This is a genomic window from Devosia sp. ZW T5_3, from assembly GCF_044987315.1.
Classification (GTDB): domain Bacteria; phylum Pseudomonadota; class Alphaproteobacteria; order Rhizobiales; family Devosiaceae; genus Devosia.
In genome coordinates this window covers 1-54,177 of sequence record NZ_JBJDRE010000008.1, presented here as the reverse complement: position 1 = coordinate 54,177, position 54,177 = coordinate 1, and the positions used below count along the sequence as shown (strand labels likewise).

The following is a 54,177-nucleotide window of genomic DNA, read 5'->3' as shown; positions in this document are numbered from 1 at the left end:
AGGACGGGCAGGTGTTCCGCACCTATTCCACCTTCGGCCGCGGTGTGGAGGTGATGATGGGCACCTATGCCATGCTCGATCTCATGCCCAAGGGCCGCAATGAAACCGAGGGCATGGACTGGCTGCGCCGCCACGATCGTTATCAATAGTCTCAAGCGGCATTCTCATTGCCGGAGCCGATAAGGCCCCGGCAATTTTCATGATCCCCATCACGCCTGTTCCAGCAATTCCGCCAGTTCCACCGGCAGCAGCAACGGCACGTCGTGGCCGCAGGGCAGTTCGTGCAAGCTCCAGGCCGGATCGTTCCGCAGCGGCGCGGCGATACCGCCGAAGCCGTCCCAGCCGGTGGCCAGGATATAGGTTTTGCGGGCAATGCCCAGATAAGCGCCACTGACCTTGAGCCGTTCGGTAAAGGTGCCGGTCGGCTGCGGTGTGCTGAGGGCAACAACCCGGGCCCCTTCGGCCTTGGTCGCATAGTCATCTTCACCGCCATCGGGCACGGGCGTCAGCGGGCCGGTGAATTTCTCGCCAAAGAAGTCTTCGAAGGATTGGCCGTCGGCAGGGATGAAGGCATCGAGATAGACGATCGAGGCAATGCGATCGGCAGCTCGCTCCGCGACCCCGGTGATGACGATGCCGCCATAGGAATGGCCCACCAGCACTACCTCGGTTAGATCGTGCCAGATCATCTCGTTGACGACGTCGTTCACATGGTCGGTCAGCGTGATGGGATAGGCCGCCAGATGGGAGCGCTCCCCCAGCCCGCTCAGCGTCGGCACATGCACGCGATGGCCGGCCCCGCGCAGCCGCTCGGCCACCTTGTCCCAACCCCAAGCGCCCGCCCATGCTCCATGCACCAGCACAAATGTCGTCATCGCTTCCTCCCGTATGATTGCAAAATGCAAGCGCTTGCTTTTTACAACCATAACACCTAGAGTCAAGCCATGATGCAAACTTCTTTCCGTTCCGGCTGTCCGATCAATCTGGGCCTCGAAGTGTTCGGCGACAAATGGACCCTGCTGATCATTCGCGACATGATGTTTGCCGGCAAACGCCATTTCCGCGAATTCCTGGCCTCGGACGAAGCCATATCCAGCAATATCCTGTCCGACCGGCTGGCCATGCTGGTGGAAGCCGGCATCGTGACCCGCGCGGGCGACCCCAGCCACAAGCTCAAGGCGATCTATTCGCTGACCGCAAAGGGCATCGACCTGCTGCCGATCATCGCCCAGATCAGCCGCTGGAGCCGCAGCTATATGCCGGTCGACCCGGTACTCGCCGCCACCGGCGAGGCGCGGGATCGGGGCGGCCCCGGCGCCATTGACGCGCAGATGGCGGAGCTGCGCCGGGTGCATCTGGGTGGGGGTTAGGGACATTCGGCTTTGGGCGCTGGAGAGCCCAGATCTGCCTCCCTCCCCCATGTGGGGAGGGATTGAGGGTGGGGGTGCTGAGGTCTCCACCAGCATGGAATTCGTGGCAGTCGCAGCACCCCCACCCTAGCCCTCCCCACAAGGGGGAGGGAACCGTATCCGGGCATCCGACGATCAGAACATCGATTCCCGGGACTGGCCCTGGCGCGGCATTTGCGGCATAGCTCTGCCAGCATCGAGAGGGCACCCGATTGAGCGACAAGATCATTATCGAGAGCGTCACCAAGCTGGCCCATAATTGGGGCCGGTTCGACGATTATCAGGTCAATCATCCGCGTCGTGACGGCGGAAGCCAGACAGTGCGCCGCGAAGTCTATGACCATGGCAGCGCCGCCGCCGTGTTGCTGCACGCGCCCGAAGCCGGCACGATCATCCTCACCCGCCAGTTCCGCCTGCCGCCGCATCTGAATGGCGATGCCGCCTGGATGATCGAGGTGCCCGCTGGCATGCTGGACGGAGAAAGCGCCGCGGTGGCCGCCCATCGCGAGGCCGTCGAGGAAACCGGCTATGAGCCGGCCGACCTGCAATTCATGTTCAACGCCTATATGAGCCCGGGCTCATTGACGGAAAAATGCGCCTGCTTCCTGGCGCGCTACACGCCCGGCGCTCCCCTCCATGCCGGGGGCGGGCTGGAACATGAAGGCGAAGATATCGAAGTGTTCGAAATCGGCTTCGCCGAGGCTCTGGCGATGATCGAGACCGGCGAGATCATCGACGCCAAGACCATCATGCTGCTGCAGGCGCTGGCGCTGCAACAGATGCGGGACGGCAGTTGAGGTTGGACAGGACTTGAAAGCCGCGATCCCCTCCCTCCCCCTTGAGGGGAGGGATTGAGGGTGGGGGTGCTGAGATCCCCCCGCGCATGGTGCATTTTGAGGTTGCAGCACCCCCACCCTAGCCCTCCCCTCAAGGGGGAGGGGATTGGATCGGGGCTCTCAGTTTGCCGCGCTAAATCCAGCTCTCAATAATCGACAAGTTTCTTGTCCGGATCATAGGGTTGGTCCCTCGCCACGCGGGTGACGGCCTGGCCGGCCTTCATCTTTTTGGCGACCGCGTCATAGGCATAGGTGGGCGAGCCATGCAGTTCCCAGCCCTCGCTCAGGGCCTTGGTGACCTTGTGGCAAAACGAGGAATCGTCTTCCCCGGACAAAAAGCGGTAGATCAGCATTGCAACCCCGGTATGCGGGCGCCCCATGCGCCCCAGGTTGATCTTCTTCTGCCACAGAGCTAAGCGATATGCCATGCACAGCTTTCCAGACCACCTGCTCAAGGGCCACGCCAATTTCATGGCCGGCCGCTATGCCCGCGAAAAGGACCGGATCCGCGATCTGGCCGCCGAGGGGCAGAACCCCACAACCATGATCATTGCCTGCTGCGACAGCCGCGCAGCGCCCGAAATGATCTTCGATGCCGGACCGGGCGAATTGTTCGTATTGCGCAACGTGGCCAATCTGGTGCCCACCTATCAGCCCGATGGCGGCCAGCACGGCACCTCGGCGGCTATCGAATTTGCCGTCAAGGCGCTCAACATCGCCAATGTCGTAGTAATGGGCCATGGCCGCTGCGGCGGCATCAAGGCGGCGCTCAACCCCGACAGCAAGCCGCTCGATTCCGGCGACTTCATCGGCAAGTGGATGAGCATGCTGGGCGGCCTGCCCGACCAGATCGTGCAAAACGAGCTGATGACCCCGGCCGAACGGCAGACAGCGCTGGAGCGGATTTCGATCCGCAATTCGATCCGCAACCTGCGCACCTTTCCCTATGTGGCTTCGCTCGAGGCCGAGGGGAAAATCGCCGTACATGGCGCCTGGTTCGATATTTCGACGGGCGAACTATGGATCATGAACTCGAGCGGCGATTTCATCCGCCCCGATTTCTGAGTTTTTCGGGCCGTTCGACTTGGTGGGACCGGAGCGATCAAGTTTCCGTTCCGGCACTGTCACGCTTGTGTGATCGTGCAGACTTGCCGGCATTCAAAGCTGATGCGGCATGGGTGAAAATTCATCCCGCCGAGCAAGACTAGCGCGGCAAGTAAACTTGAAATTCACCGCGACACCGGCATAATATCTGACGCAATACCTGGCAGTTATTTTGTAAAATCACTGCCTCTAATTTGCCCGATTATCTCCCGCTCGCTGCCGGTTTTACGGCCAGCACAGGACACATTACCCCATCACTCTTTGTTGCACGGACCGCGCGGAGTGCGATCCGTCGGCCACGGGCTAACCCGTTGCCGCTGTCTCCCCAACATGGAGTTCAAACCCCCATGAAGAAGCTCATCCTGTCCGTCGCTGTCGTTCTGGGCCTGTCCGGCGCCGCTTTCGCGCAAGACGCAGTAGCCCCCGATTTCGCGACCCTGGATACCGACGCCAGTGGCGGCATCTCGCTGACCGAGCTGCAGGTGGCCATGCCCGGCGTCACCGCCGAGCAATTTGCCGCCGCCGATACCGATGGCAATGGCGAGCTGAGCGCCGAGGAATTCGCCGCGGCGACGACGCCGGCCCCGGTTCCAGCGCCCGCAATGTAAATTAGCCCGGGGGAACCATACGGCCATCGCCTGGTTTCCCCTGGCTCTTGCCCCCGCCCGCCAGAACGGGCACCCATCTAGGAGAGAATTGATGCGCAAGATTGTTCTTGGCTTTGCCATTCTGAGCCTATCGGCCGGCGCCGCCCTGGCGCAGACCCCCACCAATTTCACCGATGTCGACACCGATGGTAGCGGCGAGCTGTCGCTGAGCGAATTGCAGGTGGTCTGGCCCGACCTGACCGAAGCCGAATTCACCGGCGCCGATATCGATGCCAGCGGCGGCATTTCTGCCAGCGAACTGGCCGGGCTGCAGCCTGCCGCCGTGCCCGCTGATCCGGCCGCACCCGCAGCGCCTGCTGCGCCCGCCGACCCGGTCGACACACCCGATTCGTTGGTGCAGTAAAACTTCTCATCGGCCGCCCTCCGGGGCGGCCTTTTTGTTAGTCGAGCCGCACAGCCAGCTCACTCGGCCGGCCACGCAGCAGCGTGATGACAAGGCCCAGAATGACCAGCCCGGCCCCGGCAATCTCAATCGGGGTGATCACCTCCCCCAGCACCAGATAGCCCGACAACATGCCGGTGATCGGCACCAGGAGGGTAAATGGGGCCACGACCGACGCCTTGTGCCGGCCCAAGAGCCAACTCCAGATCGCCCCGCCCAATAGCGTTGCCGGATAGGCGAGAAAGGCGATCAGCCCCGCATCCTGCCAGCTGAACCCGCGCAAGGCGGCCAGTACAGTCGGCGGTCCCTCGACCAGCAATGACAGCGCCAGCAGCGGCAGCGGCGCGGCCAGCGCACCCCAGACGGTGAAGGAGAGCGCATTGATCTTGCCCGCCTTCTTGGTCAGCACATTGGCCAGGCCCCAGGCCAGAGCCGCCAGCAGCGTCATGCCCAGCGGCAACAGCGAAGTGGCGCCCAGCCGTTCGGTGGCGATCACCGCAATGCCGCCAAAGGCCACCGCCGCCCCCATGATCTGGAACCGGCTCGGCCGCTCGCCCAATAGCAAAAAGGCGAGGCCCATGGTGAAAAACGCCTGCACCTGCAGCACCAGCGAACTCAGCCCCGCCGACATGCCCCAGGCGATGGAGAGGTTCAAAAAGGCATAAAGCGCAAAGCCGAAGCTGAGCCCGAACCCCACCACGATGGGCCACGGCGCCTTGGGCGGCTTGACGAAGAAGACCAGCGGAAAGGCCGCGAACAGGAAGCGCAAAGCCGCCGCCAGCAAGGGCGGCAGGGCGTCGACGCTCAGTTTGATGACGACGAAATTGAAGCCCCAGATGACCACGACCAGCAGCGCCAGCCCGATATGGCGGATCGGCATTATACGCCGCCCGCCGGCCGCCACCGCGCCAGGGCTTTGGGCCCCAGCACATTGAGCACCAGCCCGACAAAGATCAAAAGGCTACCCAGAATCTCGGGCACGGTGACCGCTTCACCCAGAATGAGCATCGCGGCGGCAAAGCCCACCACCGGCACCAGCAGCGAGAATGGCGCGACGACGCTGGCCGGATAACGCCCCAGCAACACTGCCCATAGCCCATAGCCGAACAGCGTCGAGCCATAGGCGATGAAGAGGACCGAACCGATACCGCGCGGTGTCATGGCAAGGAGCGAAGCATAGGCGCCCGGCCCCTCGAAGATCAGCGATAGCAGCAGCATGGGGATGGGCGGCACCAGACTCCCCCAGACGACGAAGCCCAGCATGTCGACTTTGCCGGCGCGCTTGGTGACGATATTGGACATGGCCCAGAACATGGCCGCCACCAGCGTCATGACCAGCGGCACCAGCACTGCGCCGCCCAGATGCTCGGCCCCGATTGTGGCGAGTCCCAGAAGGGCGATCAACGCCCCGCCAAGCTGGAACAGGCCCGGCCGCTCGCCCAGGAACAGCACGGCCAAAGCCATGGTGAAAAACACCTGCATCTGCATGACGAGACTCGCCAGCCCTGCCGGCATGCCCAGCCGCATGGCGGTGAACAGGAAGCTGAATTGCAGCACGCCCACGGTAAAGCCGTAGAGGATCAACATGCGCCAGCTGACCTGGGGCCGCCGGATGAAAAACACGGCCGGGAGCGCGCAGCCGAGATAACGCAGGGCCGTCAGCATGAAGGGCGGCACTTCGTCCACGCCCCATTTGATGGCGACGAAATTGAGTCCCCACACAATGACGACGCCAAGGGCTAGAATGAGGTCACGCGGGGACATTTTTGTTGGACCTATAGAATTTGCCCAGAGGCAATTACATCCACGCTGTCACCCCGGCGCAGGCCGGGATGACACCGAGTGTAATCAGGGCAATAGCGCTAAGCCGCCTTCTTGGCCAAGAGGCCACGTTCGATCAGCGTTTCGGCGATCTGGATCGTGTTGAGCGCTGCGCCCTTGCGCAGATTGTCGCTCACGACCCAGATATTGAGGCCGTTTTCGATCGTATTGTCTTCGCGGATGCGGGAGACATAGGTGTCGTATTCGCCCACCACTTCCACCGGGGTCGCGTAGCCACCCGGCTCGCGCTTGTCGAGCACCGAAATGCCTGGCGCTTCGCGCAGGATATCGCGGGCTTCGTCAGCCGAAATCGGGTTCTCGAATTCGATATTGACCGCTTCGGAATGCCCAACGAACACCGGTACGCGCACGGCGGTGCAGGTCACCTTGATCTTGGGATCAAGGATCTTCTTGGTTTCGGCCAGCACCTTCCACTCTTCCTTGGTGTAGCCGTCTTCCATGAACACATCGATATGGGGGATGACGTTGAAGGCGATCTGCTTGGGGAACTTGCCGGGCGTGGCGCTATCGTTGACGAAAATGCCCTTGGTCTGGTTCCACAGCTCATCCACCCCATCTTTGCCCGCGCCCGACACCGACTGATAGGTCGAGACGACGATGCGCTTGATCTTGGCGAAGTCATGCAGGGGCTTGAGCGCCACGACCAGCTGGGCCGTCGAGCAGTTCGGATTAGCGATGATATTGGTGCGGTTGGGATTGGCCATGAAGGCGTCCAGTACATGGGCGTTCACTTCCGGCACCACCAGCGGCACATCGGAATGATAGCGCCAATAGCTCGAATTATCGATCACGATGGCGCCCTTGGCGGCGATGCGCTGCGCCCATTCCTTGGAAATGGTGCCGCCGGCCGACATGATGGCGAAATCGACGCCGGTGAAATCGAAGTCCTCGAGATTCTTGGCCTTCAGAATCTTGTCGCCATAGGAAATTTCCCGCCCGATCGAGCGCGAGGACGCCAGCGCGATAACCTCGTCGGCGGGGAACTTGCGTTCGGCCAGAATATTGAGAACTTCCCGGCCCACATTACCAGTGGCACCGACGACAGCGACGCGATAACCCATTTTTTGGAACTCCAGTCCCTTACCAGTTTCCGCCCCCGCGCGATGACTTGCATCGCGGCCAGTGCTGTGAGCCTCTCCCCGTCGGGAGACGACCCGGGGAAAAGCTTCAGGCGGTTTTGGTGGTTTTGGTCATGAGGGCAGCGACGCCACCGGTGAACACCGGGGTCGTAGGCAAATCGGCCATAGCGAAAGCGCTGCGCATCTTGTGACTGCTTTGGTTGCAAGCAGGACTTGTCATACTCTCAAATAGGAAAGAGTCAATCTTAAGAGGCTGGTTCCGGTCAGAGCATCACCATTCTGAGTAACCGTCATTGCCCGGCTCGTCCGGGCAATCCATGTCGCCGCATACGCTGAAAGGTGGATCACCCGGACAAGCCGGGTGATGACGATGGGGCAGGCGACTGAGAAAGCACACGAACACTCGTCCAACCCTTGCCACCACGCACTCCATGACTGTAACTGCCGCCAAACCCAAAGGGCCAAAACAATGCATTACGACGTGATCGTCCTCGGCGCCGGGGCCGCTGGTATGATGGCCGCTATCGAAGCGGGCAAGCGCGGCCGCAAGGTGCTGCTGGTGGATCACGCCGCCCATGCCGGCGACAAGATCCGCATTTCGGGCGGCGGGCGCTGCAATTTCACCAATATCAATGCCACGATAGAGCGCGGCCGCGATCGCTTCCTCAGCGACAATCCACGCTTCGCGCTGTCGGCACTGTCGCGCTACACGCCCGACATGTTCATCGAGCTGGTGCGCCGCTACGGCATCACCTTTCATGAAAAGACGCTGGGCCAATTGTTCTGCGATGGCCCCGCCACCCAGATCAACACCATGCTGCTGGGCGAAATGCGGCTGGCCGGGGTGACGCTCTGGCTCAAGACGGCAATCGAGCGGGTGAGCAAGACCGAAACCGGTTTTGAAGTGCTGTTCGCCAATACTTCAGCCACAGCCGAGAGCCTGATCGTTGCCACCGGCGGCAAATCCATTCCCAAAATGGGCGCTACCGGCTTTGGCTATCAGCTGGCCACCCAGTTCGGCCTGCGCCTCACCGAAACCCGCCCGGGGCTCGTGCCCCTGACCTTTGAAACCGGGGCGCTGGAAAAGCTCACGCCGCTCGCCGGCATTGCCACCGATGCTATCGTCAAGCACGGCAAGACGGCGTTCGAGGAAGCCCTGCTGTTCACCCATCGGGGCCTGTCGGGTCCGGCCATCCTGCAGATTTCGTCCTATTGGCGCGAGGGCGACGCCATTGAAGTCGACCTGCTGCCCGGTCGCGATGCCGGCGAGGTGCTGCGCGCCGCGCGCAAGGAAATGCCCAAGGTTCAGGTGCAGACGGTCATCGGCAATCTCCTGCCCAAAAAGCTCGCGCAATTGTTGGGCGACGAGCTCGACATGCCTGGCATGTTCGGCGATTTCTCGGACAAGAAGCTGGCCGTGATCGAAGCCAAGCTCAAGAACTGGACGCTCAAGCCCGTTGGTTCGGAAGGCTATCGCACCGCTGAAGTGACGCTAGGCGGCGTCGACACACGCGACCTCGACGCCAAGACCATGGCGGCCCGCGCGGTGCCCGGCCTCTATTTCGTCGGCGAAGTGGTCGATGTCACCGGCTGGCTCGGCGGCTACAATTTCCAATGGGCGTGGGCGTCCGGTTGGGCTGCGGGGCAAGCGGCTTAAAGCAAAACTACACTCGCAATATCGCCCCACCCACAATGTCATTCCCGCGAAAGCGGGAACCTCTGTTTGGCGATGCCAGCAAAGAAAACGGAGGTTCCCGCTTTCGCGGGAATGACACCGTGTGGGGGGAGTTCTCGGTGCAAAGCCCCGCCCTAGCTCTCCCCCTGCGCAAACGTAATCCTGTTGCCGCACGGATCGGTCACCGTCATCTCCAGCCCACCCCAGGGCGGCGACTCCAGCCCCGGGCGATTATTCTTGTACCGCTTGCCCGTCAGCTCGGCATGAAACGCGGCCAGCCCGCTGACCTCGACCCGCACGTGACTGCCCGGCGTTGCATCGCCGTGATGCTCGGAAAGATGCAGCACGACCCCATCACGTGAGACCTGCATGTAAAGCGGCAGATTGGGCTCGAAGCGATGCTCCCAATCCACGCTGAACCCCAGCCAATCGAGATAGAATTCGCGCGCCTTGGCCTCGTCGAAACTGCGCAGGATCGGCACGGTTCTTATGTGCTGCATGGTAGCATCCTCAGAACCGTATCCCGGCCCGGAGGCCCACATTGGTCAGAGCCTCGCTGTCCCCGCACATCCCGCCGTCGGTATAATGCTCGGCCGTCAGCATTACTGACGCGCCCGGCAAGACGTCGACACCCACACTGCCCGAGGCGCGCAACAAGGCCGCGCAGCCGAAGCGTTGCGGGGCTCCCGCCTCCAGCATGGAGCCGTTCTGCAGCGCTCCGCCCAGGCTCGCCTCGGCGAAAATCGGCAATAGGGGCAGCCGGAAGGTGAGGCTCAGCCCGCCATAGAGCATGCTTTCCTTGCCATCCATGTTGAAGGTCGCGCCCAGATGCGGGCGGATTTCAGCCGGCACCAAAGCCGGGCTCAGTGCCGGCACGGCAAACAGCAATTCCACATTGGCGTCTTCGATGCGCTCGGTATCGAACAGGCCGGAGCTATCGGCATCGGTCACGCCGCGCGAAAAGATGCCGCCGCGGATTTCGGGCACGATATCGAACTGGGCCTGCGCGCCGCCTATGGCGAGCAGCGTCAGACCCAAAGCCAATATCGCCCGCCAGATGATCCGCATTGCTCAACTCCAATTCGCCTATGGCGATTGGAGGGCGCAGCGCGGGGCTGCGCAATGTTTGATTCAAATTGTCTTTAACTGGGCGTTAACGCTGGTGGGCGGCCCTACGCCAAACTCGTCCACCCGCAGCAGAAGAAAGCAAACGGAGGTTCCCGCTTTCGCGGGAATGACACCGTGGTTTTCTTATGCCGTGGCTTCTTCAGGATGGGGTCTGGACGACATTCAGCTCAGGCTGAGCCGAAAGGGGCGGTTTTCGAGAACCGGAGCGCAGCGTACATCAGTACGTGAGCACCGGAAGCGCAGAAAACTGCCGCTTGCAGGCCAGCATCAGCTGAATGAACTAGAACTTCCAGCCGACGCGCAGGCCGAAGTTGGATAGTCCGTCATTGGCATCGCACCAGCCATTATTGGAGGTGTGTTCATAGGTCAGGGTGGCGGTCATGTTCTCGCTGAGGTTGGCGCCGACGCCGAATCGTTCGTAGAAATTGACGCGGCAGCCGAAATTCTTGCGGCCTTCGGGCGCGCCGGTCAGGTAGCCATCATTGACGGCGGCGCCGAACGTGCCTTCGAGATAGAACGGGGTTTCGAACACCGGCAATTGCCAGGTCAGGCCCAGATGGGCGATCGAATCGCCGTCGCCCAGATTGAGCGTGGCGCCCACTTCCGGACGCGGCGCGCCGACCCAGCGGAAGGCATCCAGGTCCGGCGAGGTGAACAGCACGTCAAAGCTGACATCCTCGATATGGCTGAGATCCCAGTTCTGCACGCTGAAGGGCAGCATGGTGCTGTCGACCGAATGGGCATGCACGCCGATGCGCAATTCATCGACCACGCCGGCCAGCGGATGGGGGTCCATCAGATCCTGCGCGGCCACGGGCGCCACGGCGCCGACGAGACCCAGGGCAGAAAAAAGCAGCGTACGCAGTACCGACATGACCGACCATTCACTTGGAAAACGGCCTGCATTGAGCTTGCAAGCCCCAATAGAGTCAATGCCTTCGGAGCGATTTGGCCGCTCATGTGACTGGCCGGCAACGCCTGACACGCATAAAAACGGGGGCCGCCCGGCGTGGCGGCCCCCGAAAAATCACGCTACGAAGCGCCTGCTTACTTGGGCAGCAGCACCTTGTTGACCACATGGATCACGCCATTGGACTGGTTGACGTCGGCAATGGAAATCTTGGCGGCATCGCCGTTTTCATCCACCACATAGAGCACGTCGCCAAGCTTGGTGAATTGCAGATTGTCGCCCGAAACCGTCTTGAGCAGGAAGCCGCCGGGGCTGGCTTCAGCCTTGGCCCGCAGGTCTGCCAGCGAATATTTGCCGGCAATGACATGGGCGGTCAGGATCTTGACCAGCATGGCCTTGTTCTCAGGCTTGAGCAGGGTATCGACCGTCCCGGCCGGCAGGGCGGCAAAGGCGGCGTTGACCGGAGCGAACACGGTGAACGGGCCGGCGCTGGACAGTACATCGACGAGGCCCGCAGCCTTGACGGCGGCGACGAGCGTGGTGTGGTCCTTGGAGTTCACGGCATTCTCGACGATGTTCTTGGTCGCGAACATCGGCGCGCCGCCAACGCGCGGATTGCTTTGCGCGAATGCGGCGGTGGAGCTGAGCAGAGCGGCGGCCACGAAAACGGCCTTGAGCAGTTTGCTGTTCATGATGAAATCCCTTGTTGACGCTTGTCGGTCAGGGGAGAGCTACGGCCGCCCGGCGCAAAAAGTTTCGCCGATCAACCAAGGCGGGGTGGAACCAAGGCGATGCAGAGCCTATCTTTCATCGTAATCAGACGATAGAAGCCCTCCATTGCGCCTTTGAAAGACCGATTACCACCCCATGTCCAAGCCCCTTGCCCTCTCGATCCTCGATCTCGCCCCCATTGCCGAAGGCACCTCGACGCCTGACGCCCTGGCCGAAACCATTAAGCTGGCGCAGCTGGGCGACGCGCTTGGCTACACAAGGCTCTGGTATGCCGAGCATCACGGCATGGCGTCCATCGCATCGTCCTCCCCCGAAATCCTGATATCGAGCGCTGCTGCCCATACCAAAAATATCCGCGTCGGCTCGGGCGGCGTCATGCTGCTCAACCATGCCCCGCTCCGCATTGCCGAGGCCTTCCGCACGCTCGAAGCCCTGCACCCCGGCCGTGTCGATCTGGGCCTGGGGCGAGCACCCGGCGGCGATGGCTATGCCATGCGCGCCTTGCGCAGCGGCGGCGGCGAAGAATTTTCCGCCTATCTCGCCGAGATGATGGCGTTTGACGAAGACAATTTCCCCTCCGATCATCCCTTTTCGCGCGTTCCGGTGGCGCCCGGCGGCATTCGCCTGCCCCCGCTCTGGTTGCTGGGCTCGTCCGGCGCCAGCGCCCAGGCGGCGGGTCAATTGGGCATGGGCTATGCCTTTGCCGCCCATTTCAGCCACACCCCGGCCGGCCCGGCCTTTGAAGCCTATCGCTATGGCTTCAAGCCCAGCGAGGCCATGCCCGAGCCCCGCACCATTCTGGGCGTTTCGGTGGTCTGCGCACCAACCGATGAAGAGGCGCAATACCTCTCCTATTCCCAGGCCGTGCAATGGGCGCTGTTCACCACCGGCGAGCAGCGCCGCCTGATGAGCCCGGAAGACGCCCATGCCCGCGTGCTGACCAGCCAGCAGCAAAGCGTCATCGATCATCAATCGACGCTCTGGATCGTCGGCTCACCCGAAACGGTGCGGGATACGATCGCTGAAAAGGCCGAGAGCTCGGGGGCCGATGAGGTGATCATCACGACGACCGTGCACAGCTATGAGCTGCGCCGCCGCTCGTATCAGCTGATCGCCGAGGCCTTTGGGCTGGTGCCGCGTTAACCTCTCGTTCTGCCCACCACGATAGAATTGGCCGATAATCATTGGGATCAATGGACGGGGAGCGTTCATTGGCCCATTTCGGCATATCTGCCGATTGGGGACGCCGGGGCCGTGTCCGGCTAGACCAGAGTTGCGAACATGGGTGCCGCCGGTTTCGTCCTCGCCATCAATATCTTCGTCGCGGGATTGTTCGCCGCGGCCTTTGGTGCCGTAGCGTGGCGCTATAGCAGCGCTATCGGCGCGCGCTGGCTGGCGCTGGCCTATGCCCTGGGCATCCTCAATTCCATCCTCGAATATATCTTGCCCGGGCAGGATGATCCGCGCCTGCTCGGCATCACCGTCTTTGCGGTAGCGCTCTCGGCTTTTCTCGTCTGCGTTGTCGGGCTTGCCCGCCATTATGCGGTGGCCGTGCCCTGGATTTGGCTCGCACTATTGGGCGGCGGCTCCCTGCTCGCCAATATCATCCTGATCAACGAGCCGGCCACCGCCACGCTTGGCCGCGCCATGATCTACCAATTACCCTATTTCTTCGCCCATATCCTGGCGGCAATCGTGGTGTTCCGGGCGCCGCGCCGCGGGGCGCTCGATGTGCTGCTGATCGTGTTCCTGCTGGTCAGCGGGTTGCAATTCGTCGCCAAGCCCTACCTGGCTATGGGCCTGGGCGATGCCAGTCTGGAAAATTACCTGCACAGCCTTTATGGCGCCTGGTCGCAGATGCTGACCGCGTTCCTGCTGGTGTCCAATGGCGTGCTGATGCTGCTGGTCAATGTGCGCGAGGTGATGGCCGAAATCACCCTGCGCTCGGAAACCGACAAGCTGTCCGGCCTGCTCAATCGGCGCGGCTTTGAAGAGCGGGCCGAACGGGCGCTGCAAAACGCCACCCGGGCGCGCATTCCTTCGGCGCTGGTGCTGGCGGACCTGGATCATTTCAAGGACGTCAACGACACCTTTGGCCACGATGCCGGCGACCGGGTGATCGCGGCCTTTGCCGGGCTATTGGCCAATAGTGCCGATGCCCGCATGGTGCTGGGGCGGCATGGCGGGGAAGAATTCGCCATTCTTTTGCCCGGCGCCAATCTAGCCTCGGGCCGGCTCTATGCCGAAGGTGTGCGCCACGCGTTTGCCGCGCTATCGGGGAGCGAGCTGGGCGCCAATCGTCCGCTCAGCGCCAGTTTCGGCGTGACGCAAATGCAGGCGGGCGATGGCCTGCACGATCTGGTCCACCGTGCCGACGCAGCGCTTTACGCCGCCAAGAAGGCCGGCCGCGATCGCGTCCATGCGGTGAGCAGCGAGCCGGTCGATACTGCCGACCCGCGCCTAAGCGGGCAGGCCGGCAGCTGAGCTGTTTTACTGGCGGCGGTCCACCAGCTCGAAATCGTCGGCCGCCAGATCGACCTTGAGCGCCAATTGCTGGCGGTCGAGTTCGGCCAGCCATGCCGTCCATGAGCAGGGGCTCATGCCGTCATCCTGGCTGGCGCGGTTCTTGCGCTGGGGCCGCTCGAAGCTGAGCTTGAGTTGGGCGCTTTCCTCCCCGAACCGGTTGCGCACCCGGGCAATGGCCGGAATGCCATGCCGGTCGCTCACCCAGTTCTGGATATCCCGATGGCGCGTCAGAGTGTGAATATGGGTCATGGTCGCGGCCTCCCGTCCGCTAATTTAAGCCCTTGTTCCGCAACGGTTCCGGTCCTCCACCGGTTCCGTTATGGCAGGTTAATTCTGCGCAAGGTTTGTGACGATCTTGAGTGCCGTCAGCTCCTCGGCAGAAAAATAGTACAGCTGGTCCGGCGGGGTCTGCAAGGCATGCAGCCACATGGCCGGATCAACGCCGGATTTGGTCAGATGTGCAAGGATATCGGCCGTTATGCTCTGCGCATCGGCCATGGCTACGCCGGCCGCGCGCAGCGGATCGCCGCTCATGGCCGAGGCATAGATCTGGTGTACGCCAATGGCGGCGTCCGGGCTGGCAATCCGCTCGGCACCCGAGGCAAAGATAATGGGGCAGGATGAGGCGCAGAGCGATCCGGCCGCGACTTCGGTCGCCAGCCCCTTCTCATGGATCAGATCGCCTATCGCCAGCGCATCCACGACCGACCCTCCGGGCGAATCGAGAAGCACAGTCTGCACATACTCGCCCCGCGCCGCAATCTCGGCGGCAAAACGCTCGCCGGCGCCCGGATCGATCGTGCCGGTCAGGCGCAATTGCCCGCCATTGCCCAGCGCGATTTCGAGCGGCTGGTCGAGCACTTCGGGGGCCGTGGTGACATTGGGCATCGGACCCTGCGGCAGGGCCGGATTGGAGGGCGGCAGGATGGGATGGCCGGGCTGCGCCAGGCCCGCGCTTTCGCTCGCCGTCAGCTCGCGAAAATCCACATAGAGCACGGAGGCGGTGCCGATCAGCAGGCCAAAGAATGCCACCCGCAGGATCGCCCCGTCCTCAAGCCCGGCCAGCCAGCGGATCGCTCCCCGATAGAAGGGGCCTTCGTCAGTCTCGGGGCGGGCATTGGCCGCGGTCTTCATGCCGGGCGCGGCCCATCGGTGCGCTTGCGCTGCGCCGCATCGATGGGGGTGACCGTAGTGTCGTCGTCCATCTGCGCCGCCGCTGGTTCCTCGACCGGCTCCGGCATAGCCTCGGGCTCCACGGCCGGGGGCTCGCTCCGCACCGGCTCGGGCACGATCCCGGCCGCTTCCATGCGCCGGTACAAATTCATGGCCCGCAGCATTTCGGCGGCGGTAATATTTTCCGCCTCTTCCAGGCTTTCGGACTCCCGCCGCATGGCGTCATTGACGATCATCAGCACCAGCACCAGCACGACGGGCAAAAGATCGATGGAAATCGCGCCGGCCCAGGACGGGATGAAATCCTGCCAATAGCGGATCACCGCCTCGGCGCTGGACAGCGGCACGAAGCGGCGCTGTTCCACCGCCGGCGCCGCCAAAATCTCGTCGGCCGCTGCGGTCAGTGCCGCCGATTGTGCCGCGACGGAGACGCGCACCGTCTCCATCACCTGATCCTGCCGATTGGCAAGGTCGGCCGATTGCCCATTGGCCACCGGCGCAATGAACCCGGCGGAGAGATCGGCCGAAGCGCGCTTGACCGATGCAGCTACTCCGGTCTGCTGCAGGGAAGCGATAATGGCCGAGAGCTGCACCGCCTCGGTCTGGAAGCTATCGGCCCGCGGCTCGATGGCGCCGGGGGTCGAGACCAGTTCGCGCATGGTGGCCAGCCGCGCCGAACCCTGTTCGAACTGGGTCGCCACCTGATCGCGCGAGCCGGTAATGGTCGCCGCCAGCTGGTTCATCTGCGTGCCCATCTGGGTCAGCAATTGCACGACGCTGCCCGAACCGGTCGTGCCGGTCAGGGCGCCCGATTCCCGCTCATCGGCAGCGAGGCCCGAAAAGCGTTCGGCCGCCCGCTGCACGTCGGGCAGCAGCGATTGAGCGGCCAGCGCATTGGAATGAGCCTGATCGAGATCTTCGGCATAGCCCTGCAGCGTCACCGCCATATGCTGCTCGGTGGCAGCCGACCCGGCAAGCGCCGCCGCATTGAGCCAGCTCGACATGGCGATGATCATGGCGCAGCCCACCGCCATGGTGACGAACAGCCCCAGCCGCTGCACTCCATTGGTTACCAGCGGCACGAAGCGCAGCATGAAGCTCCAGAACGCATAGATCGCCACCGATACGGCGACCGAATAGATAATGGCGGCAAAGAACACGAAGCTCGCCGAGCCATCCAGAATCCCCCGCACCCCCAGATAGGTATAGACGCCCGAAGCCAGCGCCAGCACCGCCAGCGCAAAACGGGTCATCGTCTCGACGCCCTTGACGGTCTCGCTGAGGCGATAGGCATTCGGCTTGAGCTGCATTGGCGGTCGGGCCCCTCACGGTCTTAAGCGGAGGTTAACACAGCGATCCCGGCGGAACGGTGGCGGATTTTACGAGGGTTAATGACGAGCGCGTGATGCCATATGCTTGGCCCTACCCGTTCAGTTTCCGCAGCACCTGCTCCACCCGGTCGCGCTTCGATTTCTGCGCGATGCCTTTGATGCGCTCGGTCAGTACCGCCAGAAAGCCGGGCTTTTGCTCGGGCGTCATCACGCTTGCCGTTTCCTCGGCATAGGCGGGAAACTGGTTGGGCGCGGCATTCTTGAGCCGCTCTACCAGCAGCGGCACGGCCTTTTGCGCATAACCGGCCCGCGCCAGTTTGACCAGGATCGAGGTGCAGCGGTCCTTGGCGATCACCGAGCCCTTGTCGGCCGCCGCCATGATGCGCGGCAATTCGGCCACCAGCGTATCGGCCCGCTGTTCGGCAACGCTGTCCAGCGCTGCCATGGCGCCCCAGACCTGCTTATTGTTCGAACTGGCCAGCGCCTCGAGAAAGACCGGGCAATAACCGCCGACCAGATCGGGTCGCCGCGCGCCGATCTCATACAGCACTTTCATGCCGTCATTGCGCTGCCGGCTGGTGCCCGAGCGCACCAAAGCCACCACATCGGCAATGCCGGCTCTGTCCTCGCGGGCGACAAGCTCCTCGGCCAACGCGACATTGGGCGCCTCGTCGCGCCTGTCCAGTGCTCCCGCCAAGCGATCCGCCATGCCCATCGTCAGGCCTCGATCGCCACGTCGAGCGCCAGCGTCACCATGTCCTTGAGCGAGGTCTGCCGCTCCTCGGCATTGATCTCCTCCTTGGTGATCAGGCAATCGGTCATGGTGCAGATGGTCAGTGCCTTGACGCCAAACCGCGCCGCCAATGTGTACAGCGCCGCCGCCTCCATCTCGACGCCGATGACGCCATGCTCAGGCAGCGCGCCATAACCGGCAAAGCCGTCGGCGTGATAGAAAATATCCGAGCTCAACATATTGCCGGCATGAAAGCGCATGCCCGCCGCCTCGGCCTTTTCCGCCGCCGCGCGCAGCAGTCCGAAATCGGCGATGGGGGCGAAATTGAACGCTCCGAACCGGTCCTTGACGATGGCGCTGTCGGTGCTCGCCGCCTGCGCCAGGATCAGGTCGCGCACCTTGACCTTCGCATTGAGCCCGCCACAGGTGCCCACCCGCAGCAGGGTCTTGGCGCCATAGACATTGATCAGCTCATGCACATAGATCGACAGCGATGGCTGGCCCATGCCGGTGGCCTGTACCGAAACCGGCTTGCCCTTCCAAGTGCCGGTATAGCCCAAGCAATTGCGCACCGAATTGACCAGTTTGGGCGCCTCGAAAAACGTCTCGGCAATCCATTTGGCGCGCAGCGGATCGCCCGGCAGCAATACCGCTTCGGCATAGTCACCTGGCTTGGCATGATTATGTGGGGTCATTTTGGCTCCCTTGGTCTTGGTCCAAGCATTGCCACCCGGCGCCAGCAACGGCAAGAGCCGGGTCTATAGCGTCTTGACCCCGTCACGCGTCAGGTCCATTTACGCTGGGCCAAGAATATGGAGCGCTGCCATGGCCGCCAAGATTTTCATCGACGGGGAAGCTGGAACCACGGGTCTGCAGATTCGCGAACGCCTGGCCGGCCGGCGCGATCTGGAAGTGATCTCCATTGCCGCCGACAAGCGCAAGGATTTGGACGAGCGCAAGCGCCTGCTCAACGCAGCCGACGTCGCCATCCTGTGCCTGCCCGACGATGCGGCCAAGGAAAGCGTCAGCCTGATCGAGAATGACACCACCAGGGTAATCGACGCCTCGACCGCCTATCGCGTCAATCCCGATTGGGCCTATGGCTTTGCCGAAATGGATCGGGATCAGTCGGAAAAAATCGCCAATGCGCGCTTTGTCGCCAATCCCGGCTGCTGGCCGCAGGGGTTGATCGCCAATGTGCGGCCTCTGCTCGCCGCGGGCCTGCTACCGGTCGATTTCCCCGTCAGCTATAACGGCATTTCCGGCTATACCGGCGGCGGCAAGCAGATGATTGCCGAATATGAAGCCGAGGGGGAAGCGGCCAGCCAGTTCATGCCCTATGGGCTGACCTTCAACCACAAGCATGTGCCCGAAATGACCAAATATACCGGTCTTTCCGGCGCGCCGCTGTTTGTGCCCAATGTCGGCGACTTTGCCCAGGGCATGACCACGTTCGTGCCGCTGCAGCTGGGCCAGCTCGCCAAAGTGCCGAGCGGCAAGGATATCCACGCCGCCATCGCCGACCATTTCGCTGATATCAAGGACAGCTTCGTCAGTGTTGCGCCCTATGATCCGGCGCTGGGCAAGACCCCGGCGCTCGACCCGCAGGTGCATAACGACACCAATACGATGACGCTGCATGTTTTTGCCAATGATGCCCGCGCCCAGGCCGTGCTCGTCGCCGTCTATGACAATCTGGGCAAGGGCGCCTCGGGCGCGGCCGTGCAGAACCTCAACCTGATGTTGGGCGTCAGCGCCAGGGAAAGCCTCGCGGCTTAGGCACTATCAGTCGGCACCCTCCCCTTCTGGGGGAGGGAAACGGCTCCCGCAGGGCGAACCGAACGCTTTCCCCCAATCCCGACTTGACCAAATGCCCGCTTTTGCGCGATGAACCGCCCCAAAGCGAGGTTTTCCGTCATGGACAAGTTCATCACTCTGACCGGGGTCGCGGCGCCGCTGCCGATCATCAATATCGATACCGATATGATCATCCCCAAGCAGTACCTCAAAACCATCAAGCGCACCGGGCTGGGCACCGCCCTGTTCTCCGAGATGCGCTATAATGAGGACGGCACGGAAAACCCGGATTTCGTGCTCAACAAACCGGCCTATCGCGGTGCCAGCATCATCGTGGCCGGCGACAATTTCGGCTGCGGCTCGAGCCGCGAACACGCCCCCTGGGCGCTGCTCGATTATGGCATCCGCTGCGTCATCTCGACCAGCTTTGCCGATATTTTCTACAATAACTGCTTCAAGAACGGCATCCTGCCGCTGGTGGTCACGCCCGACCAGCTCAAGCTGCTGCTCGACGATGCCGAGCGCGGCTCCAACGCCACCCTGACCATTGATCTGGAAGCCCAGACCATCAAGGGCCCCGATGGCGGCACGCTGCATTTCGATATCGACCCCTCCCGCAAGCAGATCCTGCTCGAGGGGCTGGACGATATCGCCGGCACGCTCAAGTCCGACCCGTCCATCACCACATTCGAAACCAAGATGGCGTCCGACCGCCCCTGGCTCTAGTCAGTGGCGGATATCGTCTACGAGGCCGAGCTGAGCCCCGAAAGCCGCGCTGCGGTGGTTGAAGGCCTCATCGCCTTCAACGATCGCCAGACGGCGGGTTTTACCGGTGCCTCCGGCAATTTCGGCCTGCTGCTCAAGCACCCGCAGACCGGCGCTACCGATGGTGGGCTGACGGCCCGGTTCGGGCTGGGCTGGATGTTCATCGAATTGCTCTTCGTGCCCGAACGGCTGCGTGGGCAAGGCGTCGGCCGCCAGTTGATGGCCGAGGCCGAACGCATCGCGCGCGAACATGGCCTTGTCGGCATCCGGCTCGATACCTTCGAGTTCCAGGCCCGCGGCTTCTACGAAAAACTGGGTTTCACTGTCTTCGGTGAAATCGCCGACCACCCTCCCGGCTCCAGCCGGTATTTCCTCAGCAAACTCTTGGGTTGATTTTCATGGTTCAGCGCGTTTCCACCGGCTCCCCGTTCGAGGCTACCTTTGGCTATTCCCGCGCTGTGCGGCACGAAGACACTGTCTATGTCTCGGGCACGACGGGCTATGACTATGCCACCATGACCATGCCTGACGATGTCGGCCAGCAGGCGGCTAATGCCCTGGCCACCATCGACAAGGCGTTGAAAGAGGCCGGCTCCTCGCTGGCGGATACGGTGCGCGTCGTCTATTATGTGGGCGATCGGAATGATGTGGATGCCGTGGTCAAGGCCGTTGGCCCGGTGTTCAAGGATATCCGCCCGGCCGCCTCCATGCTGATCGTGCAGATGATCGAAGCGGGCATGAAGATCGAGATCGAAGTCACCGCCCGCATCGGGGCAGCCAACAGCTAGGGACAAGGCACAGACATGGCGAGCGTATCCAACCCCCAGGGCGCCATACCTCGCACCATGTTGACCGGAGCCCAGCTCGCCCTTGTGCTGCACGCACTGGGGCTGATCGCTGTGCTATTGGCGCTGGTGCCTATCCTGACCAGCGCGCTGGGCACTACGGGCTATCTCGTGGTGTTTGCCCTGTACTGGATCGGCTTCTGCGCGCCGGTCATCGCCATCCATGCTTTGGCGGGGACGCGCAGCCCGCGTCTGTTCTCGGAAAAGCTCTCGCGGCGCGACTGGTTCGTGCCGGCTTTGCTGCTGGTCCAGGTCGTGGCCATCGCCGCCCTGGCTTTAGCTCCCAATACGTCGCTGCTCACCACGCCCGGCCTCATGCTGGCGGCCCTGGTTGCCATCATCAATGGCCCGCTCGAGGAAACCGCCTGGCGCGGCGGCTTCATGGCCCGTTTTGCCGACCGGCCCAGGCTCGGCTTCTGGCTGGGCTGGCTGCTGTTTACCGCCTGGCATATTCCGCTCACCCTCAGCCATGGCGTGATCTTTGATGGCGGTGGCGTGGGCCTCGTCGCCGGCGCGGCCGTGCTGGGCCTGTTGTGGAACTGGGTCGCCTGGCGCACGGGCTCGGTGTTCTGGGTGGGCCTGGCCCACGCCCTCACCAATATCGCCACCTTCTGGGTATTGTTTGACCGCAGCGGCTTCGTCTGATTACCAGCCGTAATCGAGCACGGTCAGCGTCCGCAGGCGGCCGTCATCGAGCCATTCGATGCTGGAATTGCGATGCATGCCGATCAGCGCCGCGCCCACCGCGCCCAGAATGGGCACATCGCCCTTGCGTGGCACCACATTGCGCGGGTAGGTCAGCCGCCCCAGCCGCTGGAAGGGTTCGTCATCCAGCGCGAACCGCACCCGCTGGCCCATGGAGACCCCGGCCGGATCCCAGGGCTGGCACAATTCCGCCCGGCTCAGCTCGCGCTCCAGATAGGCCGACACATAGGGCATGTGCGCACTGACCCGTTCGGCCAGCAGCAACACGCGATTGTAGTCGTCGGAATTGATCAGAATATCAGGCAGGGGCGCGGAGGGCAGCACGGCAGCGGGCTCGGAGGGAAAATCGTCTATTGTCACTCTATGCCGCGCCAATGCCCCGTCAATAGGCATTGCGAATAAACACTACGCAATTTCGGTCAGCTTTATTGCCCTACCTGCCGGAGTGTGGCAGGTATTTTGCCGCTTTGTGCAGCAGCATGCACAATTTTTGATCCAAAAGGGTATTTCCAATGACCGACGACAGCCTGCTTGATCGCGCCCTTGTCCGCCTCGAAGAGGCCGCGAGCCACCTTCAGATCGATCAGGATGTCATCGAAAAACTCAAATATCCGCGCGAGACCACCAAGACGCGCCTGCTGATCCGCATGGATGACGGCTCACGCAAATCCTTCCTCGCGTGGCGTTGCCGCTATGACGATACCCGCGGCCCCACCAAGGGCGGCATCCGTTTTCACCCCGAATCCACGATCGAGGAAGTCGAGACCCTCGCCTTCTGGATGACCTTCAAATGCGCGGTGATGAACCTGCCCTATGGCGGGGGCAAGGGCGCCGTGCGGGTCGATCCGCACACCCTTTCCAAGACTGAGCTGGAGCGCCTCTCCCGCGCCTATATGCAGGCCTTTGCCACCACGGTGGGCCCTGATCGCGATATCCCGGCGCCCGACGTCTATACCAATGCCATGATCATGGGCTGGATGGCCGACGAATATAACCAGATCACCGGTAGCGTCACGCCCGCCGTCATCACCGGCAAACCCATCGCTTTGGGCGGCTCGCTCGGCCGCAATGACGCCACCGCCCGCGGCGGCTTCTATCTGGTGCGCCACCTGGCAGAGGAGCTGGGCCTTGCGGGCTCCCACACCGTCGCCATCCAGGGCTTCGGCAATGCCGGGCAGTTCTATGCCCAGCTGGCCGCCGCCGATGGCCATCGCATTGTCGCCGTCTCGGATTCGACCGGCGCCATCTACCGCCCCGGCGGGCTGGACGTGACCCGTCTCATCGCCGGCAAGACGGCGGGACGGCGGGTGACCGAGCTGGCCGCCGAACTGGGCGCGACCATAATCCCGGCGGACGAATTGATCGGTGTCGAGGCCGACCTGCTGGTACCCGCCGCGCTCGAGGAAATGATCACCCAAGCCAATGCCGCCACCGTCAAGGCCCGGGTCGTGCTCGAACTGGCCAATGGCCCGGTGACCGCCGAGGCCGACAAGATCCTGAGCGAACGCGGCGTGATCGTGCTGCCCGATATCCTGGCCAATGCCGGGGGCGTCACCGTCTCCTATTTCGAATGGGTGCAGAACCGCCAGGGCTTCTATTGGGACCTCGAGGAAATCCACGCCCGGCTCAAGAAGATGATGGAGCGCGAAGGCCGCGCCGTCTGGGATATTGCCAAGGACCGTTCCGTCTCGGTCCGCGCCGCCGCCTATATCCACGCCCTGGGCCGGCTATCGACCGCCATCGAGGCGCACGGCACCCAGCCCTTCTTTGCCGGCTAAACCATCCAATCGCCGATCGGCAGCAAGCCGGCCTCGCAAGGGCCGGCTTTTCCTTTGCCAGCGAACCGATCTCATCCCGCGCGCTCTTGCACAGAACTGCAAAATACCTCTATGTCAGCCCAAGCGTAACCACCAGTACGGCGAGGAGCATATTTTGGCCACCCATTCCCTATTTCTGTTGCCGGGCGACGGCATCGGCACCGAAATCATGGTCGAGGTCGAAAAGCTGATCGCCTGGACCAACCAAGAGCAGCTCACCGATTTCTCGACCGATAGCGGTCTTGCCGGCGGCGCGGCCTATGACCAGCATCAGGTGGCCATCACCGACGAAGATACGCAAAAGGCGCTGGCCGCCGATGCGGTGATCTTTGGTGCCGTGGGCGGGCCGAAATGGGACAATGTCCCCTATGAGCACCGTCCTGAAGCGGCCCTGCTGCGCCTGCGCAAGGAAATGGCGGTATTTGCCAATCTGCGCCCCGCCATCTGCTACCCGGCTTTGGCCGATGCCTCCTCGCTCAAGCGCGAACTGGTGGAGGGCCTCGATATCCTGATCGTGCGCGAACTGACCGGCGGCGTTTATTTCGGCGAGCCCAAGACCATTACCGACCTCGGCGAGGGTCAGAAGCGCGCCGTGGACACCCAGGTCTACGAGACCTATGAAATCGACCGTATCGCCCGCGTCGCCTTCGATCTGGCCCGCACCCGTTCGGGTAAGGTCCACTCGGCCGACAAGAAAAACGTCATGAAGTCCGGCGTGCTATGGGACGAAGTGGTCAAGGGCGTGGCCAAGGATTATTCCGACATCGAGCTGCACCACATCCTGGCCGATAACGCCGCCATGCAGCTGGTGCGCAACCCTAAGCAATTCGACGTCATGGTCACCGACAACCTGTTTGGCGACATTCTGTCCGACGTTGCCGCCATGCTCACCGGCTCGCTCGGCATGCTGCCTTCGGCTTCGCTCGGCGCGCCCGATCCGGTCACCGGCAAGCGCAAGGCCTTCTACGAGCCCGTACACGGCTCGGCCCCCGACATTGCCGGCAAGGGCATTGCCAACCCGATCGCCATGATCGCCTCGGTCGCCATGGCCCTGCGCTACAGCTTCGGCATGATCGAGCTGGCCACCAAGATCGAGAACGCCATCTCCGCCGTACTCAGCGACGGGTTGCGGACGGGCGATATCGCCCAGGACAACCGCAAGACCGTTGGGACCGAAGAAATGGGCGCGGCGGTTTTGGCGAAGCTCAAGGCTTAAAGACCCAAAACTATCAGTCGACACCCTCCCCCTTGCGGGGAGGGTGAGGGTGGGGGGCGAGAGCCCGGAACATCGGGGCTCATACACCCCCTCCCATCCTCCCCCGTCGAGGGGGAGGTGCCGCATGGAGGGTGTGGCACGATCCCGCCATATTAGCGGCGAAACCTGCTCAGTACCCACGCCACCGGAAAGACGCAGATGGCCACTACGGCAGTCAGGGCCGTGGCCACGCCAATCGCCTGCAGTGTTGGCAGGCAGGCAAATATCCAGAATTTCGTTGCTGCCGGGCAGTAGACGGCATGCGTGCCGTTCCGCAACACGATTTGCGATAACCAGCCAACAGCAACCATGCCAGCAGCCACGCTGATCAATGTTGGCCAACCAAGCCTGGACATCGTCGCCCCCAAACAAAAAGCCCCGGTGTGTGTAATACACCGGGGCTTTCTTGTTCAAACCAGCCAAATTACTCGGCGGCAGCTTCTTCAGCGGCCGGAGCTTCCTTGGGGGCGTTCTTGGCTTCTTCGATAGCAGCGGCCTTGGCGGCCTTCTCGTCGGCGCGGGCAACGGCCTTCTCGCCGGGCTTGGCCTTGTTCGGGTTGTTGCGGGCATCGCGCTTGGCAACGCCGGCAGCGTCGAGGAAACGCAGCACGCGGTCGGTCGGCTGGGCGCCAACGCCAACCCAATGGGTTGCGCGTTCGGCATTGAGCACGACGCGGCCTTCATTGTCCTTGGCCAGCAGCGGATTGAACGTGCCGATCTTTTCGATGAAGCGGCCATCGCGGGGCGAACGGGCATCGGCAATCACGATGTGGTAGAAAGGACGCTTCTTGGTGCCACCACGGGCGAGACGGATCTTGAGGGACATTCTGGTTTTCCTTGAGGTTAGCTAATCGAGTTATTTCTTCTTGCCCAGGCCGGGAAGGCCGGGGAAACGGGGAGGCCCGCCGAGACCGGGCAAGCCCGGAAGGCCGGAGCCGGATTTGAGCAGCGCGCCGACATCGCTGGGGAGTTTCTGGGCGATCTGCGGCTGGGCCGAAGGCAGGCCCTGTAATTGCTTGGGATCGATACCGGCCTGACGGGCCATTTGTTCGAGCTGGGCCGGGTCCATTTTGGAAATGTCCGGCATGCCGCCAAGCATGCCACCCATCTTGCCGCCGAACATGCCACCAAGCGCGCCCATGCCGCCCTTACTGACCTTTTTCATCATATCGGCCATCTGGCGGTGTTGCTTGGCCAGCTTGTTGATTTCGCTGACCTCGACACCGGCGCCGGCGGCAATGCGCTTGCGGCGAGACGCATTGAGCAGGTCGGGCTCGGCCCGTTCCTTCTTGGTCATCGAATTGATGATGGCGATCTGGCGATCGAACACCTTCTCATCGATATTGGAATTGGCCATCGCCTTCTTGATCTGGCCGGCGCCCGGCATCAGGCCCATGAGGCCACCCATGCCGCCCATCTTTTTCATCTGGATCAGCTGGCCGCGCAGATCGTCGAGGTCAAAGGAGCCCTTTTTGAGCTTCTTGGCCATCTTCTGGGCGTCTTCGGCCGACACATGCTCGGCGGCCTTTTCGACCAGCGAAACGATGTCGCCCATCCCGAGGATGCGGTCGGCAATGCGGGAGGGATGGAAATCCTCCAGCCCATCCATCTTTTCGCCGACGCCGATCAGCTTGATCGGCTTGCCGGTCGCTGCCCGCATCGAGAGCGCCGCGCCGCCACGGCCATCGCCGTCGACGCGGGTCAGAACGATACCGGTCACATCGAGCCGGCTATCGAAGCTGCGCGCCACATTTATCGCGTCCTGCCCCGTGAGGGCATCGACGACCAGCAGGATTTCATGCGGCTTGGCGATCGTCTTGATCTCGGCCGTTTCGGCCATCAGCTCTTCATCGATATGGGTGCGACCCGCCGTATCCAGAATGAGCACGTCATAGCCGCCCAGGCGGCCTTCGCGCTCGGCGCGGCGGGCAATCTGGACCGGAGTTTCGCTGGTGACGATGGGGAGCGTATCCACGCCCACCTGTTCGCCCAGCACGCGCAGCTGCTCCATGGCCGCCGGACGTCTTGTATCGAGCGAAGCCAGCAGCACCTTTTTCTTCTGGCGATCCTTGAGGCGCTTGGCGATCTTGGCCGTCGTCGTGGTCTTGCCCGAGCCCTGCAGGCCCACCATCAGCAAGGTGACGGGCGCGGGAGCATTGAGATCGATCGCAATAGCGGTCTCGCCCAATACGGCGACCAGCTCGTCATGGACGATCTTGACCACTTGCTGGCCCGGCGTCACCGAACGGGTGACTTCCACGCCCACCGCACGGTCCCTGACCTGTTCGACAAAGGCGCGGACCACTTCGAGCGACACGTCGGCCTCGATCAGCGCGCGGCGAATTTCGCGCAGGGCTACATCGACGTCGGCTTCATTCAGCGCGCCGCGGCCACGAAGCCCATCAAAGATTTTGCCAAGCCGGTCGGAAAGGCTCTCGAACATATTTTATTCCCTTTTCGCTCACGGGCCGCACCGCTACGCCACCGACGCGCTAAATCGCGCTGGCGGCTTCGCTGGCCCTCCGCGGGGGCGGCGAATGATCGCGTTGTCGTTTGAATTGGTCCACTGGACCAATTCACGACTTCGTCGACACTCTCAACCCTCGCTTCGCTCGTCCAATGAGCCATATGGTATCCATCAGTCCAAACGCCAAACTCACCCGCGGGCGCAACGCGCTGGCGGATGGTGGCCTCCGGGATCGGTTTATACCACAAGGGGTCCCGGTCGGCTGGTCAGGAGCAAAGCCTGATGAATGGGCTGGCTTTAGGGGAAAGCCGGCGCCGAGTCAAGGAAAGCAGCCTTCTCGGCCAGCCGGGCCAGCACGAGCGTAACATTTCCCGCCGCCTGCTCGACGCTCACCGCAAAACCTGCCGCCTCCAGGCGTTGCCGCGACAGGCAGGCAAATCCCGCCCCTTTGCCGCTGCCCGGCGGCGGCTCGAAAGCCAGCACCACAAGGCCAGCGGGCTTTAACAGACCCTTGAGCAGCCCGGGCCAGCTATCCCCCAGCCGGAGATTGAAATCGAGATTGATCGCAATGATCGCGTCAAACCGCTCGCCAGCGAAATCGGCCGCTTCCAGCGCCTCGGCCCGCACAATCAGCCGTCCCTCTGCCACCGCACCCGGCGCGCTTGCAGCCACGGCTGCGACCATCTTGGGCGATCGATCGAGCGCAACGACCCGGCTCACCCTGGGCTGCTCCAGCAATAGCCGCACGGCGACGCCATGACCGCAGCCGGCCTCAAGCACGACCTGCGACCCATGCGGATCAAGGGCGGCGACCGCCGCACTATGGCGGGATGCAATGGGCATGGCCCAGTTTGCGGCGCACCAGGCCCTGGGTCAAGCCGACACGAGCACTGGCAATTTTGCGGCACTTCCGCCATATAGAGCCGATATGAACTTCCCATGGGCGAGGCAAAAGTGAACGGCGTGCCGTTTCTCAAGATGAACGGGCTGGGCAACCAGATCATCGTGGCCGATATGCGCGGCCGCGCCGATCGGGTGACGCCTGCTGCCGCTGTCGCCATTAATGCCACCGCCGGCACCAAGTTTGACCAGATCATGGCCATCCATGATCCCAGGACGCCCGGTACTGCCCATTATATCGAGATCATCAATTCCGATGGCAGCCTTGCCCAGGCCTGCGGCAATGGCATGCGCTGCGTCGTGCAGTTTTTGGCTTCGGAAAGCGGCCAGAAGACCTTCATGTTCGAAACGGTGGCGGGCCTGCTGTTCGGGGAAGAGCATGCGGACGGCATGATCACCGTCGATATGGGCACGCCAAAGCTCGCCTGGTACGACATTCCCCTGGCTGAAGAATTCGCCGATACCCGTCAGATCGAGCTGCAGATCGGGCCGATCGATGCGCCGGTGCTGCATTCGCCATCGGTCGCCTCCATGGGCAATCCGCATGCCACATTCTGGGTGCATGACGATGTGTGGAACTATGCCTTGGACCGGTTCGGGCCGATGCTGGAAAATCATCCGATCTTCCCCGAGCGGGCCAATATCTCCATCGCGCAGGTGCTGACGCCCGACCGCATCATCCTGCGCACCTGGGAACGCGGCGCCGGCCTCACGCAAGCCTGCGGCACTGCCGCCTGTGCCGCCGTGGTCAATGGCGCCCGCACCCGCCGCACTGCCCGCAAGGCAACCGTCACTCTCCCCGGCGGCGATCTGGTGGTGGAATGGCGCGCTGACGATCATGTCGTGCTGACCGGCCCGGCCGAGCGCGAATGGGTGGGCATGCTCGACCCCGCCACCGGGGGCTGGACCCGCGCCGAGGAAGCGGCCTGATGGCCGTCGAGACGCTGACATTTGGCTGCCGGCTCAATGCCTATGAAGCCGAGGTGATGAAGGCCGAAGCCGAAAAGGCGGGGCTGGACAATGCCATCATCATCAACACCTGCGCGGTGACGGCCGAAGCCGTGCGCCAGGCCAAGCAGGCCGTGCGCAAGGCCCGTCGCGACAACCCGGACGCCCGCATCATCGTCACCGGCTGCGCCGCCCAGACCGAGGCGCGCAGCTTTGGCGATATGGCGGAAGTCGATCTGGTCATCGGCAATAATGACAAGATGAAAGCGGCAAGCTACCAGCCCATGGTGTTCGGCCTGCCGCTGAACGACAAGGTGCAGGTCAACGACATTATGAGCGTGCGGGAAACCGCCGGCCACCTGATCGAGGGCATGGATGGCCGCGCGCGGGCCTTCGTGCAGGTGCAAAATGGCTGCGATCATCGCTGTACGTTCTGCATTATCCCGTTTGGCCGCGGGCCCTCGCGCTCGGTGCCGATGGGCATGGTGGTCGATCAGGTCAAAAAACTCGTCGCCAATGGCTATGGCGAAGTGGTGCTGACCGGGGTGGATATCACCTCCTATGGCCCCGATCTGCCGGGCACGCCGACCTTGGGCAAGCTGACCCAAGCCATCCTGCGCCACGTGCCGGACCTGCCGCGCCTGCGCATTTCCTCGATCGATTCCATCGAGGCGGATGAGGCGCTGTATGACGCAATTGCCAGCGATATCAGGCTGATGCCGCATCTGCATTTGTCGCTGCAATCGGGCGACGACATGATTTTAAAGCGCATGAAGCGCCGCCATTCCCGCGACGACGCGCTGGCCATCGTCGGCAAGCTGCGTTCTTTGCGCCCTGAAATGGTGTTCGGCGCCGATATCATTGCCGGCTTCCCCACCGAAACCGATGAAATGTTCGAAAATACCCGCCGCATCGTCAGTGAGGCGGACCTGACATATCTCCATGTCTTCCCCTATTCGCCGCGCGAAGGCACTCCCGCCGCCCGCATGCCGCAGGTCAACAAGCGGGTGGCGCGTGATCGCGCTGCCGTGCTGCGGGCCGAGGGCGAGGCGCAGTTCGCCAAGCTTTGCGCCAGCCGCGTCGGCGGAATCGAAAATGTGCTGATCGAGCGCGATGGGCTGGGCCGCACCGAACAATTCGTGCCGGTCGCCGTGCCCGGAGCGCAACCGGGCGAGCTGCTGGCCGTTCGCATCACTGCCACGGCCGCCGATGGCCTGGTGGGCGAAGCCCTGCGCGAGGCGGCGTAATCTCGCCGCGACGAATGACCTTAAAGGCGAATGCATGACCGACAAGAAGCCGGGATTTTTCAAGCGATTGTTCGGTGGCGAGATCAGCCAGCCGGCGCCGCAACCCGTGCCGCCGCCACAGCCGCAGGAGCTTCCGGTCGAACCGCCGCAGGAAGTCCCGCCGCCAATCGATCCCGTGCCCACACCGGCCGAACCGGTGCCGCCGGTCCCCGCGCCGGAACCAGAACCTGTGCCGGCACCGCAACCCGAGGAAATCCCGCCGCCCGGCCCGCCCGAGACGACGCCCGACTATCTTGACGCTGTCGAGGAAACGGCCCGTGCCGAGCGCGATATCGTGGTGGCGCCGCCGCCTGTCGTGCCCCAGGCACCAGTGCAGGGTTGGTTCGCGCGCCTCGCGTCCGGCCTTAAGCGCTCCTCCGATCAGCTCAGCGGCTCGATCACTTCGGTCTTCACCAAGCGCAAGCTCGATGCGGCGACGCTGGATGAGCTGGAAGATGTGCTGATCCAGGCCGATCTGGGCATGGAAACGGCCACGGCCATTACCGAAACGCTGCGCCGCGACCGCTTCGACAAGGATGTCACCGGCGAAGATGTGCGCGCCGTGCTGGCTGCCGAGGTGGAAAAGGTGCTGGGGCCCGTCGCTCGCCCACTGGTGATCGATCCCGGCCAAAAGCCCTTCGTCATCCTGATGATCGGGGTCAATGGTTCGGGCAAGACCACGACGATCGGCAAGCTGGCGCAGAAATTCGCCGCCGAGGGCAAGTCGGTCATGCTGGCGGCCGGCGATACGTTCCGCGCCGCCGCTATCGAGCAATTGCAGATCTGGGGTCAGCGCACCGGCGCGCCGGTGATCGCCCGGCCGGCCGGCTCGGATGCTTCGGGCCTCGCCTTCGATGCCATGACCCAGGCGCAGGCCGAAGGTCGCGATATTTTGATCATCGACACGGCCGGCCGGTTGCAGAACCGCGACGAGCTGATGAACGAGCTCGAAAAAGTCATCCGCGTGATCAAGAAGGTCGACCCGTCCGCGCCCCACGCCACGCTTTTGACGCTGGACGCCACCACCGGCCAGAACGCCATGCGGCAGGCCGAAGTCTTTGGCCAGCGGGCCGGTGTCACCGGGCTGGTGATGACCAAGCTGGACGGCACGGCGCGCGGCGGCATTCTCGTGGCCATCGCCCAAAAGTTCGGTCTGCCGGTGCATTTCATCGGCGTTGGCGAGGGCGTGGATGACCTTGAACCCTTCGCCGCCGCCGATTTTGCCCGCGCCATTGCCGGCCGCGAGTGAGGCTTGGCCGCAATCTTACCACGCTGGCAGGCTAAGCGCCTGCTTGCATCATTACGCGCCTGCGCCCACATTGCGGCAGTGCCGAACTTGAAGAACCGAAAACCGCATGACCGAAAAAACCGCCGAAGCTGAGGTCAATTGGGACGAGCTGCGTCCCCAACTCATCAAGATGGGACTGGAACTCGGTCCGCTGATCGTCTTCTTCATCGCCAATGCGCGAGCCGATATCTTCGTCGCCACGGCCTGGTTCATGGGCGCGATGGTGGTGTCGCTGGTGCTGACCTGGGCGATCCTCAAAAAGATCGCCATCATGCCGCTGGTGACCGGCGCGGTCGTGCTGGTGTTTGGCGGGCTGACGCTGTGGCTGCAGGACGACACCTTCATCAAGATCAAGCCGACCATCACCAATTCGCTGTTTGGCGCGGTGCTGCTGGGCGGATTGCTGTTCGGCCATTCGCTGCTGAAATATGTGTTTGGCGACGTCTATAAGCTGCGCCCCGAGGGCTGGAGCAAGCTGACGCTCAATTGGGGCATTTTCTTCTTTGTGCTGGCCATTCTCAACGAGGTGGTCTGGCGCGGCGGCAATGCCTATTTCCCCAATGACCCAAAGGCCGCAACAGACCTCTGGGTCGCCTTCAAGGTCTGGGCCACCATGCCGCTGACCGTGATTTTCTCGATCAGCCAGGTGTCGCTGCTGAGCAAATACGCCGCCACGGAGGAGCCCAAGCATGTCCCGCCCATCGTGGTCGAGAGCTAGGACCGGCGCCTAACCAAAAAGCCCGATCACCAACCCGTCGATCAGCAACACGGCCAAGAGATAGCCGCCATTGATTGCGGTGAGACTCCACGGCCGGCCTTCGTAGCGATGGTTGAGGATCATCGCGGTGAGGACAAAGCCCACCCACATATGGGCGCCGACGAGCAAGCCATTGCCCACATTAATCGCCCCGGTCAGCGCCGGAGTGAGCAAAGCGATGAAATAGGCCATGACGAACAACACAATGGCCGACCAGATGAAGGGCGTATAATCGCCCTGCTTCATGTCCTCGACCTTCTTGCCGATGCCAGCGAGCCATGGCTTGGACAGCAGCGTGTACCAGCCGGCGCCGAAGCCGAAGCTGACAATGGTAGCGACAATGACGGCCAGCCAATTGACGGCAAAATGCGACATAGCGATCTCCCCCGAAAGCGCGGTTTGCGCCGGGAGAGATTAGCGCCGCTCAGGTCGCGCTGAAAGCGGGGATCAGAGCCCGCCCATCTTGCAGATAAAGTCCCACTCGGCGTCGCTGACCTTGGAGACCGACAGGCGGGAGAGCTTGACCAGTTCGAGGTTTGCCAGCTCCGGTGTGGCTTTGACGGTGGCTAGCGTCACCGGCTTGGGCAGGGGCTTGACCGCTTCCACATCAACGCATTCCCAGACGACCTGACCCTTGTCATTGAGGTCGGCCGTGCTGTCGGGATGGGCGAGCGCGATCACCTTGATGATGCCCACGATCTCCTTGCCGATATTGGAATGGTAGAAAAACGCCAGGTCGCCCAGCGCCATGGCCCGCATATTGTTGCGCGCCGTGTAATTGCGCACGCCGTGCCATTGCTCGGGCTCGCCGCGCTTGGTCTTGGCCATCATGTCATCGAAGGAGAAGACATCGGGCTCGGACTTCATCAACCAATAGGCCATTGCATCAGTCCTTCTTGGTCATGTTGTTGATCGCCAGCCGCCAGGGCTTGATTTCGTAGCTGCCAAAAATGCCGGCATCAATAAAGGGATCGGCCATGAAGCTGGCCGTCGCATCCTCGATGGTTTCAGCCTCGATGACCATCAGCGAGCCTTCGGGCGTCCCGGCCTCGCTCAGCAGCGCGCCGGCCAGCACCAGCTTGTCGCCCAGGCTGTTGAGGTGGTCCAGATGCACTGGGCGCACGGCGGTGCGCTGCTCGCCACTACCCGGCTTGTCCTTGGCGATCATGGCAAAAAGCATCGACTAATCCTCGCGTTTGAGCGGGCGGGACATCAGCCCCGCCACCACTGTGGCAATATCGGCTCTGCCGCTGAGCACAGCCTCGACGGCATGCACCAGCGGCGCATCGACTCCAAGGCTTTTGGCCAGGGCATCGGCGACGGGCGTCGTCGCGACCCCCTCGGCCAGCTTGGCGCCCCCGGCAATGATCTCTTCCACCGTTTGGCCGCGTCCCAGCGCCATGCCGAACTGATAATTGCGCGACTGTACCGAAGTGCAGGTCAGCGTCAGATCGCCGAGCCCGGCTAGGCCGGTCAGCGTGGTGGCCGAGCCGCCCATGGCGGTGACCATGCGGGCCATTTCGGCATAGGCGCGGGCGATCAGCGCCGAGCGGGCCGAGGCGCCGAGATCTGCGCCTTCCACGGCGCCACAGGCCAGGGCGTAGACATTTTTTAGCGCCCCGGCGACTTCGACACCGATACGGTCATCGGCGGCATAGGGGCGGAAGCTGGGGCCGGCCAGGGCCAAGGCCAATGCGGAGGTTTGGGTGGCGTCGTCACCCGCCAGCGTCACGGCGGTCGGGCGGCCTGCAGCGACATCAGCAGCAAAGCTGGGGCCGGAGAGTACGAACGGGATGGCCTCAGGCGCCATGTCGAACAGGATTTCGCTCTGGCGGTCGAGCGTGCCGGTCTCGAGGCCTTTGGCCGAGAGGATCACCGGCTTGCCCACGAGCAGATCAGGCGGGATGGCGCCCAGTGCAGCGCGGCTGGCTTGGGCCGGTACGGCGAGAATAACGATATCGGCTGGGCTGGCCTCTGTCGAAGCGATGATGTTGTGGTGCAGCAGCTGTGCGCCGAGATAGCGGGCATTGGTGTGGTTGGTGTTGATCTCATTGACCTGCGCGATGTCGCGCGCCACCAGCGACACGCTGCGGCCCGCCATGGCGGCGGCCTGTGCTAAAGCCGTGCCCCAGGCGCCGCCACCGATGACGCTGACGGTTTCAAGCGGCATCGGGCACGACCTTCATGTCTGGCAGATCGAGTGGCCAGCGGGGGCGGGCGGTGAAATCGAGGTGATCGGTCGCGCCCAAGGCAAAGCGCTCCGCGCCGGCCCAGGCGACCATGGCGCCATTGTCGGTGCAGAGCGCAATTGGCGGCACGATCAGCGTTGCGCCGGCTGCGGCACAGGCTTTGTCGAGCGCTGCGGCGATAGTGCGATTGGCGGCGACGCCGCCGGCGACGACCAGCTGCGGCTTATGGTCCGGCAATTCGGCCTTGAACCGCGCCAATGCCTGCCCGGCGCGGACCGAGACGACCTCGGCCACGGCGGCCTGAAAGCTGGCGGCGATATCGGCCACGTCCTGGTCCGAGAGCGGCGCCAGCGCCTCGGCCTGCAGCCGCACGGCGGTCTTGAGGCCGGAGAAGGAAAAATCCAGCCTTGCTTCGCGCAGCAGCGGACGGGGGAATTTGAACCGCTTGGGATCGCCCGATTTGGCTGTGGCTTCCACCGCCGGGCCGCCGGGATGGCCTAGCGCCAAGAGCTTGGCGACCTTGTCGAAGGCTTCGCCCAGGGCGTCGTCGATCGTGGTGCCCCAGCGTTCATAATCGCCGACGCCGCGCACCAGCACGAATTGGCTATGCCCGCCCGAAACCAGCAGCATCAGATAGGGGAATTGTACCCCATCGATCAGCCGCGCTGTGAGCGCATGGGCTTCGAGGTGATTGACCGCGATCAGCGGCTTGTCGAGTGCGGCGGCCAGCGCCTTGGCGGTGGTGAGGCCCACCAGCACGCCGCCGATCAGCCCCGGTCCGGCGGTGGCCGCGATGGCATCGACATCACCCAGCTTAATTCCGGCCTCGCGGCAGGCCTGGGCGATGATATGGTCGAGATAGGTGACATGGGCGCGGGCGGCGAGCTCGGGCACGACGCCACCGAAAGCGGCATGTTCATCGAGCTGGCTGCGCACCACATTGGAGCGAATCACGGCCTTGCCCGCGGAATCGCGCACGACTATGGAGGCCGCAGTTTCGTCGCAGCTGGTCTCTATGCCTAGAATGGTGGCTTGCGCTTGCCGGGTCACGACGAAGTGGTTACTCCCTGAAGCATCGCGCGGAAAGTGGGAGCCAGGTTTCCGCCAGAACGATGCGACGTAAAAGTCGAGCCTTTGCCTACTATAGGACGCCAAGAGATTGCAATCGTCAGCCCCCTTCGCCCGGATCGGAACACGCGGTAGCCCGCTGGCACTGGCACAGGCACGGCTGGTGCGGAAGTTATTGTCAGAGGCGCATGGCGTGCCCGAGGATGACATCGCCATTCAGGTGATTTCGACCGGTGGCGATCGCAGTCAGGCCAGCAATGCCAGCCTGATCGAAATCGGCGGCAAGGGCCTGTTCACCAAGGAAATCGACGAGGCCATGCTGGCTGGCGTTGTCGATATCGGCGTGCATTCCTCCAAGGATGTGGCAACGCGCCTGCCCGATGGCATTGCGCTGGCAGCCTTCCTTGAGCGCGAGGACGTGCGCGACGCCTTTATGTCGGTGACCGTACAGAGCCTCGATCATCTGCCCGAAAATGCCAAATTCGGCACTTCCTCCATCCGCCGGGCGGCGCAGGTGCTGCGCCAGCGGCCAGATCTCGAGATCGTGCCCTTCCGTGGCAATGTCGGCACGCGGCTGCAAAAGCTGCTTGATGGTGTGGCCGACGCGACCATGCTGGCGGTAGCCGGGCTCAATCGGTTGGGCGAGGGGCATCGGGCGACGGCTTTACTTGACCCCGAAATCTTCATGCCGGCACCGGCCCAGGGCGCCATCGGCATTGCTGTGCGTCCGGACGACACGCGAATTGCCGATCTCGTCTCGGTGCTCGATCACGCCCCAACCCATACGTCTATTGCTGCTGAGCGCGCCATGCTGGCCGTGCTGGATGGCTCCTGCCGCACGCCGGTTGGGGCATTGAGCCGGCTTGAGGGCGGCACTTTGACGCTGAAGGGGCAGATACTGAGCCTTGATGGCAAGACTGCCTTTGACAGCGAAGCGACTGGGACCGATCCTTTGGCATTGGGCAAACAGGTCGGTGACGACCTGATCGCCCAGGCCGGCACCGAATGGCTGGCGCAATGGGCTGCTACATGACGGCAATGCTGGTCACCCGCCCCGAGCCGGATGCGCAATCGAGTGTGCTCAAGCTGGCGGCTTTGGGGATTGAGGCTGTTGCCGCGCCGGTCATGGTGCGCCAGACGCTCGACAGCAGCGTGCCGCCACCGGAGGGCTTTGCCGCCATGGTGCTGACCAGCGCCAATGGCGTGCGTTCGCTGGCCGATCGGGGGCTGGTCGAACAATATCGGCATTTGCCGGTTTTCGCCGTAGGCGACCGGACGGCGTTTGAAGCGCGCGAACATGGCTTTGCCGAGGTGACCAGCGCCAAAGGCGCCTTTGCCGATCTGGTCAATCTGATTGCCCGGGCGCGGCTCAGCGGCCCGGTTTTTTACCCGGCGGGCAAGCATCAGAGCGGCGATCTGGGCAAGGCGCTGGCGCCATTTGGCGTGATGGTGGCCACGGCACGACTCTATGAGATGGTGGCGCTGGATAGCCTGCCGGAAGAGACTCTGACTGGCCTGGCTGATGGCTCGATCAGCGCCCTTCTGGTCTATTCGCGCCGCACCGCCGAGATTTTTGCCCGGCTGGCCGGCCAGCTCGACCGGACCCGGCGCAGCGCCATTGCCATGCTCGCCATGTCGGAAGCGGTGGCCGAGCCCTTGCTCGAAAATCACTTCAATCGCATTAGCCTCGCCGACCGACCCGACGAAGATGGCATGATGACGCTCGCACTGGCTTTTGCCCGCGAGCAAACTGGGCCATGATCGGCACCAAGAACCAAGGAGTCCGCGCATGGCCGACCCAAAGGGCAACGACCCCAAAGCGACCCAAGGCAAAGCAGCCGACAATCCGGCTGTAGCCAAGCCCGAACCGGCGAAATCCGGCGCGGTCCGGCCGCCTGTGCTCGACCTGCAGGCGCGCGAGACCGGGGCTGGTGCCAAAAAGCCCGAGACGCCGCGCGAGCCCGTGGACAAGCCTGCCGCCGAAAGTGTTCGCGAGACGCCCAAGCCGAGCTCCAGTGCTCCGCCGCCTCGTGCCAGCTCACCCGTGCTGCCCGCCATCGCTGGCGGCGTGCTCGGTCTTGCTGCGGCCTATGGTCTGGCCTGGTTCGGCCTGTGGCCGACCACGCCTGCTCCGACACCGGCCGCCGACCCGCGGCTGGCCCGATTTGCCAGCGCCATTCCCGAACTCGAAACGGTGACCAATACGACCCAGTCGGAATTGGCGACCCTGACGCGGCGTGTGGCCGGACTCGAAAGCAACGGACCGGCAAGTTCCAGCGCCGAACCGGTCGACCTCGCGCCGATCCAGACCGAGATTTCAGCCCTGACCCAACGCATCGACACTTTGGCAAATGCCCCTGCTGCGCCGGGGGATACAACAGCTGTTGAGGGGCTACGCACCGAATTGGCGGGCCTGACGACGCGGCTTGATGAACTGGGTGCCCGGCTGGGCAGTGCCGAGGCCAATCTGCGCAATCTCGACACCACGGTGAGCCAGACCTCGGCAACGCTGGCCGACCAGCCCAGCGACATCGGCGCCGTGCTGCAATTGCCGCTGATTCTGTCGAGCTTCGAAGCGGCCTTTTCAACTGGCCGGCCCTATGAAACCGAATTGGCCGCCCTGCGCGCTGCCGTGCCGGATGCAACGATCCCGACCAGCATCGCCAATGCGGCAGCGAGCGGTCTGCCGCGGCCCGACGTCATCGCGCAGCGCTTTGCCGATGTGCTGCCGGCCATCCTGGCTGGGCGCCCCGCCGATCCGTCCGCCGGCTGGCAGGATGGTGCGGTGGACTGGTTCCGCTCGGCCATCGCCCTGCGACCGACCGGCGAGATGGAGGGCGATTCGCCCGATGCCATTGCCTCGCGCCTCGAAGGGGCGATTGCCCGACGGGATTTCGCCGCTGCGAAAACTCTGTTCGATAGCCTGCCCGCGCCCATGTTGAGCGCGGCGGGCGATGTTCCGGCTCTGGTGGCAACGCAGGCGGAAGCGGCGAGTTTCCTTGAACAATTGCGCGCCCAGGCGCTGGCCGGTGAGGTTCGCCCATGATCCGGCTCGCCTCCTGGATGATCGGCAGCCTGGTCGTGGCGGCGCTGGCCGCCTGGATGATCGCCCTGCCGGGCACCTTGACGCTGGAAGTGGCCAATTATCGCATGCAGCCCCGGCTGGGCGCGGCCATTGTCATGTTCCTCATCGTGGCGCTGGTCATCATTTTCGTCTGGTCGCTGATCCGCCGCGTGTTGACGGCGCCGCGCGCCATGGCCCGCCGCAATCGCGAAAAGCGCCGGGAACAGGGTGTCGAAGCCCTGTCCGACGCCATTGTCGCGCTGCAGGCCGGCGATCCGGCCCGCGCCCGTGCGCTAGCGCGCGAGGCCCAGTCCCGTCTGCCCGCCAATGCGGCGGCCCGCCTGCTCGAAGCCCGTGCCGATCTGGCTTTGGGCGATATGTCCGCCGCTCGCGAGCATTATCGCGCCCTGATCGCCAGCGAGAAAACCGCTGTGGCGGCGCTGACCGGGCTTTACGATCAGGCCCGCGCCCAGCATCGCCCCGAGGCCGCGCTGACCTTTGCGCGTAAGGCGCTGACGCTGGCACCAACCAGCGGCTGGGCGGCCGAGGCCGTGTTCGATGACCTGACCAAGCGTGGCCAATGGGCCGAAGCGGTCGCCATGGTCAATGCCGAGGCTGCAACCAGCCGCGAAGCCCGCGCTGCCAAGCGCCGCCGCCAGGCGGTGATCGAAACCGCCCGCGCCCGCGAAGCCGAGACCAGTGCGCCGCTTTCGGCGCTCGACCATGCCTTGACTGCGCTCAAGCTCTTGCCCGATTTCGTGCCGGCGGCCCTGATTGCCGCGCGCATCCACATCAATCGCGGCGAAACGCGCAAGGCGATGAGCCTGTTGCGGCGCATCTGGCGCTCCACCGGCCATCCCGATATTGCCGCGCTTTATGCCCATGCCCAGCCCGGCGCTTCGGCGATCGACCGGCTCAAGCGGCTGGGCGAAATCATCGAGGTTCCACCGCCGCATCGTGCCGCCGGCATGGCGCTGGCTCGCGCGGCGATCGATGCCTATGACTGGCCGCTGGCGCGCAAGGCGCTGGAACCCTTTGTCGGGGCCGATGCCACCCAGGGTGTCGCCAGCCTCATGGCCGAAATCGAGGAAGGCCAATCGGGCGACCAGGGCAAATCCCGCGAATGGCTGGCCCGCGCCGTACGGGCGCCGCGTGATCCGGCCTGGACTGCCGATGGCCTCGTCAGCGACGAATGGGAGCCCATCTCCCCGGTCACCGGCCGGCTCGATGCCTTTGAATGGAAGGTGCCCGTGGCGCTGACCGGGCGGGCCGTGCAACCGGCCACGCCAGCCGGTTTGCAATTGCCTGGTGCCGACCCCGCCTTGCCTCTTGCACCGGCAGAAAACCCAACGTAAAAGACCCAGCGTTCCGCTGCGGCGGACGGGCCGCTTTAGCTCAGTTGGTAGAGCACATCATTCGTAATGATGGGGTCAGGTGTTCGAGTCACCTAAGCGGCACCATAATTCTCTCTTTCATCACGGGCTGGTCGCTGTCCTCTCTTGCGGAGGCCATGGCGACATGCCGGCCCCAAGGACAGCGCAGATGACCGAAAAGACCCCCCTGCCGACCAAGCTCATCGTGCTGCTGGCCTTCGACAAGGGCGAGGATGGCGAGCTGTTCCCCGCCTTTGAAGCGCGCGAAATGCGCGACGAATCCACGGCCATGCGCACGGGCCGCGATCTTGCCGGCAAGCATGCCGGGGTGATTGCCTGGTCGCGCTCGGCCGATCTGGTCAATGGCGAATTCGGCGATCCCGTCGTGCTGTTTCAGCATGGCGATGTGCCGGATATGGACTGATTTTCGCCAGCCTAGCCGAGCCGCCGATTGGCCTGAACCAGGCGCCGCGGTGCATTGAGCCGGCCGATCAGCTCGGCAATGTCGCGCGCCGGTAGCGGACGGCTGAAGAAATAGCCCTGCACCTGCTGCACCTTTGTGTGTTCGAGCACCCTATCGAGCTGGGCTTCGGTTTCGACGCCCTCGGCCACGACGATGAGGTCGAGATCACGCCCCAGGCGCGCCACATTGGCCAGCAGCTGCAGCGATTTTTCATCGCTGGCGATATCGGCCACGAAGGAGCGGTCGATCTTGAGCTTGGTGAAGGGCAGCGCATGCAAATAGCTCAGCGACGAATAGCCGGTGCCGAAATCATCGAGCGCAATCGCCACGCCCTTGGCCGCCAGCGCGGTCAGCAGGCGCTTGGCGATGTCATGCTCTTCGATCACCGCCGTTTCGGTAACTTCGATCTCGAGCCGTGATGGCGCCAACCCGCAGCGCGCCAGCGCCTCTTCGATCACGGCCATCAGGTCGACGCCGCGGAAATCGCGCGCCGAAATATTGACCGCGACGCTCACCGCCCCCGGCCAGGCACTGCACTGCTCGATCGCCGTGCCGATCACCCATTCGGTAATCTGGGAAATCAGCCCCATTTCCTCGGCCAGGGGAATGAAGGTTGAGGGCGCGACAAGGCCCAGTTCGGGGTGATCCCAGCGCGCCAGCGCTTCGCAGGCCACCACCTTGCGCGTGGCGATATCGACCAGCGGCTGGAAGGTGAGGGTCAATCCGCCATGCTGCACCGCCTCGCGCAGATCGGCCTTCAGCCGCTGGCGGTAATGATAGTCGATATCCATCTGCGCGTGGAAAATCTGGCTCCTGGCCTTGCCATCGCCCTTGGCCGAATAGAGCGCCAGATCGGCCTTGGTCATCAGATCGTCGAGCCCATCATCGGCATTGCCGCTGGTGACCAGGCCAATGCTGACATTGGCCTGCAGCACCATGCCATCGAGCTCGAACGGGGTCGCAAAGGCTTCGAGCAATGCCTGGGCGTCGCTATTGGCCTGCGCCGTATCGGCAATGGCGCCGCGATAGACGACGAATTCATCACCCCCCAGCCGCGCCAGGATGGCGTCCACCGGCACGGTCGCGCGCAGCCTTTGCGCGACCTGCCGCAACAGGTGATCGCCCACAATATGGCCGAACGTGTCGTTGACATGCTTGAAGTCGTCGACATCGATGATCATCAACGCCACCGCCCCGCCATCCAGGCTCGATCGGCGGCTCGCAATATGTTCGGCCGCCAATTCACCGAAATAGGTGCGGTTGGGCAGCCCCGTCAGCGCATCATGCCGCGCCATGAAATGGATGCGTTCCTCGGAACTGACGCGGGAGCTAATATCTTCGAGCAGCAGCACGCAGCGCTCCAACCGGGCGCTCACGGTAACTTCGTAATAAAGCCCCTCGGGAAGGCTGAGCAGCACCTTGCCCGATTGGCGCCTGGTAATCAGGTCGAGCAGGCGATCCACCGCCATGCGCGGCAAATGACCGTTTGCACCCATGTCAGTCAGCGTGGCGGCGAAGGAATTGCCCATCAGCTTGGGCGCGCCAAGCCTGGCAAACAGCCGGACCGCCCGCTCATTGACCACGCAGACCACGCCCGCTTCGTCCAGCATGCACAGCCCGTGTTCGAGCGTGCTCATGGCCATGTCGAGTTCGGCTGCCAGCCGGGACGCTTCGATCCGGCCATGCACGGCGCTGAGCAGGATGGCGCGAATGTCGCCCGCCAGCTTGCGAAAGCTCGACAGCATCACGCCCAGCAGCCCCGCCAGCACGATATAATAGCCGCCGCCATGCAGCGCATAGCCAGCCGCCAGCGGCACGGTGACCAGCACCAATTGAATGGTCACCAGCCGGTCGAGCCCGAAATTGCGCGCGCAAATGCCCACCATTGCCGCAATCGAGAGCGCGGCGCTGGCCATGGCGGCAAACGGATCCCGCACCACGGCCATCGAAACAAAGCACCAGATGCCATAGACCAGCGCCAATAGCCCGCCGCTGAGCACGGCCCGGTTTTCCCAATATTCGGCCGCCGACGCATCGTCGCCGTCAATGGAAGCCCGCCAGAAGGCCCGCATATCGGCATAGCGGAACAGCCCGATGATAACGAAGGCGAGGGTGACCAGGGCCAGGGCGGGCGAGCTGGCGCTGTGGGCGGTGAGGGCGGCGGTGAGCGCAGCCGTAAAGGTGCCCAAAAGCATCGCCCGCCTGTCGCCATAGACGGAGCGGATGATGGACACGTAATCGAGCGCCGGCATCGATTTTCGGGCCGAGGTAAGCACCTGCTATCCCCAATATGTCGGGCCGATATGAGGCGCCCGAGGCATTAAGATCGCCTTGCTGGCGCCTTATGGGGATCTTGTGCCGCTTACTTTCCGTTGAGAAAGGTGAACAAGGCTTTAACGAAGACCTGGCCGGGGCATCGCCTTGGAAGCGTCGCTTTGGCCTTCTAGGCTTATGACAACAGGCAGCAAGAGGAGTAGGGACATGGTTGAAAAGCTGGTGGGCAAGGCACGCGAGGATGGTCTCAAAACGCTCAATGGCTGGGTCTATGACGATGCCGCCGGGGCAATCAGCCACGCCTTCAAGTTCAAGGATTTTTCCGAGGCCTTCGCCTTCATGGCCCGCGTGGCCCTTGCCGCCGAGAAGGCCGGCCACCACCCCGATTGGTCCAACAGCTATAATAGCGTCACTATCACGCTTTCGACCCACGACGCCGGCGGGCTGACGGAAAAGGATATTGCCCTGGCCCAGGCCATCGACAAGATCATGGCCTAGACGCCATCAATGGAAATTCCGTCCGCCCGGTAGCGCGGCATAAGCCTCGCGCCGGGCTTTTTCGATCTCGAGCAGGGCCTGCCGGTCGCGGCCCGGTGGGGAGCCGGATCGAGCCTCGTCACCATGCGCCAGCATGCGGGTGCCGATATCCTGGCCGTGCGAGAGATCGAGCAGATGGCTGGTCATATCGGTCAATTGCTCGGCAATGATGTGGATGACCAGCCCTTCGCGCTGCAATTGGCCGCGCACCGCCAGCATGCGGGCGCCCAGAATGGTTTTGCGATTGGCTTCGAACACCTTTGGCCAGATCACCACATTGGCAATGCCAGTCTCGTCCTCGAGCGTAGCAAAGATCACTCCGCTGGCCGTGCCCGGCCGCTGGCGCACCAGCACCAGCCCCGCCACCTCGATCCGGCTACCGGGTTTGATATCCTTGAGCTGATCGGACCGGGTGGTGCGGCGGGCATCCAGAATTGGCCGGATGAATCGCAGCGGATGCCCTTTGAGCGAAAATGACAGCGTCGAATAATCATGGATGACCTCTTCGCCCGGCAGCATCTTGGGCAGGTCGGCCTCGATATCCCGCGCCGTCTCAACCCGCCCAGCCGCTTCGAATAGCGGCAGGGTATCGGCGCCATGCGTGCCGATCAGTCCCTTGACCGCCCAAAGCGCCTCCCGCCGCGGCAAACCAAGCGAAGCAAAGGCATCGGCCCGAGCGAGTTTTTCGAGGGCGGCAATGGGGATTTGGGTGCGCAGCCACAGATCGCGCACCGAGTCATAACCGCTGCCTCGGCGGGCGACGATGAGGTTGATATCGGCATCAGCTAGCCCGATGGCATGGGTAAGGCCCAGCCGAATGGCTTTGGTCGAGTGGATGTCGTCCCGCATATCGGCATGCTGTGGCCAGAGATGGTCCTTGGCATGGTGGCTGCCATCTTCCAGCACGCATTCAAGATCGGAGAGGTTCACATCGACCGGGCGGACCTCCACCCCATGTTCGATAGCATCGCGAATGATCTGGCTGGGTGCGTAAAACCCCATGGGTTGGCTATTGAGCAGGGCAGTCGCGAAGACATCGGGATAATGGCATTTGAGCCAGCAGGAGGCGTAGACCAGCAGTGCAAAGGACGCCGCATGACTCTCAGGGAAACCGTATTCCGCAAAGCCCTTGATCTGGGCGAAGCAGCGCTGGGCAAATTCGAGGGGATAGCCATTGCCGGTCATACCGTCGAGGAAGCGCTTCTCGAAAATCTCGATCTTGCCGGTTCGCCGCCAAGCCGCCATGGCGCGTCGCAGCTGGTCGGCCTCTCCTGCCGAGAAACCGGCCCCGACAATGGCCATCTGCATGGCCTGTTCCTGAAACAGGGGTATGCCTTTCGTGCGCTCCAGCACTTCATCCAGCTCGTCCCCCGGCTTGGGCGCCCAGGGCTCAGTGCCATCGCGGCGCTTGAGATAGGGATGCACCATGCCGCCCTGGATCGGGCCGGGCCGGACAATGGCGACCTCGATGACCAGATCGTAGAATTCAACCGGCCTGAGCCGCGGCAGCATCGACATCTGCGCCCGGCTTTCAATCTGGAACACCCCAATCGTATCGGCGCGATGCGTCATGGCGTAGACGCGATCCTTGGAAAACGGGCCCCGGCCTTTTTCCTCGGCCAGCAATTGGGTGAGCTCGATGTCCTGCTGGTAATGCACCTTCATCAGCTCGAAGCCGCGCCGCAGGCAGGAGAGCATGCCCAAAGCCAGCACATCGACCTTGAGAATGGCCAGGGCGTCGATATCGTCCTTGTTCCATTCGATGATATTGCGGCTTTCCATGGCCGATTTACCGATGGGAACCAGGCTTTCCAGCGAATCCCTCGTGATGACGAAACCGCCGACATGCTGGCTCAGATGGCGCGGAAAACCGCGCAGCACTTTGACCACTTCGAACATCTGCGCCAGCACGGGATCGTCCGGATTGAGCCCGATGGCCGTCACCCCGGCCAGATCGAGACTGGAGCCCCAGCCCCAATGGAGCTGGTTGAAGGCGTTGATCGTGTCGTCGGAGACGCCAAACACTTTGGCCGTTTCGCGGATGGCGCTTTTGGAGCGGTAGGAGATGACATTGGCCGTCAGGCCGGTGCGCTTGCCGCCATATTTTTGGTAGACATATTGCATCACCTCCTCGCGCCGTTCGTGCTCGAAATCGACATCGATATCGGGCGGCTCATCGCGCTCGGTGGAGATGAAGCGGCCAAACACCAGATTGGCATCTTCCGGATTGACCGCGGTGATCTCGAGGCAGAAACAAACCGTGGAATTGGCCGCCGATCCGCGCCCCTGGCACATGATCTTGCGCTGGTAGCGAGCATACATGACGATGTCATGCACGGTCAGGAAATAGGCGGCATAGCCCTTATAGGCGATGAGGCAGAGTTCGGTCCAGATCGAGCGTTTGAGCTTGTCCGACAGTCCGTTGGGATAGCGCTTCTCCGCTCCCGCCCAGGTCAGCCGCTCCAATGTCTGTTGCGCGGTTTCGCCATCGCCGATGGTTTCTTCGGGGTAATTATATTTGAGCTGATCGAGCGAAAAATCGATGTGGGCGATGAAGCGCTGCGTTTCAGTGATGGCATTGGAATGTTCGGCAAAGAGCCGGGCCATTTCCTGGGCCGGCTTGAGATGCCGTTCGGCATTGGCGGCCAGGTGCCAGCCGGCGGTTTCGAGGGTGAGGTGCTCGCGGATGCAGGTCACCACATCCTGCACCATGCGCCGGTCTGGCTCGTGATAGCGCACGTCATTGCTGGCCAGCATGGGCGCGCCATGGCGCTTGCCGAGCTCGTTGATGCGGTTGAGCCGGGCCCGGTCATGGCCATCAAAACGCACCGAACCGGCAACCCAGATACGGCCACGCGCCAGCGTGGTCAGCTGTTCCAGCACCTGTTCGGTGCGCCCCCAATCATTCTCATCGGGGATGAGGATGAAAAGCTGGTCCTGCGCGTAATTTTCCGTCGGCCCCTGCTCGGTGGCCGAGCCGGGATCGCCGGAGCCGAACAGATCGGCAAAATAGAGTATCGGCTTGCCCTTTTCGCCGCGTTGATTGGCTGTTGTCAGCAGCTTGCAGAGCCGGCCATAGGCGAGCCGATTGCTGGGATAGGCGATGATATCGGGCGTGCCATCGGCAAAGCAGAGCCGCACGCCGACCAGATAGCGGAACTCGGGATGGGTGTCCTTGAGATCGCGGGCCACGACATAGCCACGCACCACCCCGGCAAAGCTGTTGCGATCGGTGAGGCCAAAACCGGTATGCCCCAGATGGATGGCGGCATGCACCAATTCTTCGGGGTGCGAGCCGCTATGGAGGAAGGAGAAATTGCTGGTCGAGACCAGTTCGGCAAAGGCGGCAGGCTTCGGTCGGGCGCGGGGACGGGGCCGCTCGGATTGCGGCAGTTGGACGATCTGGCTCATGGGAAAATCCCATGCAGATACCAGGCAATGTCGCTCTGGGTCGGATCGAGCCCCTGCCGGTAAATCCAGAAGCGGTGGCCGTCGGCATCCTCGGCGACATAATAATCGCGCGTCACCGCATCGGGAGCAAACAGCGCGAGGTCGGGAATGTAGGGCTGTTGCTCGCCCTTTTTGGGCACGTCCAGCGGTACCAATTGCAGCCGCTGGCCGCTGCGCCACCATTCGGCGCCCAGCCGTTCGGGGCCGGAGGCCTTGATCAGCTTGTAGCTGACCCGCCGCCAGATCATGGAGGCGGGCAGGCCATCGGGCACTTCGGCATTGATGAGAATGGCTTCGGGCGCCGGCAACAGGCGCAGCGGCCGGACGATACCGGGCCGGGGGTCAGTTTCACTTTTGCCATGGGCAATGGCCGGCACCAGGCGCGCGGCGCGTTCGGGAATGTGACTGGCCTGAAATTGCGTGCGCAACACCGCCATGGGGCCCAGCCGGCTGCTCATCCGGTCATGCAACTGGTCGAGATCCTCGGTCACATCGCGCTGGGTAAAGGCCCCCAATTGCGCGGCATCGAGTTCGCCCACCGAACTCACCGCCAGCCGGATCATGTCGATGCCGAAGCCGGCATCATAGGCGCCTTCCAGCCGTTCCGAGCGATGGGTGAAGAGCTTGGTGATATGCTCGGGGTCGCGGCTGAGCCGGGCGGAATTGACCGAAAGGGTCATCACCTGATGATCGACGCGATAGAGGAAAAGATGAAAGGCCTGCCCGCCCAGGCCTTCGGTTTCAAGGCGAATGGCCAATTGGATGGCCAGGTCATGGGCGGTCATCAGCACATCGTCCATCAACCCGATCGGGTCGGCGAAACGGCGTTCGGCATAGCGCTCGGCGGGGGGAAGGCGCGGCGTCATGCGCTCTTCGATCTGCCCACAGGCCTGATCGAGCCGCAGCAGCAGGCTGGCGCCGAACCTGGCCTGTAGCGGCTTGCGCTCGCGGGTCCGCAATTGGCCGATACTCTTGAGCCCCATCTGGGTGAGCCCGGCAATCTGGGCCGCGTCGAGCCGCAAAGCGGCGGCAGGCAGGGTATCGAGCACAGCATCGAGATCGATGGTTTCCACCACCTGGCTGCGGGCAAAATGGCTGACGGCCCAGGCCGCCCCTATGGTGGGCGCAATGGCGCCGGAAACGGCATAGCCAAGTTCGCGCAGCCGGGTCAGCAGCATGCGCAGCATGGCCCGCTCGCCGCCAAACAGATGGGCGACCCCGGTAATGTCGAGCACCAGATCGCCATAGGCTGTGACATCGCTCATCACCGCGACCAGCGGACTGGCATTGGAATGCCAATCGGCAAAATCGGCGAAGGCGGCTTCAAGCAGGGGTCGGTCCAGTTCAAGAACCATGAGGCCCGGCACCATGGCGCGGGCATCGGCCAGGTTTTGTCCGACGCTGAGCCCGGCCCGGCCGGCTGCGGCATCAATGGCGGCAAGCCGCAGGCCGCCCTTGATGCGCTCATAAAGTGCCATTGGGCCAGTGAGCTTGCTGTCACGCCGTTTCAGATAATCCGTGGGCCAGGTGGGCAGGAACAGCACGAGGAAGCGGCGCGCCGGCAGCATGCCGGTTTGCAGCCCTATTTGCAGGGTCGAGCGTTGTGAATCCATTTTGCGTCCAGCCTAAAAGCCATTCGGTTTGCTGGGTGAGCAGCACCCCCTTCTCCAACTGAACCCGCCAGCGCAGCGGGCCGGGGGCAAGATGATCGAAGCGTTTGCGGGCGCTGAGCGTGGGGGTGAGAAGCCAGCGCAGATGCGCCGCGCTGGCCTCTCTTCCAGTGCCGTAGCGCAGAAGCAGAAACGAAGTCCCCGCACTGGCCGCCCGCATACTCAGGCGGCGGCTGGCGGTGAAGTCGAGGATTTTGGGGTGGTCGGCGATATCGGCGATGACGGCGGCGACGGCCTTGCAGGCCAGGGCCTCCTCGGCGGCCCAGAGCAGTTCCACCATAGTGGTGGGGCGCACCAGGATGAGGGACGCGGGATCAAAGCCGAAACTGGCAAGGCCCGGCCCATAGGGCAGGCCCATTTCCTGGGCATGTTTGCTCAATTGCAGATAGATGACGGCGAGACGTTTTTCGCTGAGCAGGCTTTTGGCCTGGGCCAGGGCAAAGCCGAGCGCGGCGCCGCTATTGCGCCGCTCATCGGTGAAAACCTCCTGCAGCAATCCACCGGCCAGGCGCGGAAACCCTTCGCCCGGCTCGGCCGCCAGCATGGTGCGCCGATCGGCCAGCACCGGTTTGCGCTCGATATCGGCAATAGTGTCGCGCAGCGCGGCAAGGCGCTGTTGTCGATCAGGCAAGCTCATGGAGCCGACCTTTCTGTTGTGAACAAAACAGGAACAATTAGACTCCGTTTGGCGGCAGAGTCGAGTCCTTTTTGTTGGGATGGGCTGTGGCGGGACTGCATCAATGCCGGTCAAGACCGCGTGACCCGGCCGCCCCGGCCATTGAGAGAATCCCAAGGCCTGCTATCTGTTTGAGGCCTGCCTTCCGGCGCGCACCCGTTTTATCGCCGCGCCCCAGAGGAGGCCATGCCATGTTCGAGGCCATTACCCGCCTGTTCAACAAGCCGGAAAACGAGCTTTCCGATCACGATCCCAAGCTGGCCGTCGCGGCGCTACTGGTACATCTGGCCTCGGTCGATGGCCAGATCAATGCGGTGGAGCGCAAGGCGATCCATGGCGCGTTGATGGACCATTATAGCCTTGATGAAGCAGCGGTGGATAGATTGGTGGAACAGGCCGCCTTGCGCGACGCCGAAGCGGTGGATTTTTACCACTTTACCTCAAGGCTCTCGAGTCTGCCCGATAGCGACCGCATCGAGATTATCCGCATGATGTGGATGGTGGTGTTTGCCGACAGCAAGAACCACGAGCTGGAAGACAACATGGTCTGGCGCGTCGCCGAATTGATCGGCGTCTCGAGCCGCGACCGCACCATATTGCGCAACCAGATCGGCAAGGCCGAACAGGCCTAGCCTACCAGGCCTTGAATTCCCCGATCGTCTCGATTTCGTCCTTGGCGCAATCGAACTTGCCGGATTTGTCGGCAGCCTCGCGTGCCAGCTCATTGGCATTGTCATTGGCCAGGGCATCGATATAGGCGATGTGGCAGCTATTGCCATCGGCAAGCTGGGTCACCACCAGCACCTGCCCCTTGTTTTCCCCGCTTTCGGGATCGGCCGTGTGATAGCGCACGATCGTAGCAATCGGCAGCCAGCGGCCCGAGGCATTGGAGAGACGCCATTCCAGCTTTGGCCCGAGTTCGTTGAACGGCCCGAGGGTTTGGCCGCGCGGCTCCTTGTCGATATTGAAGCCATAGCGGATGGAAAAGCGCAGGTCGCCCTCGCTGACCAGCATGGGATAGCCCTTGTAGCCGGGGCAGGACCATTGGGTGCCGAAATCGTCTGAATCGAGCACCAGGCATTGGTTGAGATCCAGATCGGTATAGGCGCTGTTGAAGGCGGCATGAGCAGGCGCCGCGAGGAGCAATGGCAGGCAGGCGCCCAGCAAAATCGGCTTCATGGCATTTTTCCTTCCAAGGACAAGTTTTTGCCGCGAGCAGCGGGAACAAACGGCACGCAGCCAAACTGGCTTGCTTTTGCGGCCCGTTCTGGGCAACAAAAGCCCCAATTTCGTCCCCCTCGATGAACGGACCTTGAACGCACATGAATATCGACGCGATCCCAATCGGCAAGAACCCGCCCGACGACCTCAATGTCATCATCGAAGTCCCCCTGGGCGGCGAGCCGATCAAGTATGAGATCGATAAGGCCAGTGGTGCGCTCTTCGTCGATCGTTTCCTCTATACGCCCATGCGCTATCCCGGCAATTACGGCTTCGTGCCCCATACGCTGTGCGGCGATGGCGACCCGCTCGACGTCATCGTGATGAATTCGCGTCCCCTGGTGCCCGGCGCCGTGGTGCGCTCCCGCCCCGTCGGCGTGCTGTTCATGGAAGACGATGGCGGCCAGGACGAAAAGATCATCGCCGTGCCGGTTTCCAAGCTCACCCGCATGTATGACAATATCCTCGACATCGAGGATTTTCCCGAAATCCAGCTCGAGCGGGTCAAGCATTTCTTCACCCATTACAAGGATCTCGAGCCCGGAAAATGGGCCAAGATCGACCGCATCGGCAACCTGGCCGATGCCCGCAAGGTGATCCTGGATTCGATCGAACTGGCCAAGACGCAGAAATAGGCTTTGGCGCTGAGACGGGGGCCTCGCTGCCCCCGTCATATCCTGGCCGTATCCATGCGGCATGTCGGGCCGCAACCAGCGGAGGGCTCGATGAAAACTGTATGTGCAACGCTTTTGGCGATTGGCCTGGGCACCAGCATGGCCACCGCGCAAGAGCCACCGTCTCCCGATATTGCGCAGATTCTGAGCCAGCGAATCGACGCCGACAAACAGGGTGTCGGTATTGCCGTGGGGCTCGTCGATGGCGCTGAAACCAGCTTTGTCGCGCATGGCGTGCTTGCCGCCGATGGCGCGCCGGTCGACGAAACCACCATTTTCGAGATCGGCTCGATCACCAAGATCTTCACCAATCTGCTGCTGGCCCAATTGGTGCTGGACGGGCAGATGGACATCGACAAGCCCGTCGCGGATTATCTGCCCGCGGGCACGGCACTGCCCGATTATCAGGGGCAGGCGATAAGTCTGTTCGATCTGGCGACGCAGAGTTCGGGCCTGCCGCCGATTCCGCCCGAACTGGCGCTGGCCGATCCGGCCAATCCCTATGTGGCCTACACAGCCGACAATCTGGCAGCGTTCCTCTCCGCCTACGATCTGCCGCGGGCGCCGGGTACGCAATATGAGTATTCCAATATCGGCATCGCCCTGTTGGGCCAGGCGATCAGCCATGTGGCGGAAAAGCCCTATGCCGAATTGGTCGAGGAGCGGATTTTGATCCCGCTGGGCATGGCCGACACCACGCTCATCCCGGCGGATGCGGCGCGCTTTGCCAGCGGCCACAACCGGATGGGCGAGGCTGTGCCGCATTGGGATTTCGATGTGTTTGCCCCGGCCGGCGCCTATCGCTCGACCGCAGCCGACATGGCCAAGTTCATCGCCGCGGCGAGCGGGCAGACCGACACGGCGCTCAAGCCGGCCTTCGAGCTGATGCTGGCCAGAACCCGTCCCGCCGGCTCGCCCAATATGAGCATCGGGCTGGGTTGGATGATCCTCAAGCATCCCGGCGGCGAGATTGTCTGGCACAATGGCATTACCGGGGGCTTCAATGGCTTTGCCGGCTATGACCGGGCAAGTGGCAAGGGCGTGGTGGTGCTGGCCAATCAGGTGAGCCAGACCGGCATCGAGGATATCGGCTTTCACCTGCTCGATCCGAGCCTGCCGCTGGCGCCGCAGCCCACGCCGCGCCAGCAGGTCGAGATCGATCCCGCCGTGCTGTCCGATTATGTGGGCGAATATCAGCTGGGGCCCGAATTCAACCTTACCGTGACGACGGAGAACGGCCGGCTGTTCGTGCAGGCCTCGGGGCAAGGGCGGCTGGAAGTGTTCCCGGAATCGGAGACGAGCTTCTTCTCCGGCGACGTCGATGCCCAGATCAGCTTTGAGCGCGATGCGACAGGGGCGGTGAGCGGGCTGGTGCTGCATCAGAACGGACAGGATATTGCGGGGCGCAAGCTGTGAGCGGGCGGATCGTCATTCTCAACGGCACGCCACGGGCCGGAAAATCCTCCATCGCTGCCGCCATGCAGCAGCACCTGCCCGGGCGCTGGATCAATCTGGGCGTCGATGCGCAGAACAAGACCTTGCCGCCCGACCTGCTGCCCGGCATCGGCCTCCGGCCCGGTGGCGAGCGGCCGGACCTCGAGCCCAATGTGACCCCGCTTTATCTGGCGCTCTATGGCGCCATCGCCGCTCATGCGCGGCAGGGTTTCGATGTGGTCGCCGATCTCGGGCATCATGATGATTACTCGCATCCGCTCGGCATCCTGCCGCAATGCGCTCGACTGCTGGCGGGCCTGCCAGTGCTGTTTGTGGGGGTGCATTGCCCGATCGAGGTGATCATGGCGCGGCGCAATGCCGATCCGCAAAGCGGGCTTTATGTGGGCGGCGATAGCGTGCCGGCGCCGGTGCTGCGCTGGCAGGACGCCGTGCATGTGCCGGGCATTTATGACGTGAGCGTCGATAGCGGGGCAATGTCGCCGGACGACTGCGTGGCGGTGATTGCCGAGGCGTTGCAGGCGCCGAAGCGGCCGAGCGCGTTTGAGGTGCTGGCGGGAATGTGAGCCGCCCGACAACGTGATTTGCCGCCGCCCGGTCCGAGGCGCACCCTCGCCGGCGGAAGGAGGGCCGATACAATGAGCATGTTGCGAAATGCCGTCGGCATTGTCTTGCTGGTGATCGGCGCGGTCTGGGTGTTGCAGGGCGCCAATGTATTGACCGGAAGCGCCATGTCCGGTCGCAATCAATGGCTGGTCGTGGGCCTGTTGATGGCCGTGGCAGGCGTGGCCCTGCTGTGGTGGAACCGGCGTGCGGGCCAGCGCAGAATGCTGGCTGACCCGGCCGGAGATCAGGCGCGCAGGCGATAGGTCTGCACGATATTGCCCTTGGACGTGATGGTGCTGTCAGCCAGGGTGAGCCGCGTCGTCGGATCGCCCGGCTCGAACAGGTGCCGGCCCGTGCCGGCAATCACCGGATGGGTGATCAGCGTCAATTCGTCGAGCAGGCCGGCAAACAGCAGCTGCCGCACCAGCGAAATGCCGGCCATGGCGCTGATCTCGCCGCCCTGCTGCGCCTTGAGCGTACGCACGAAATCGAACAGCTCGCCCTCGATCAGGCTGGCATTGCTCCAACCAAGCGGTCCCTTGAGCGTGCGCGAGGCGACATGCTTGGGCACGCCATTGATGAAATTGCCAAAATCCCCATCCTGAGTGGATTGAGGCCAAAAGCCGGCCCATTCCTGGTACCCCACCCGGCCCATTAATACCGTATCGACCTTGCCCATGACGCTGCCGAGCAATTGGCCCAGCTCGGCGTCGAACGCATCGAATTGCCAGAGATTGGGGGCTTCCACGATTCCATCGACCGAATGAAACAGCCCGGCTGTCAGTTTACGCATGATGTTTTCCTTCCCTGTGCCGGCGGCCAAACTGGCCGCCCTTCGCTGTCACGACGAATGGCATGCGGCGGTTTCGACGGGGCGCGCGAAATTTCGGGCGTGCAGAGGCGCCGCCTGGCGCGGTTATCGACTGGACGGACGGACCCCGAGACGGCATTCGCCTCGTGAGAGTAAAAAATGAGACGGACGCCGCCTCGGGGTGCCGGGACTTTCTCGGACGGCGCGATCGCAGACCCCAGCGTTTGCCGTAGCGCCCGCCCGATGGCCTCGTCCGCTCGACCCGGAGCGGACGAGGCCATCGGGCGGGCG

At 63.2% G+C, this 54,177-nt stretch carries 61 protein-coding genes and 1 tRNA gene (1 of these 62 only partly in view); 32 read left to right on the top strand and 30 right to left on the bottom strand.

The features are described 5' to 3' along the window. Nucleotides 1-149: the 3' end of a DUF899 domain-containing protein gene (locus tag ACI3KW_RS11635; protein ID WP_404848207.1), read on the top strand. Its footprint begins 544 nt before the window's first position; only the last 149 of its 693 coding nucleotides appear in the window; the start codon falls outside the window, past its left edge; the stop codon is at nt 147-149. Nucleotides 150-209: 60 nt separating this feature from the next. Here the strand turns inward: ACI3KW_RS11635 and ACI3KW_RS11630 are convergent, their stop codons facing one another. Further along, nucleotides 210-875 carry an alpha/beta fold hydrolase gene (locus ACI3KW_RS11630; protein ID WP_404848206.1) on the bottom strand — a complete coding sequence of 222 codons (666 nt, stop codon included), beginning with the start codon at nt 873-875 and terminating at the stop codon, nt 210-212. A 69-nt stretch (nt 876-944) separates the two neighbouring features. On the opposite strand from ACI3KW_RS11630, the gene ACI3KW_RS11625 reads away from it, so the two are divergent. Continuing rightward, nucleotides 945-1,370: a winged helix-turn-helix transcriptional regulator gene (locus tag ACI3KW_RS11625; RefSeq protein ID WP_404848205.1), complete on the top strand. Its 426-nt coding sequence runs from the start codon at nt 945-947 to the stop codon at nt 1,368-1,370. A 251-nt stretch (nt 1,371-1,621) separates the two neighbouring features. After that, complete coding sequence (locus tag ACI3KW_RS11620; RefSeq protein WP_404848204.1) at nt 1,622-2,206, top strand: NUDIX domain-containing protein; 585 nt, start codon at nt 1,622-1,624, stop codon at nt 2,204-2,206. 185 nt (nt 2,207-2,391) lie between these two features. Here ACI3KW_RS11620 and ACI3KW_RS11615 read toward each other — a convergent pair whose 3' ends face one another. Then, nucleotides 2,392-2,673 (bottom strand): DUF1737 domain-containing protein, encoded by a 282-nt coding sequence (locus ACI3KW_RS11615; RefSeq protein ID WP_390888821.1) that lies wholly within the window; start codon nt 2,671-2,673, stop codon nt 2,392-2,394. On the opposite strand from ACI3KW_RS11615, the gene ACI3KW_RS11610 reads away from it, so the two are divergent. The 3 genes from ACI3KW_RS11610 (at nt 2,672) to ACI3KW_RS11600 (ending at nt 4,360) form a co-directional block, all read left to right on the top strand. Beyond that, nucleotides 2,672-3,310, top strand: coding sequence for a carbonic anhydrase (locus tag ACI3KW_RS11610; protein ID WP_113120009.1), 639 nt, complete (start codon nt 2,672-2,674; stop codon nt 3,308-3,310). The genes ACI3KW_RS11615 and ACI3KW_RS11610 overlap by 2 nt on opposite strands. A 386-nt stretch (nt 3,311-3,696) precedes the next feature. Beyond that, a complete protein-coding gene (locus tag ACI3KW_RS11605; protein WP_113120010.1) occupies nt 3,697-3,957 on the top strand; it encodes an EF-hand domain-containing protein in 261 nt (86 codons plus the stop codon). A 91-nt stretch (nt 3,958-4,048) separates the two neighbouring features. After that, nucleotides 4,049-4,360: a hypothetical protein gene (locus tag ACI3KW_RS11600; protein ID WP_162740047.1), complete on the top strand. Its 312-nt coding sequence runs from the start codon at nt 4,049-4,051 to the stop codon at nt 4,358-4,360. A 37-nt stretch (nt 4,361-4,397) separates the two neighbouring features. Here ACI3KW_RS11600 and ACI3KW_RS11595 read toward each other — a convergent pair whose 3' ends face one another. The 3 genes from ACI3KW_RS11595 to ACI3KW_RS11585 all read right to left on the bottom strand — a co-directional run bounded on the left by ACI3KW_RS11595 (nt 4,398) and on the right by ACI3KW_RS11585 (nt 7,302). Further along, on the bottom strand, nt 4,398-5,279 hold the full coding sequence (locus ACI3KW_RS11595; RefSeq protein ID WP_404848203.1) for an EamA family transporter: 882 nt from the start codon (nt 5,277-5,279) through the stop codon (nt 4,398-4,400). Further along, complete coding sequence (locus ACI3KW_RS11590; RefSeq protein WP_404848202.1) at nt 5,279-6,163, bottom strand: EamA family transporter; 885 nt, start codon at nt 6,161-6,163, stop codon at nt 5,279-5,281. The genes ACI3KW_RS11595 and ACI3KW_RS11590 overlap by 1 nt, the downstream gene beginning before the upstream one ends. 98 nt (nt 6,164-6,261) lie before the next feature. Continuing rightward, nucleotides 6,262-7,302, bottom strand: coding sequence for an aspartate-semialdehyde dehydrogenase (locus tag ACI3KW_RS11585; RefSeq protein WP_404848201.1), 1,041 nt, complete (start codon nt 7,300-7,302; stop codon nt 6,262-6,264). 487 nt (nt 7,303-7,789) lie between these two features. Between ACI3KW_RS11585 and ACI3KW_RS11580 the strand changes: the two genes are divergently transcribed. Continuing rightward, complete coding sequence (locus ACI3KW_RS11580) at nt 7,790-8,977, top strand: NAD(P)/FAD-dependent oxidoreductase (RefSeq protein WP_404848200.1); 1,188 nt, start codon at nt 7,790-7,792, stop codon at nt 8,975-8,977. Between the two features lie 152 nt (nt 8,978-9,129). Here the strand turns inward: ACI3KW_RS11580 and ACI3KW_RS11575 are convergent, their stop codons facing one another. The 4 genes from ACI3KW_RS11575 to ACI3KW_RS11560 all read right to left on the bottom strand — a co-directional run bounded on the left by ACI3KW_RS11575 (nt 9,130) and on the right by ACI3KW_RS11560 (nt 11,725). Beyond that, on the bottom strand, nt 9,130-9,495 hold the full coding sequence (locus ACI3KW_RS11575) for a glyoxalase superfamily protein (protein ID WP_404848199.1): 366 nt from the start codon (nt 9,493-9,495) through the stop codon (nt 9,130-9,132). Nucleotides 9,496-9,505: 10 nt separating this feature from the next. Beyond that, entirely contained in the window at nt 9,506-10,063 is a 558-nt protein-coding gene (locus ACI3KW_RS11570; RefSeq protein WP_404848198.1) for an acyloxyacyl hydrolase, read from the bottom strand. A 340-nt stretch (nt 10,064-10,403) separates the two neighbouring features. Continuing rightward, entirely contained in the window at nt 10,404-10,997 is a 594-nt protein-coding gene (locus ACI3KW_RS11565; protein WP_404848197.1) for an acyloxyacyl hydrolase, read from the bottom strand. Between the two features lie 173 nt (nt 10,998-11,170). Beyond that, nucleotides 11,171-11,725 carry a fasciclin domain-containing protein gene (locus ACI3KW_RS11560; protein WP_113120018.1) on the bottom strand — a complete coding sequence of 185 codons (555 nt, stop codon included), beginning with the start codon at nt 11,723-11,725 and terminating at the stop codon, nt 11,171-11,173. Nucleotides 11,726-11,900: 175 nt separating this feature from the next. Here ACI3KW_RS11560 and ACI3KW_RS11555 point away from each other — a divergent pair, with 175 nt between their 5' ends. Together ACI3KW_RS11555 and ACI3KW_RS11550 are read left to right on the top strand one after the other, a co-directional pair. After that, nucleotides 11,901-12,908: an LLM class flavin-dependent oxidoreductase gene (locus tag ACI3KW_RS11555; RefSeq protein WP_404848196.1), complete on the top strand. Its 1,008-nt coding sequence runs from the start codon at nt 11,901-11,903 to the stop codon at nt 12,906-12,908. A 138-nt stretch (nt 12,909-13,046) separates the two neighbouring features. Further along, a complete protein-coding gene (locus ACI3KW_RS11550) occupies nt 13,047-14,249 on the top strand; it encodes a GGDEF domain-containing protein (protein WP_404848195.1) in 1,203 nt (400 codons plus the stop codon). 6 nt (nt 14,250-14,255) lie between these two features. Here ACI3KW_RS11550 and ACI3KW_RS11545 read toward each other — a convergent pair whose 3' ends face one another. The 5 genes from ACI3KW_RS11545 to deoD form a co-directional block, all read right to left on the bottom strand. After that, a complete protein-coding gene (locus tag ACI3KW_RS11545) occupies nt 14,256-14,540 on the bottom strand; it encodes a hypothetical protein (protein WP_113124152.1) in 285 nt (94 codons plus the stop codon). Nucleotides 14,541-14,618: 78 nt separating this feature from the next. Then, nucleotides 14,619-15,425 carry a hypothetical protein gene (locus tag ACI3KW_RS11540; RefSeq protein ID WP_404848194.1) on the bottom strand — a complete coding sequence of 269 codons (807 nt, stop codon included), beginning with the start codon at nt 15,423-15,425 and terminating at the stop codon, nt 14,619-14,621. Beyond that, nucleotides 15,422-16,774, bottom strand: coding sequence for a hypothetical protein (locus ACI3KW_RS11535; protein WP_404848193.1), 1,353 nt, complete (start codon nt 16,772-16,774; stop codon nt 15,422-15,424). Before ACI3KW_RS11535 ends, ACI3KW_RS11540 begins: the two co-directional genes overlap by 4 nt. 112 nt (nt 16,775-16,886) lie before the next feature. Then, complete coding sequence (locus ACI3KW_RS11530; RefSeq protein WP_404848192.1) at nt 16,887-17,504, bottom strand: hypothetical protein; 618 nt, start codon at nt 17,502-17,504, stop codon at nt 16,887-16,889. Between the two features lie 8 nt (nt 17,505-17,512). Beyond that, nucleotides 17,513-18,223, bottom strand: a complete 711-nt coding sequence (gene deoD, locus ACI3KW_RS11525; RefSeq protein ID WP_404848191.1) for a purine-nucleoside phosphorylase — start codon at nt 18,221-18,223, stop codon at nt 17,513-17,515. A 130-nt stretch (nt 18,224-18,353) separates the two neighbouring features. Between deoD and argC the strand changes: the two genes are divergently transcribed. From argC to ACI3KW_RS11500, 5 genes are all read left to right on the top strand, one after another. After that, nucleotides 18,354-19,307 (top strand): N-acetyl-gamma-glutamyl-phosphate reductase, encoded by a 954-nt coding sequence (argC, locus tag ACI3KW_RS11520; RefSeq protein WP_404848190.1) that lies wholly within the window; start codon nt 18,354-18,356, stop codon nt 19,305-19,307. A 138-nt stretch (nt 19,308-19,445) separates the two neighbouring features. Continuing rightward, entirely contained in the window at nt 19,446-20,051 is a 606-nt protein-coding gene (leuD, locus tag ACI3KW_RS11515; protein ID WP_113123450.1) for a 3-isopropylmalate dehydratase small subunit, read from the top strand. 3 nt (nt 20,052-20,054) lie between these two features. After that, on the top strand, nt 20,055-20,483 hold the full coding sequence (locus tag ACI3KW_RS11510) for a GNAT family N-acetyltransferase (protein WP_404848189.1): 429 nt from the start codon (nt 20,055-20,057) through the stop codon (nt 20,481-20,483). A 5-nt stretch (nt 20,484-20,488) separates the two neighbouring features. Continuing rightward, the gene (locus ACI3KW_RS11505; RefSeq protein ID WP_404848188.1) at nt 20,489-20,878 is read left to right on the top strand and encodes a RidA family protein; all 390 of its coding nucleotides are present in this window, start codon (nt 20,489-20,491) and stop codon (nt 20,876-20,878) included. 15 nt (nt 20,879-20,893) lie between these two features. Continuing rightward, nucleotides 20,894-21,580 (top strand): type II CAAX prenyl endopeptidase Rce1 family protein, encoded by a 687-nt coding sequence (locus tag ACI3KW_RS11500; RefSeq protein WP_404848187.1) that lies wholly within the window; start codon nt 20,894-20,896, stop codon nt 21,578-21,580. Here ACI3KW_RS11500 and ACI3KW_RS11495 read toward each other — a convergent pair whose 3' ends face one another. Then, nucleotides 21,581-22,000, bottom strand: a complete 420-nt coding sequence (locus ACI3KW_RS11495; RefSeq protein WP_262171050.1) for a hypothetical protein — start codon at nt 21,998-22,000, stop codon at nt 21,581-21,583. A 152-nt stretch (nt 22,001-22,152) separates the two neighbouring features. Here ACI3KW_RS11495 and ACI3KW_RS11490 point away from each other — a divergent pair, with 152 nt between their 5' ends. Together ACI3KW_RS11490 and leuB are read left to right on the top strand one after the other, a co-directional pair. Next, the gene (locus ACI3KW_RS11490; protein ID WP_404848186.1) at nt 22,153-23,418 is read left to right on the top strand and encodes a Glu/Leu/Phe/Val dehydrogenase; all 1,266 of its coding nucleotides are present in this window, start codon (nt 22,153-22,155) and stop codon (nt 23,416-23,418) included. A gap of 154 nt (nt 23,419-23,572) precedes the next feature. Next, nucleotides 23,573-24,673: a 3-isopropylmalate dehydrogenase gene (leuB, locus tag ACI3KW_RS11485; protein WP_404848185.1), complete on the top strand. Its 1,101-nt coding sequence runs from the start codon at nt 23,573-23,575 to the stop codon at nt 24,671-24,673. A 152-nt stretch (nt 24,674-24,825) separates the two neighbouring features. Here leuB and ACI3KW_RS11480 read toward each other — a convergent pair whose 3' ends face one another. The 4 genes from ACI3KW_RS11480 to ACI3KW_RS11465 all read right to left on the bottom strand — a co-directional run bounded on the left by ACI3KW_RS11480 (nt 24,826) and on the right by ACI3KW_RS11465 (nt 28,022). Then, nucleotides 24,826-25,068, bottom strand: a complete 243-nt coding sequence (locus tag ACI3KW_RS11480; protein WP_404848184.1) for a hypothetical protein — start codon at nt 25,066-25,068, stop codon at nt 24,826-24,828. 68 nt (nt 25,069-25,136) lie between these two features. Continuing rightward, a complete protein-coding gene (rpsP, locus tag ACI3KW_RS11475; protein ID WP_035099051.1) occupies nt 25,137-25,538 on the bottom strand; it encodes a 30S ribosomal protein S16 in 402 nt (133 codons plus the stop codon). Between the two features lie 30 nt (nt 25,539-25,568). Continuing rightward, the gene (ffh, locus tag ACI3KW_RS11470; RefSeq protein ID WP_404848183.1) at nt 25,569-27,155 is read right to left on the bottom strand and encodes a signal recognition particle protein; all 1,587 of its coding nucleotides are present in this window, start codon (nt 27,153-27,155) and stop codon (nt 25,569-25,571) included. Between the two features lie 321 nt (nt 27,156-27,476). Then, entirely contained in the window at nt 27,477-28,022 is a 546-nt protein-coding gene (locus ACI3KW_RS11465) for a class I SAM-dependent methyltransferase (protein WP_404848182.1), read from the bottom strand. A gap of 96 nt (nt 28,023-28,118) precedes the next feature. Here ACI3KW_RS11465 and dapF point away from each other — a divergent pair, with 96 nt between their 5' ends. The 4 genes from dapF (at nt 28,119) to ACI3KW_RS11445 (ending at nt 32,319) form a co-directional block, all read left to right on the top strand. Continuing rightward, nucleotides 28,119-29,009, top strand: coding sequence for a diaminopimelate epimerase (dapF, locus tag ACI3KW_RS11460; RefSeq protein WP_404848181.1), 891 nt, complete (start codon nt 28,119-28,121; stop codon nt 29,007-29,009). Further along, nucleotides 29,009-30,274 (top strand): tRNA (N(6)-L-threonylcarbamoyladenosine(37)-C(2))-methylthiotransferase MtaB, encoded by a 1,266-nt coding sequence (gene mtaB, locus ACI3KW_RS11455; RefSeq protein ID WP_404848180.1) that lies wholly within the window; start codon nt 29,009-29,011, stop codon nt 30,272-30,274. Before dapF ends, mtaB begins: the two co-directional genes overlap by 1 nt. 34 nt (nt 30,275-30,308) lie before the next feature. Further along, a complete protein-coding gene (ftsY, locus tag ACI3KW_RS11450; protein WP_404848179.1) occupies nt 30,309-31,562 on the top strand; it encodes a signal recognition particle-docking protein FtsY in 1,254 nt (417 codons plus the stop codon). A gap of 106 nt (nt 31,563-31,668) precedes the next feature. Then, entirely contained in the window at nt 31,669-32,319 is a 651-nt protein-coding gene (locus ACI3KW_RS11445) for a septation protein A (protein WP_404848178.1), read from the top strand. Nucleotides 32,320-32,328: 9 nt separating this feature from the next. Here the strand turns inward: ACI3KW_RS11445 and ACI3KW_RS11440 are convergent, their stop codons facing one another. The 5 genes from ACI3KW_RS11440 to tsaD form a co-directional block, all read right to left on the bottom strand. Next, entirely contained in the window at nt 32,329-32,733 is a 405-nt protein-coding gene (locus tag ACI3KW_RS11440) for a DUF1761 domain-containing protein (RefSeq protein ID WP_404848177.1), read from the bottom strand. 72 nt (nt 32,734-32,805) lie between these two features. Further along, a complete protein-coding gene (locus ACI3KW_RS11435; RefSeq protein ID WP_404848176.1) occupies nt 32,806-33,240 on the bottom strand; it encodes an EVE domain-containing protein in 435 nt (144 codons plus the stop codon). 4 nt (nt 33,241-33,244) lie between these two features. Continuing rightward, nucleotides 33,245-33,538 (bottom strand): YciI family protein, encoded by a 294-nt coding sequence (locus ACI3KW_RS11430; protein ID WP_404848175.1) that lies wholly within the window; start codon nt 33,536-33,538, stop codon nt 33,245-33,247. A 3-nt stretch (nt 33,539-33,541) separates the two neighbouring features. Then, on the bottom strand, nt 33,542-34,528 hold the full coding sequence (locus tag ACI3KW_RS11425; RefSeq protein WP_404848174.1) for an NAD(P)H-dependent glycerol-3-phosphate dehydrogenase: 987 nt from the start codon (nt 34,526-34,528) through the stop codon (nt 33,542-33,544). After that, nucleotides 34,518-35,573 (bottom strand): tRNA (adenosine(37)-N6)-threonylcarbamoyltransferase complex transferase subunit TsaD, encoded by a 1,056-nt coding sequence (gene tsaD / locus ACI3KW_RS11420; RefSeq protein WP_404848335.1) that lies wholly within the window; start codon nt 35,571-35,573, stop codon nt 34,518-34,520. The genes ACI3KW_RS11425 and tsaD overlap by 11 nt, the downstream gene beginning before the upstream one ends. 133 nt (nt 35,574-35,706) lie before the next feature. Here tsaD and hemC point away from each other — a divergent pair, with 133 nt between their 5' ends. The 6 genes from hemC (at nt 35,707) to ACI3KW_RS11390 (ending at nt 40,476) form a co-directional block, all read left to right on the top strand. Further along, complete coding sequence (hemC, locus tag ACI3KW_RS11415; protein ID WP_404848173.1) at nt 35,707-36,648, top strand: hydroxymethylbilane synthase; 942 nt, start codon at nt 35,707-35,709, stop codon at nt 36,646-36,648. Further along, nucleotides 36,621-37,376, top strand: coding sequence for a uroporphyrinogen-III synthase (locus tag ACI3KW_RS11410; protein ID WP_404848172.1), 756 nt, complete (start codon nt 36,621-36,623; stop codon nt 37,374-37,376). The genes hemC and ACI3KW_RS11410 overlap by 28 nt, the downstream gene beginning before the upstream one ends. 28 nt (nt 37,377-37,404) lie before the next feature. Continuing rightward, on the top strand, nt 37,405-38,661 hold the full coding sequence (locus tag ACI3KW_RS11405; RefSeq protein WP_404848171.1) for a COG4223 family protein: 1,257 nt from the start codon (nt 37,405-37,407) through the stop codon (nt 38,659-38,661). Further along, a complete protein-coding gene (locus ACI3KW_RS11400) occupies nt 38,658-40,034 on the top strand; it encodes a heme biosynthesis protein HemY (protein ID WP_404848170.1) in 1,377 nt (458 codons plus the stop codon). Before ACI3KW_RS11405 ends, ACI3KW_RS11400 begins: the two co-directional genes overlap by 4 nt. Before the next feature lie 29 nt (nt 40,035-40,063). Next, a tRNA-Thr gene (locus tag ACI3KW_RS11395) sits at nt 40,064-40,139 on the top strand. An 82-nt stretch (nt 40,140-40,221) separates the two neighbouring features. Beyond that, a complete protein-coding gene (locus ACI3KW_RS11390; protein WP_113123436.1) occupies nt 40,222-40,476 on the top strand; it encodes a hypothetical protein in 255 nt (84 codons plus the stop codon). An 11-nt stretch (nt 40,477-40,487) separates the two neighbouring features. Here ACI3KW_RS11390 and ACI3KW_RS11385 read toward each other — a convergent pair whose 3' ends face one another. Further along, nucleotides 40,488-42,791: a putative bifunctional diguanylate cyclase/phosphodiesterase gene (locus ACI3KW_RS11385; RefSeq protein WP_404848169.1), complete on the bottom strand. Its 2,304-nt coding sequence runs from the start codon at nt 42,789-42,791 to the stop codon at nt 40,488-40,490. A gap of 205 nt (nt 42,792-42,996) precedes the next feature. Between ACI3KW_RS11385 and ACI3KW_RS11380 the strand changes: the two genes are divergently transcribed. Continuing rightward, entirely contained in the window at nt 42,997-43,287 is a 291-nt protein-coding gene (locus ACI3KW_RS11380; protein WP_404848168.1) for a 4a-hydroxytetrahydrobiopterin dehydratase, read from the top strand. Nucleotides 43,288-43,293: 6 nt separating this feature from the next. On the opposite strand, the gene ACI3KW_RS11375 is transcribed toward ACI3KW_RS11380, so the two are convergent. From ACI3KW_RS11375 to ACI3KW_RS11365, 3 genes are read right to left on the bottom strand one after another with little or no spacing between them, the layout of a single operon-like run. Continuing rightward, the gene (locus tag ACI3KW_RS11375) at nt 43,294-46,737 is read right to left on the bottom strand and encodes an error-prone DNA polymerase (RefSeq protein WP_404848167.1); all 3,444 of its coding nucleotides are present in this window, start codon (nt 46,735-46,737) and stop codon (nt 43,294-43,296) included. Then, nucleotides 46,734-48,389 carry a Y-family DNA polymerase gene (locus ACI3KW_RS11370; RefSeq protein WP_404848166.1) on the bottom strand — a complete coding sequence of 552 codons (1,656 nt, stop codon included), beginning with the start codon at nt 48,387-48,389 and terminating at the stop codon, nt 46,734-46,736. The genes ACI3KW_RS11375 and ACI3KW_RS11370 overlap by 4 nt, the downstream gene beginning before the upstream one ends. After that, nucleotides 48,274-49,083: an ImuA family protein gene (locus tag ACI3KW_RS11365; RefSeq protein ID WP_404848165.1), complete on the bottom strand. Its 810-nt coding sequence runs from the start codon at nt 49,081-49,083 to the stop codon at nt 48,274-48,276. Before ACI3KW_RS11365 ends, ACI3KW_RS11370 begins: the two co-directional genes overlap by 116 nt. 230 nt (nt 49,084-49,313) lie before the next feature. Here ACI3KW_RS11365 and ACI3KW_RS11360 point away from each other — a divergent pair, with 230 nt between their 5' ends. After that, on the top strand, nt 49,314-49,754 hold the full coding sequence (locus ACI3KW_RS11360) for a TerB family tellurite resistance protein (RefSeq protein WP_404848164.1): 441 nt from the start codon (nt 49,314-49,316) through the stop codon (nt 49,752-49,754). A gap of 1 nt (nt 49,755) precedes the next feature. On the opposite strand, the gene ACI3KW_RS11355 is transcribed toward ACI3KW_RS11360, so the two are convergent. Beyond that, entirely contained in the window at nt 49,756-50,301 is a 546-nt protein-coding gene (locus tag ACI3KW_RS11355) for a hypothetical protein (RefSeq protein ID WP_404848163.1), read from the bottom strand. A gap of 143 nt (nt 50,302-50,444) precedes the next feature. Between ACI3KW_RS11355 and ppa the strand changes: the two genes are divergently transcribed. From ppa to ACI3KW_RS11335, 4 genes are all read left to right on the top strand, one after another. Beyond that, a complete protein-coding gene (gene ppa, locus ACI3KW_RS11350; RefSeq protein WP_113123443.1) occupies nt 50,445-50,978 on the top strand; it encodes an inorganic diphosphatase in 534 nt (177 codons plus the stop codon). Between the two features lie 90 nt (nt 50,979-51,068). Continuing rightward, nucleotides 51,069-52,433, top strand: a complete 1,365-nt coding sequence (locus ACI3KW_RS11345; protein ID WP_404848162.1) for a serine hydrolase — start codon at nt 51,069-51,071, stop codon at nt 52,431-52,433. Beyond that, nucleotides 52,430-53,035 carry a chloramphenicol phosphotransferase CPT family protein gene (locus ACI3KW_RS11340; protein ID WP_404848161.1) on the top strand — a complete coding sequence of 202 codons (606 nt, stop codon included), beginning with the start codon at nt 52,430-52,432 and terminating at the stop codon, nt 53,033-53,035. Before ACI3KW_RS11345 ends, ACI3KW_RS11340 begins: the two co-directional genes overlap by 4 nt. Nucleotides 53,036-53,107: 72 nt before the next feature. Next, nucleotides 53,108-53,338, top strand: a complete 231-nt coding sequence (locus ACI3KW_RS11335) for a hypothetical protein (protein ID WP_262171006.1) — start codon at nt 53,108-53,110, stop codon at nt 53,336-53,338. Here the strand turns inward: ACI3KW_RS11335 and ACI3KW_RS11330 are convergent. After that, the gene (locus ACI3KW_RS11330) at nt 53,320-53,868 is read right to left on the bottom strand and encodes a dihydrofolate reductase family protein (RefSeq protein ID WP_404848160.1); all 549 of its coding nucleotides are present in this window, start codon (nt 53,866-53,868) and stop codon (nt 53,320-53,322) included. The genes ACI3KW_RS11335 and ACI3KW_RS11330 overlap by 19 nt on opposite strands. Nucleotides 53,869-54,177: the final 309 nt, after the last annotated feature.

Coding starts and splice junctions, on each gene's coding strand:
- ACI3KW_RS11630 (WP_404848206.1), bottom strand. CDS start 875: ATGACGACATTTGTGCTGGTGCATGGAGCATGGGCGGGCGCTTGGGGT.
- ACI3KW_RS11625 (WP_404848205.1), top strand. CDS start 945: ATGATGCAAACTTCTTTCCGTTCCGGCTGTCCGATCAATCTGGGCCTC.
- ACI3KW_RS11610 (WP_113120009.1), top strand. CDS start 2,672: ATGCACAGCTTTCCAGACCACCTGCTCAAGGGCCACGCCAATTTCATG.
- ACI3KW_RS11615 (WP_390888821.1), bottom strand. CDS start 2,673: ATGGCATATCGCTTAGCTCTGTGGCAGAAGAAGATCAACCTGGGGCGC.
- ACI3KW_RS11605 (WP_113120010.1), top strand. CDS start 3,697: ATGAAGAAGCTCATCCTGTCCGTCGCTGTCGTTCTGGGCCTGTCCGGC.
- ACI3KW_RS11600 (WP_162740047.1), top strand. CDS start 4,049: ATGCGCAAGATTGTTCTTGGCTTTGCCATTCTGAGCCTATCGGCCGGC.
- ACI3KW_RS11595 (WP_404848203.1), bottom strand. CDS start 5,279: ATGCCGATCCGCCATATCGGGCTGGCGCTGCTGGTCGTGGTCATCTGG.
- ACI3KW_RS11590 (WP_404848202.1), bottom strand. CDS start 6,163: ATGTCCCCGCGTGACCTCATTCTAGCCCTTGGCGTCGTCATTGTGTGG.
- ACI3KW_RS11585 (WP_404848201.1), bottom strand. CDS start 7,302: ATGGGTTATCGCGTCGCTGTCGTCGGTGCCACTGGTAATGTGGGCCGG.
- ACI3KW_RS11580 (WP_404848200.1), top strand. CDS start 7,790: ATGCATTACGACGTGATCGTCCTCGGCGCCGGGGCCGCTGGTATGATG.
- ACI3KW_RS11575 (WP_404848199.1), bottom strand. CDS start 9,495: ATGCAGCACATAAGAACCGTGCCGATCCTGCGCAGTTTCGACGAGGCC.
- ACI3KW_RS11570 (WP_404848198.1), bottom strand. CDS start 10,063: ATGCGGATCATCTGGCGGGCGATATTGGCTTTGGGTCTGACGCTGCTC.
- ACI3KW_RS11565 (WP_404848197.1), bottom strand. CDS start 10,997: ATGTCGGTACTGCGTACGCTGCTTTTTTCTGCCCTGGGTCTCGTCGGC.
- ACI3KW_RS11560 (WP_113120018.1), bottom strand. CDS start 11,725: ATGAACAGCAAACTGCTCAAGGCCGTTTTCGTGGCCGCCGCTCTGCTC.
- ACI3KW_RS11555 (WP_404848196.1), top strand. CDS start 11,901: ATGTCCAAGCCCCTTGCCCTCTCGATCCTCGATCTCGCCCCCATTGCC.
- ACI3KW_RS11550 (WP_404848195.1), top strand. CDS start 13,047: ATGGGTGCCGCCGGTTTCGTCCTCGCCATCAATATCTTCGTCGCGGGA.
- ACI3KW_RS11545 (WP_113124152.1), bottom strand. CDS start 14,540: ATGACCCATATTCACACTCTGACGCGCCATCGGGATATCCAGAACTGG.
- ACI3KW_RS11540 (WP_404848194.1), bottom strand. CDS start 15,425: ATGAAGACCGCGGCCAATGCCCGCCCCGAGACTGACGAAGGCCCCTTC.
- ACI3KW_RS11535 (WP_404848193.1), bottom strand. CDS start 16,774: ATGCAGCTCAAGCCGAATGCCTATCGCCTCAGCGAGACCGTCAAGGGC.
- ACI3KW_RS11530 (WP_404848192.1), bottom strand. CDS start 17,504: ATGGCGGATCGCTTGGCGGGAGCACTGGACAGGCGCGACGAGGCGCCC.
- deoD (WP_404848191.1), bottom strand. CDS start 18,223: ATGACCCCACATAATCATGCCAAGCCAGGTGACTATGCCGAAGCGGTA.
- argC (WP_404848190.1), top strand. CDS start 18,354: ATGGCCGCCAAGATTTTCATCGACGGGGAAGCTGGAACCACGGGTCTG.
- leuD (WP_113123450.1), top strand. CDS start 19,446: ATGGACAAGTTCATCACTCTGACCGGGGTCGCGGCGCCGCTGCCGATC.
- ACI3KW_RS11505 (WP_404848188.1), top strand. CDS start 20,489: ATGGTTCAGCGCGTTTCCACCGGCTCCCCGTTCGAGGCTACCTTTGGC.
- ACI3KW_RS11500 (WP_404848187.1), top strand. CDS start 20,894: ATGGCGAGCGTATCCAACCCCCAGGGCGCCATACCTCGCACCATGTTG.
- ACI3KW_RS11490 (WP_404848186.1), top strand. CDS start 22,153: ATGACCGACGACAGCCTGCTTGATCGCGCCCTTGTCCGCCTCGAAGAG.
- ACI3KW_RS11480 (WP_404848184.1), bottom strand. CDS start 25,068: ATGTCCAGGCTTGGTTGGCCAACATTGATCAGCGTGGCTGCTGGCATG.
- rpsP (WP_035099051.1), bottom strand. CDS start 25,538: ATGTCCCTCAAGATCCGTCTCGCCCGTGGTGGCACCAAGAAGCGTCCT.
- ffh (WP_404848183.1), bottom strand. CDS start 27,155: ATGTTCGAGAGCCTTTCCGACCGGCTTGGCAAAATCTTTGATGGGCTT.
- ACI3KW_RS11465 (WP_404848182.1), bottom strand. CDS start 28,022: ATGCCCATTGCATCCCGCCATAGTGCGGCGGTCGCCGCCCTTGATCCG.
- dapF (WP_404848181.1), top strand. CDS start 28,119: ATGGGCGAGGCAAAAGTGAACGGCGTGCCGTTTCTCAAGATGAACGGG.
- mtaB (WP_404848180.1), top strand. CDS start 29,009: ATGGCCGTCGAGACGCTGACATTTGGCTGCCGGCTCAATGCCTATGAA.
- ftsY (WP_404848179.1), top strand. CDS start 30,309: ATGACCGACAAGAAGCCGGGATTTTTCAAGCGATTGTTCGGTGGCGAG.
- ACI3KW_RS11445 (WP_404848178.1), top strand. CDS start 31,669: ATGACCGAAAAAACCGCCGAAGCTGAGGTCAATTGGGACGAGCTGCGT.
- ACI3KW_RS11440 (WP_404848177.1), bottom strand. CDS start 32,733: ATGTCGCATTTTGCCGTCAATTGGCTGGCCGTCATTGTCGCTACCATT.
- ACI3KW_RS11435 (WP_404848176.1), bottom strand. CDS start 33,240: ATGGCCTATTGGTTGATGAAGTCCGAGCCCGATGTCTTCTCCTTCGAT.
- ACI3KW_RS11430 (WP_404848175.1), bottom strand. CDS start 33,538: ATGCTTTTTGCCATGATCGCCAAGGACAAGCCGGGTAGTGGCGAGCAG.
- ACI3KW_RS11425 (WP_404848174.1), bottom strand. CDS start 34,528: ATGCCGCTTGAAACCGTCAGCGTCATCGGTGGCGGCGCCTGGGGCACG.
- ACI3KW_RS11410 (WP_404848172.1), top strand. CDS start 36,621: ATGGCTGGCGCAATGGGCTGCTACATGACGGCAATGCTGGTCACCCGC.
- ACI3KW_RS11405 (WP_404848171.1), top strand. CDS start 37,405: ATGGCCGACCCAAAGGGCAACGACCCCAAAGCGACCCAAGGCAAAGCA.
- ACI3KW_RS11400 (WP_404848170.1), top strand. CDS start 38,658: ATGATCCGGCTCGCCTCCTGGATGATCGGCAGCCTGGTCGTGGCGGCG.
- ACI3KW_RS11390 (WP_113123436.1), top strand. CDS start 40,222: ATGACCGAAAAGACCCCCCTGCCGACCAAGCTCATCGTGCTGCTGGCC.
- ACI3KW_RS11380 (WP_404848168.1), top strand. CDS start 42,997: ATGGTTGAAAAGCTGGTGGGCAAGGCACGCGAGGATGGTCTCAAAACG.
- ACI3KW_RS11375 (WP_404848167.1), bottom strand. CDS start 46,737: ATGAGCCAGATCGTCCAACTGCCGCAATCCGAGCGGCCCCGTCCCCGC.
- ACI3KW_RS11370 (WP_404848166.1), bottom strand. CDS start 48,389: ATGGATTCACAACGCTCGACCCTGCAAATAGGGCTGCAAACCGGCATG.
- ACI3KW_RS11365 (WP_404848165.1), bottom strand. CDS start 49,083: ATGAGCTTGCCTGATCGACAACAGCGCCTTGCCGCGCTGCGCGACACT.
- ACI3KW_RS11360 (WP_404848164.1), top strand. CDS start 49,314: ATGTTCGAGGCCATTACCCGCCTGTTCAACAAGCCGGAAAACGAGCTT.
- ACI3KW_RS11355 (WP_404848163.1), bottom strand. CDS start 50,301: ATGAAGCCGATTTTGCTGGGCGCCTGCCTGCCATTGCTCCTCGCGGCG.
- ppa (WP_113123443.1), top strand. CDS start 50,445: ATGAATATCGACGCGATCCCAATCGGCAAGAACCCGCCCGACGACCTC.
- ACI3KW_RS11345 (WP_404848162.1), top strand. CDS start 51,069: ATGAAAACTGTATGTGCAACGCTTTTGGCGATTGGCCTGGGCACCAGC.
- ACI3KW_RS11335 (WP_262171006.1), top strand. CDS start 53,108: ATGAGCATGTTGCGAAATGCCGTCGGCATTGTCTTGCTGGTGATCGGC.
- ACI3KW_RS11330 (WP_404848160.1), bottom strand. CDS start 53,868: ATGCGTAAACTGACAGCCGGGCTGTTTCATTCGGTCGATGGAATCGTG.